This is a genomic window from Natrinema gari JCM 14663, assembly GCF_000337175.1.
Taxonomy (GTDB): Archaea; Halobacteriota; Halobacteria; order Halobacteriales; family Natrialbaceae; genus Natrinema; species Natrinema gari.
Window position 1 is genome coordinate 1 of record NZ_AOIJ01000079.1, and the last position, 56,196, is coordinate 56,196.

At 65.3% G+C, this 56,196-nt stretch carries 55 protein-coding genes and 2 pseudogenes; 30 read left to right on the top strand and 27 right to left on the bottom strand.

The genetic code is table 11. The features are described 5' to 3' along the window. Positions 1-1,317 precede the first annotated feature (1,317 nt). Entirely contained in the window at positions 1,318-1,947 is a 630-nt protein-coding gene (locus C486_RS16705) for a metal-dependent hydrolase (protein WP_008458232.1), read from the bottom strand. Positions 1,948-2,213: 266 nt separating this feature from the next. Here C486_RS16705 and C486_RS16710 point away from each other — a divergent pair, with 266 nt between their 5' ends. The 6 genes from C486_RS16710 to C486_RS16735 all read left to right on the top strand — a co-directional run bounded on the left by C486_RS16710 (position 2,214) and on the right by C486_RS16735 (position 6,529). Then, on the top strand, positions 2,214-3,287 hold the full coding sequence (locus tag C486_RS16710) for an ABC transporter ATP-binding protein (RefSeq protein ID WP_008458234.1): 1,074 nt from the start codon (positions 2,214-2,216) through the stop codon (positions 3,285-3,287). After that, positions 3,284-4,126 carry an ABC transporter permease gene (locus tag C486_RS16715; protein ID WP_008458235.1) on the top strand — a complete coding sequence of 281 codons (843 nt, stop codon included), beginning with the start codon at positions 3,284-3,286 and terminating at the stop codon, positions 4,124-4,126. The genes C486_RS16710 and C486_RS16715 overlap by 4 nt, the downstream gene beginning before the upstream one ends. Positions 4,127-4,190: 64 nt before the next feature. Then, positions 4,191-4,412, top strand: a complete 222-nt coding sequence (locus C486_RS16720; protein ID WP_008458236.1) for a hypothetical protein — start codon at positions 4,191-4,193, stop codon at positions 4,410-4,412. A 43-nt stretch (positions 4,413-4,455) separates the two neighbouring features. Further along, positions 4,456-5,754, top strand: a complete 1,299-nt coding sequence (gene hisD, locus C486_RS16725) for a histidinol dehydrogenase (RefSeq protein WP_008458238.1) — start codon at positions 4,456-4,458, stop codon at positions 5,752-5,754. Positions 5,755-5,839: 85 nt separating this feature from the next. Then, positions 5,840-6,049, top strand: coding sequence for a hypothetical protein (locus tag C486_RS16730; protein ID WP_008458240.1), 210 nt, complete (start codon positions 5,840-5,842; stop codon positions 6,047-6,049). A gap of 105 nt (positions 6,050-6,154) precedes the next feature. Next, positions 6,155-6,529: a HesB/IscA family protein gene (locus C486_RS16735; RefSeq protein WP_006184153.1), complete on the top strand. Its 375-nt coding sequence runs from the start codon at positions 6,155-6,157 to the stop codon at positions 6,527-6,529. 143 nt (positions 6,530-6,672) lie between these two features. On the opposite strand, the gene C486_RS16740 is transcribed toward C486_RS16735, so the two are convergent. The 4 genes from C486_RS16740 to C486_RS16755 form a co-directional block, all read right to left on the bottom strand. Beyond that, positions 6,673-6,873, bottom strand: coding sequence for a dodecin (locus C486_RS16740; protein ID WP_008458246.1), 201 nt, complete (start codon positions 6,871-6,873; stop codon positions 6,673-6,675). 86 nt (positions 6,874-6,959) lie between these two features. Further along, positions 6,960-7,619 (bottom strand): hypothetical protein, encoded by a 660-nt coding sequence (locus C486_RS16745; RefSeq protein ID WP_008458248.1) that lies wholly within the window; start codon positions 7,617-7,619, stop codon positions 6,960-6,962. After that, positions 7,612-8,229, bottom strand: a complete 618-nt coding sequence (locus C486_RS16750; RefSeq protein WP_049910655.1) for a hypothetical protein — start codon at positions 8,227-8,229, stop codon at positions 7,612-7,614. The genes C486_RS16745 and C486_RS16750 overlap by 8 nt, the downstream gene beginning before the upstream one ends. Before the next feature lie 55 nt (positions 8,230-8,284). After that, positions 8,285-9,274 (bottom strand): metal-dependent hydrolase, encoded by a 990-nt coding sequence (locus C486_RS16755; RefSeq protein ID WP_008458251.1) that lies wholly within the window; start codon positions 9,272-9,274, stop codon positions 8,285-8,287. A 194-nt stretch (positions 9,275-9,468) separates the two neighbouring features. Between C486_RS16755 and C486_RS16760 the strand changes: the two genes are divergently transcribed. After that, complete coding sequence (locus C486_RS16760) at positions 9,469-10,680, top strand: pyridoxal-phosphate-dependent aminotransferase family protein (protein WP_008458253.1); 1,212 nt, start codon at positions 9,469-9,471, stop codon at positions 10,678-10,680. Positions 10,681-10,717: 37 nt separating this feature from the next. On the opposite strand, the gene C486_RS16765 is transcribed toward C486_RS16760, so the two are convergent. Together C486_RS16765 and C486_RS16770 are read right to left on the bottom strand one after the other, a co-directional pair. Beyond that, positions 10,718-11,026 carry a DUF7116 family protein gene (locus tag C486_RS16765; protein ID WP_008458255.1) on the bottom strand — a complete coding sequence of 103 codons (309 nt, stop codon included), beginning with the start codon at positions 11,024-11,026 and terminating at the stop codon, positions 10,718-10,720. Between the two features lie 235 nt (positions 11,027-11,261). Further along, complete coding sequence (locus C486_RS16770) at positions 11,262-11,501, bottom strand: DUF5816 domain-containing protein (protein WP_008458256.1); 240 nt, start codon at positions 11,499-11,501, stop codon at positions 11,262-11,264. 178 nt (positions 11,502-11,679) lie between these two features. Here C486_RS16770 and C486_RS16775 point away from each other — a divergent pair, with 178 nt between their 5' ends. Then, entirely contained in the window at positions 11,680-12,090 is a 411-nt protein-coding gene (locus C486_RS16775) for a universal stress protein (protein ID WP_008458258.1), read from the top strand. A gap of 147 nt (positions 12,091-12,237) precedes the next feature. On the opposite strand, the gene C486_RS16780 is transcribed toward C486_RS16775, so the two are convergent. Both C486_RS16780 and C486_RS16785 read right to left on the bottom strand, forming a co-directional pair. Next, a complete protein-coding gene (locus C486_RS16780; protein WP_008458260.1) occupies positions 12,238-12,681 on the bottom strand; it encodes a universal stress protein in 444 nt (147 codons plus the stop codon). An 80-nt stretch (positions 12,682-12,761) separates the two neighbouring features. Next, a complete protein-coding gene (locus C486_RS16785) occupies positions 12,762-13,763 on the bottom strand; it encodes a mechanosensitive ion channel family protein (RefSeq protein ID WP_008458262.1) in 1,002 nt (333 codons plus the stop codon). A gap of 139 nt (positions 13,764-13,902) precedes the next feature. Between C486_RS16785 and trmB the strand changes: the two genes are divergently transcribed. The 7 genes from trmB to C486_RS16820 all read left to right on the top strand — a co-directional run bounded on the left by trmB (position 13,903) and on the right by C486_RS16820 (position 22,281). After that, a complete protein-coding gene (gene trmB, locus C486_RS16790; protein ID WP_008458265.1) occupies positions 13,903-14,967 on the top strand; it encodes an HTH-type sugar sensing transcriptional regulator TrmB in 1,065 nt (354 codons plus the stop codon). A gap of 318 nt (positions 14,968-15,285) precedes the next feature. Beyond that, positions 15,286-16,749, top strand: coding sequence for an extracellular solute-binding protein (locus tag C486_RS16795; RefSeq protein WP_008458267.1), 1,464 nt, complete (start codon positions 15,286-15,288; stop codon positions 16,747-16,749). Then, on the top strand, positions 16,739-17,782 hold the full coding sequence (locus C486_RS16800; protein ID WP_008458269.1) for a carbohydrate ABC transporter permease: 1,044 nt from the start codon (positions 16,739-16,741) through the stop codon (positions 17,780-17,782). Before C486_RS16795 ends, C486_RS16800 begins: the two co-directional genes overlap by 11 nt. After that, on the top strand, positions 17,782-18,816 hold the full coding sequence (locus tag C486_RS16805; protein ID WP_008458270.1) for a carbohydrate ABC transporter permease: 1,035 nt from the start codon (positions 17,782-17,784) through the stop codon (positions 18,814-18,816). Before C486_RS16800 ends, C486_RS16805 begins: the two co-directional genes overlap by 1 nt. Positions 18,817-18,820: 4 nt before the next feature. Beyond that, entirely contained in the window at positions 18,821-20,008 is a 1,188-nt protein-coding gene (locus C486_RS16810) for an ABC transporter ATP-binding protein (RefSeq protein ID WP_008458273.1), read from the top strand. A 58-nt stretch (positions 20,009-20,066) separates the two neighbouring features. Beyond that, on the top strand, positions 20,067-21,239 hold the full coding sequence (locus tag C486_RS16815; RefSeq protein ID WP_275039796.1) for a Gfo/Idh/MocA family protein: 1,173 nt from the start codon (positions 20,067-20,069) through the stop codon (positions 21,237-21,239). A 76-nt stretch (positions 21,240-21,315) separates the two neighbouring features. Then, positions 21,316-22,281: a sugar phosphate isomerase/epimerase family protein gene (locus C486_RS16820; RefSeq protein ID WP_008458276.1), complete on the top strand. Its 966-nt coding sequence runs from the start codon at positions 21,316-21,318 to the stop codon at positions 22,279-22,281. Between the two features lie 20 nt (positions 22,282-22,301). Here the strand turns inward: C486_RS16820 and C486_RS16825 are convergent, their stop codons facing one another. Continuing rightward, positions 22,302-23,711, bottom strand: coding sequence for a cryptochrome/photolyase family protein (locus C486_RS16825; protein WP_008458278.1), 1,410 nt, complete (start codon positions 23,709-23,711; stop codon positions 22,302-22,304). Positions 23,712-24,025: 314 nt separating this feature from the next. On the opposite strand from C486_RS16825, the gene C486_RS16830 reads away from it, so the two are divergent. Next, the gene (locus C486_RS16830; protein WP_008458280.1) at positions 24,026-25,186 is read left to right on the top strand and encodes a tubulin/FtsZ family protein; all 1,161 of its coding nucleotides are present in this window, start codon (positions 24,026-24,028) and stop codon (positions 25,184-25,186) included. A gap of 377 nt (positions 25,187-25,563) precedes the next feature. On the opposite strand, the gene C486_RS16840 is transcribed toward C486_RS16830, so the two are convergent. From C486_RS16840 to C486_RS16850, 3 genes are all read right to left on the bottom strand, one after another. After that, the gene (locus tag C486_RS16840; protein ID WP_008458283.1) at positions 25,564-26,265 is read right to left on the bottom strand and encodes a 6-hydroxymethylpterin diphosphokinase MptE-like protein; all 702 of its coding nucleotides are present in this window, start codon (positions 26,263-26,265) and stop codon (positions 25,564-25,566) included. A 260-nt stretch (positions 26,266-26,525) separates the two neighbouring features. After that, complete coding sequence (gene folP, locus C486_RS16845; protein WP_008458286.1) at positions 26,526-27,719, bottom strand: dihydropteroate synthase; 1,194 nt, start codon at positions 27,717-27,719, stop codon at positions 26,526-26,528. A 197-nt stretch (positions 27,720-27,916) separates the two neighbouring features. Beyond that, a complete protein-coding gene (locus tag C486_RS16850) occupies positions 27,917-29,146 on the bottom strand; it encodes a Cdc6/Cdc18 family protein (RefSeq protein WP_008458288.1) in 1,230 nt (409 codons plus the stop codon). Between the two features lie 893 nt (positions 29,147-30,039). Here C486_RS16850 and C486_RS16855 point away from each other — a divergent pair. Both C486_RS16855 and C486_RS16860 read left to right on the top strand, forming a co-directional pair. Beyond that, on the top strand, positions 30,040-30,801 hold the full coding sequence (locus C486_RS16855; RefSeq protein WP_008458292.1) for an RNA methyltransferase: 762 nt from the start codon (positions 30,040-30,042) through the stop codon (positions 30,799-30,801). A 109-nt stretch (positions 30,802-30,910) separates the two neighbouring features. Then, positions 30,911-31,966, top strand: coding sequence for a hypothetical protein (locus C486_RS16860; RefSeq protein ID WP_008458294.1), 1,056 nt, complete (start codon positions 30,911-30,913; stop codon positions 31,964-31,966). Positions 31,967-32,085: 119 nt separating this feature from the next. On the opposite strand, the gene C486_RS16865 is transcribed toward C486_RS16860, so the two are convergent. Together C486_RS16865 and C486_RS16870 are read right to left on the bottom strand one after the other, a co-directional pair. Beyond that, on the bottom strand, positions 32,086-32,742 hold the full coding sequence (locus C486_RS16865) for an HTH domain-containing protein (RefSeq protein ID WP_008458295.1): 657 nt from the start codon (positions 32,740-32,742) through the stop codon (positions 32,086-32,088). 120 nt (positions 32,743-32,862) lie between these two features. Then, entirely contained in the window at positions 32,863-33,810 is a 948-nt protein-coding gene (locus tag C486_RS16870; RefSeq protein WP_008458297.1) for a DMT family transporter, read from the bottom strand. Positions 33,811-33,990: 180 nt separating this feature from the next. Between C486_RS16870 and C486_RS16875 the strand changes: the two genes are divergently transcribed. After that, complete coding sequence (locus C486_RS16875) at positions 33,991-34,473, top strand: Lrp/AsnC family transcriptional regulator (RefSeq protein ID WP_008458298.1); 483 nt, start codon at positions 33,991-33,993, stop codon at positions 34,471-34,473. Between the two features lie 33 nt (positions 34,474-34,506). Here C486_RS16875 and gatE read toward each other — a convergent pair whose 3' ends face one another. From gatE to btuC, 4 genes and pseudogenes are all read right to left on the bottom strand, one after another. Further along, a complete protein-coding gene (gene gatE / locus C486_RS16880) occupies positions 34,507-36,375 on the bottom strand; it encodes a Glu-tRNA(Gln) amidotransferase subunit GatE (protein ID WP_008458301.1) in 1,869 nt (622 codons plus the stop codon). A gap of 143 nt (positions 36,376-36,518) precedes the next feature. After that, positions 36,519-36,974 (bottom strand): cupredoxin domain-containing protein, encoded by a 456-nt coding sequence (locus C486_RS16885; protein ID WP_008458303.1) that lies wholly within the window; start codon positions 36,972-36,974, stop codon positions 36,519-36,521. 249 nt (positions 36,975-37,223) lie between these two features. After that, a pseudogene (locus C486_RS16890) lies at positions 37,224-38,441 on the bottom strand (ATP-binding cassette domain-containing protein); the annotation flags it as partial. Between the two features lie 116 nt (positions 38,442-38,557). After that, positions 38,558-39,655 (bottom strand): vitamin B12 ABC transporter permease BtuC, encoded by a 1,098-nt coding sequence (gene btuC, locus C486_RS16895; protein WP_008458307.1) that lies wholly within the window; start codon positions 39,653-39,655, stop codon positions 38,558-38,560. A 58-nt stretch (positions 39,656-39,713) separates the two neighbouring features. On the opposite strand from btuC, the gene C486_RS16900 reads away from it, so the two are divergent. The 4 genes from C486_RS16900 (at position 39,714) to C486_RS16915 (ending at position 42,595) form a co-directional block, all read left to right on the top strand. Then, entirely contained in the window at positions 39,714-40,784 is a 1,071-nt protein-coding gene (locus C486_RS16900) for a PGF-CTERM-anchored ABC transporter substrate-binding protein (RefSeq protein ID WP_008458309.1), read from the top strand. A gap of 98 nt (positions 40,785-40,882) precedes the next feature. Further along, positions 40,883-41,164, top strand: coding sequence for a signal recognition particle subunit SRP19 (gene srp19 / locus C486_RS16905; protein WP_008458311.1), 282 nt, complete (start codon positions 40,883-40,885; stop codon positions 41,162-41,164). 1 nt (position 41,165) lies between these two features. Then, the gene (locus C486_RS16910; protein ID WP_008458313.1) at positions 41,166-41,426 is read left to right on the top strand and encodes an H/ACA ribonucleoprotein complex subunit GAR1; all 261 of its coding nucleotides are present in this window, start codon (positions 41,166-41,168) and stop codon (positions 41,424-41,426) included. Positions 41,427-41,524: 98 nt separating this feature from the next. After that, on the top strand, positions 41,525-42,595 hold the full coding sequence (locus tag C486_RS16915) for a presenilin family intramembrane aspartyl protease PSH (RefSeq protein ID WP_008458315.1): 1,071 nt from the start codon (positions 41,525-41,527) through the stop codon (positions 42,593-42,595). A gap of 72 nt (positions 42,596-42,667) precedes the next feature. Here C486_RS16915 and C486_RS16920 read toward each other — a convergent pair whose 3' ends face one another. The 4 genes from C486_RS16920 to C486_RS16935 form a co-directional block, all read right to left on the bottom strand. Further along, positions 42,668-43,363, bottom strand: a complete 696-nt coding sequence (locus C486_RS16920) for a DUF6517 family protein (RefSeq protein WP_008458317.1) — start codon at positions 43,361-43,363, stop codon at positions 42,668-42,670. Positions 43,364-43,452: 89 nt separating this feature from the next. After that, on the bottom strand, positions 43,453-44,586 hold the full coding sequence (locus C486_RS16925) for a sensor histidine kinase (protein WP_008458318.1): 1,134 nt from the start codon (positions 44,584-44,586) through the stop codon (positions 43,453-43,455). Positions 44,587-44,680: 94 nt separating this feature from the next. Beyond that, entirely contained in the window at positions 44,681-46,201 is a 1,521-nt protein-coding gene (gene cysS / locus C486_RS16930) for a cysteine--tRNA ligase (protein ID WP_008458320.1), read from the bottom strand. 148 nt (positions 46,202-46,349) lie between these two features. Beyond that, positions 46,350-46,970: a DUF7509 family protein gene (locus tag C486_RS16935; RefSeq protein ID WP_008458322.1), complete on the bottom strand. Its 621-nt coding sequence runs from the start codon at positions 46,968-46,970 to the stop codon at positions 46,350-46,352. 98 nt (positions 46,971-47,068) lie between these two features. Here C486_RS16935 and C486_RS16940 point away from each other — a divergent pair, with 98 nt between their 5' ends. Further along, positions 47,069-47,473 (top strand): winged helix-turn-helix domain-containing protein, encoded by a 405-nt coding sequence (locus tag C486_RS16940; RefSeq protein WP_008458324.1) that lies wholly within the window; start codon positions 47,069-47,071, stop codon positions 47,471-47,473. Between the two features lie 51 nt (positions 47,474-47,524). Here C486_RS16940 and C486_RS16945 read toward each other — a convergent pair whose 3' ends face one another. Further along, positions 47,525-48,049 carry a DUF7523 family protein gene (locus tag C486_RS16945; protein ID WP_241432540.1) on the bottom strand — a complete coding sequence of 175 codons (525 nt, stop codon included), beginning with the start codon at positions 48,047-48,049 and terminating at the stop codon, positions 47,525-47,527. A gap of 131 nt (positions 48,050-48,180) precedes the next feature. On the opposite strand from C486_RS16945, the gene C486_RS16950 reads away from it, so the two are divergent. From C486_RS16950 to C486_RS16970, 5 genes are all read left to right on the top strand, one after another. Continuing rightward, on the top strand, positions 48,181-48,507 hold the full coding sequence (locus tag C486_RS16950; protein WP_008458328.1) for a NifU family protein: 327 nt from the start codon (positions 48,181-48,183) through the stop codon (positions 48,505-48,507). A gap of 181 nt (positions 48,508-48,688) precedes the next feature. Further along, positions 48,689-48,946 (top strand): BolA family protein, encoded by a 258-nt coding sequence (locus tag C486_RS16955; protein WP_007108611.1) that lies wholly within the window; start codon positions 48,689-48,691, stop codon positions 48,944-48,946. Positions 48,947-49,061: 115 nt separating this feature from the next. Next, a complete protein-coding gene (locus C486_RS16960) occupies positions 49,062-49,523 on the top strand; it encodes a PH domain-containing protein (RefSeq protein WP_008458333.1) in 462 nt (153 codons plus the stop codon). 31 nt (positions 49,524-49,554) lie between these two features. Continuing rightward, the gene (locus tag C486_RS16965; protein WP_008458334.1) at positions 49,555-51,129 is read left to right on the top strand and encodes a PH domain-containing protein; all 1,575 of its coding nucleotides are present in this window, start codon (positions 49,555-49,557) and stop codon (positions 51,127-51,129) included. Positions 51,130-51,790: 661 nt separating this feature from the next. Then, complete coding sequence (locus C486_RS16970) at positions 51,791-53,206, top strand: class II fumarate hydratase (RefSeq protein WP_008458339.1); 1,416 nt, start codon at positions 51,791-51,793, stop codon at positions 53,204-53,206. Positions 53,207-53,378: 172 nt separating this feature from the next. Here C486_RS16970 and C486_RS16975 read toward each other — a convergent pair. Continuing rightward, a pseudogene (locus C486_RS16975) lies at positions 53,379-54,454 on the bottom strand (CNNM domain-containing protein). A 301-nt stretch (positions 54,455-54,755) separates the two neighbouring features. Here C486_RS16975 and C486_RS16980 point away from each other — a divergent pair. Further along, positions 54,756-54,989: an HVO_2901 family zinc finger protein gene (locus C486_RS16980; RefSeq protein ID WP_008458341.1), complete on the top strand. Its 234-nt coding sequence runs from the start codon at positions 54,756-54,758 to the stop codon at positions 54,987-54,989. Positions 54,990-55,085: 96 nt separating this feature from the next. Here C486_RS16980 and C486_RS16985 read toward each other — a convergent pair whose 3' ends face one another. Then, complete coding sequence (locus C486_RS16985) at positions 55,086-55,817, bottom strand: DICT sensory domain-containing protein (protein WP_008458342.1); 732 nt, start codon at positions 55,815-55,817, stop codon at positions 55,086-55,088. Between the two features lie 5 nt (positions 55,818-55,822). Then, complete coding sequence (locus C486_RS16990) at positions 55,823-56,185, bottom strand: DUF7344 domain-containing protein (protein ID WP_008458344.1); 363 nt, start codon at positions 56,183-56,185, stop codon at positions 55,823-55,825. Positions 56,186-56,196: the final 11 nt, after the last annotated feature.

Below are 56,196 nucleotides of genomic sequence, written 5' to 3' on the forward strand. Positions count from 1 at the left end.
ACACGGATCGTCGACCGATCGAGCGTCACCGAACTACCAAGGCTAACATCAGATTCCATCTGTACGGCGGACCGCAGGGGTGGAATCCTCATTTCCTTCGGATGTAATCGTAGGCCCTCCGGAGTACATAACCCCTTCGGACCGGACCCATCCGAGATGACGGAGCGAGTTGAACGCCCCGCCGATCACGTCGTCTTTCGCGTTCATATCCAACTTNCCCATCCGAGATGACGGAGCGAGTTGAACGCCCCGCCGATCACGTCGTCTTTCGCGTTCATATCCAACTTCCCTCGTACATATAAGGGCATCGGATCGCGCCGCCGCCGGAAACCGCATCCGGCGAGGACTTCCGCGTACTCTGAGGAACACGCCCCAATCATATAAGGGCGTCGTATCGCAGCGCCGTCGATCGGCGTCAGTCGCGTTGAGTCCGAATGCCTCAAGATGGATGGCAACGGAGCGGTCCGTTGCCATCGCGAGGGCGGATATGATGCCTACCTCCGTGCCGGGTCACGGCCGGAGGGAACGTGGCGGCGTGCGCCACGTCGTTCGCATTAGTGTCGAACGCCGGACGAACACATAAGCCCGTCGTCTCGCACGCTCATTGCTCTGTGTTGGGCATTCACGTGAAAGAGATAGTCACCGTCGGCAGGCTGTGACGACCGGTAGGCAAGAGATCCGCGTTTGTCCGACCGAACGCGCCGATCGAGGGCGGAACCAATGTGTCTACATCGATGATCGTTGGATGGCACTCACCCATTGATGGCATACGCCCGCATTTGGCACTGTCCGTCGGACGAGCGGTATGGACAGGAGACCAACGATGGACGCGACTGTGACACGGACCCGAGCCTAGGTCCGACGGACCCGTTTGCCAACGGCGTTGGTCGGCAGCGACTGCTCGAGTCGTCCACAGCCGCGGGTGCGACAATCTCCGTAACGGACTGTCTGTCTCAGGGGAGTGCCGATGGTATTCTGTGCAACAACGGTGACCGTCATCGGTGCCGAGACGGGCGAGGGCGTCATTGAGTTGGCGGGCGGTCGATCTCGAACACGGGATCCTGCTCGCGAAAAGCGATACGTCACGGTACAGACGGCAAACCACATTGCGGTGCTCGGCCACGCCAAGCGGGCAGTCGCGATGCCCTCGGCACGGGAGCGTCACCGATGGGAGTGGTCGCCGGACAGCCGTCCGGACGCAGATACGAACCAGCGGGTCCGCGACTCTCGTACTGCGCTTGGATCGGCATTGAAGGGCAGGAGATGGCTCACTCCCCGAGTGGGTGCGGTTGAGTATCGATCAAGCGGAGTGCTGGCCTATCGTTGCTCCGGATCGGTCCGGCTCGAGGCGGTGTCCCGATACAGAAGCGTCGCGATCGCTCGGCCGGTCGCTCGGAGACACTCCCGGAGGACGGGAGCGCCATCGAGAAGCCAGACGAGCGCTGTGAGCGCGGCGAGTCCGACCTGTATCCAGAGGTACGTCGAGAGATCGCCGGCGAGGACGGTATTCGCGTAGCGGCCGGTCAGCGTGACGAACACGTCGATGGCGTCGGGTCCGGGCGGCCGGCCCTCAGCCGGTGCGATGGGCCAGAGGGTAATTTCGATGAGGAAGATATCCTGTCGAAAGACCGAATCAATGATGTCGGCGAAGGGGTGAGACAGGTAGCCGAGTCCGAACGCGAGGCCGACCAGCGGTCGATCGGCCGCTCGTGCGACCGTTCCGGCGACGATCGCCACCGGCACTGCGAAGAAGATCGAGTGGCCGAGGCCGTAGCCGACGTCGAAGACGCCGTACGTCCACGCGAGGGGCTTGTCGATCAGGTCCGGGAGAACCGACGCGACGACGACGGCGAAGGCGTCGAGTCCGCCGGGGGAATCGCGGACGGTGACATGACAGAGGAGCGAGTACGAGAGATAGGCGACGATCGCGTGTTCCCACGGCCACATACGACGGTGGTACGGTGGACGCGGAATAGTTATGCAGCGCTTGTCGGCGCTGAACGTGTGCCGGCAGACCGGTCTCGAGAGCGGGCCGAAAATGTCGTCGTGAACGGCCGACTCGAGGACACAGTGGAGTACGGTCGGCGTAACTCGGGCGACCGTCGAGCAGCGCCGGTCGACTCGTCGTGACCGCCGGTCGAGCGGTCGGCAGGCGGGGCGATGACGTGGCGTCCGACTCACACGTATTTCCCCGTGGTCGTCCTAGCACGACCGTGACCGACTACGCTATCGAGGCCCGCGACGTGGCGGTGACGTACGCGGACGGAACGCGAGCAGTTCGCGGCGTCGACCTCCTCGTAGAGCGCGGGGAGTTCGTCGGCTTTCTCGGACCCAACGGCGCGGGCAAGACGACCATGATCAAAACGCTGGTAACGCTGTTGCGGCCGACCGGCGGGTCGGTGACGGTAAACGGGTTCGACACCGTCGCGGACCCGCGGAGCGTGCGGGCGACGGTCGGATACATGGCTCAGGAGACAAGCGTCGATCCGGAGCTGACGGCCCGCGAGAACCTCCGCTTCGCCTGTGACGCCTACGGCGTAGCACGATCCCGACGGGACGACCGAATCGCCGAACTGCTCGAACTCGTCGAGCTAACCGACGTCGCGGACAAGGTCGCCGACGACTTCTCCGGCGGGATGAAAAAGCGCCTCGACGCGGCGACGGCGCTCGTCCACCGACCGCCGCTCGTCTTCCTCGATGAGCCGACGACCGGACTCGACCCGGCGGCGCGAAACCGCCTCTGGGCGTACTTCCGGCGGATCAACGACGAGGGAACGACCGTCTTTCTGACGACGCAGTATCTCGAGGAGGCCGACCAACTGTGCGATCGGCTGTCGGTCATCCAGAACGGGGCCGTCGTCGCGGAGGGGACGCCGGACGAGCTGAAACGGCGGGTCGGCGGCGAGATCCTCGCCGTCGAACTGGCGGACACCGATGAGAGCGAGCAGGCGGTCTCGATCGCACGCGAGGAGGGGCTGTTCGCGGACGGAGCGGTGATCGAGCCCAGCGAGTCTGGCATAGCAGTGACCGCGCGTGACGCGCGGGCGCGTGGAACGGATTTGCTGGTCGCCCTTCGCGACGCCGGAATCGGCGTCGTGGGGTTCGACGTTCGTGCGCCAACGCTCGACGACGTCTTCCTCGCGGTGACCGGCGAACCGGACGGGAACGCATCGAGGGCAGAACACGAACGGGAGCCGACAGACGACATCCGCTCCGGACCGGTCGGTGCCGGCGGCCATGACTCGAGCGGGGCCGACGAGCGGACGGGGAACGGGGTGGATCGATGAGCACACCGCACGTCGACCGCCACGGCGGGAGCTTCGCGAGCGACGTGTGGGTTACGTTCGTCCGCTGGACGATCAAGTCGGTCCGGAACCCGTTCGTGCTGGTCGTCTCGCTCGTCCAGCCGATCATCTTCCTCGTCCTGTTCACGCAGGTGTTCGGCGGCGTCGCGACGAGCGCGCTCGAGGGGATCAGTTACGAGACGTACCTCGTGCCGGCGATCGTGATCCAGGTCGCGCTGGTGGCGGCCGCGACATCGGGAATCGGGCTGGTCAACGACATCGAGAACGGCATGTTCGAGAAGACGCTGGTGAGCCCGATGAACCGCAGCGCCGTCTTTCTGGGCAAGACGCTGGCCGAGATCGTCCGCATCGTCGTTCAGGTCGTGATCGTGCTCGTCCTGGGCGTGTTGCTCGGTGCCGAGATCGCGACCGGGGTGGTCGGCGCGGTCGCGATCGTCGGTATTTGCGTCTTGTTCTCGATCTGGTTTACCGCGTTCTCGAACGTCCTCGCCGTGGTGACCCGCGACGAGGAATCGACGATCATCGGAGCGAACCTGCTCCAGTTACCCTTGCTGTTCGTCTCGAGTGCGTTCCTCCCGCTGCCGGCGCTGCCGGAGTGGATTCGGACGGTCGCGACGGTCAACCCGATTACGTACGGCGTCGACGCCGCCCGTGCGGTGATGCTCGGCGAGGACACCATGACGATTATCGAGATCACGCGGTTCGACGGGATGTGGAACACGCTCGTCCCCGCGCTGGCCGTGCTATCGGGACTCGCCTTGGTCTTCGGGTCGGTAGCCGTCTACGCGATCGGCCGTGCGGCGAGCGCCGACGTGCGGTGAGGTGGCTGGCGGTCGGACGGAACCGAACCGATGTCATTTAGCGACCGTGTGCGTAGGATCACACATGGACCGGTCGGGATTCGTCAAACTCGCGCTCATCGCGTTCGGACTCGTGATCGTGAGTTTCTTCGTGCGCGGGATCAGTCGACTCGTTCTCGGCGCGGCGGTCGCCGAGTTGCTGCAGGCACCGCTTGCCGTCGTCGGGTTCGGGCTCCTCGTCTACCTCTTCATCAGGGCAACGCTCGACGCCGTCGGGATCTGGACCGTCGAGGACGCCGAGACGTGAGCGGAAGGAAACCGTTTTTCGACCGCTCCACGAACGCTGCGGTATGACAATCGACGTGCAGACGGTCGCCGATCTCGGGCCGGACGACCGCGCGGCCTTCTTCGATCGCGACGCCGGTATCGAGTCGGTCAGGGGAGACGTTCGGGAGATCGTCGAACGGGTTCGCACGGAAGGTGACGTCGCAGTCCGCGAGTACACCAGCGAGTTCGACGACGTCGAAGTCGGCAACCTCGAGATCACCGGCGACTGCGAGCGCGCGTACGACGAGATCAACGACGGGATGCGGGACGCGATCGAGCGGGCCGCGGCGAACGTCCGCGAGTTCCACGAGGCCCAATGTCCCAAAGATTGGCGGCGGGAGTTCAGCGAGGGGCGCACGCTAGGCCGGCGTTTCCGACCGATAGAGCGTGTCGGCGTCTACGTCCCCGGCGGCTCGGCGGCCTACCCCTCGAGCGCGATCATGGGTGTCGTGCCGGCGGTCGTTGCCGGCGTCGATCACGTGTCCGTGGTCACGCCGCCGGCGGACGAACTGAACCCGGTGACGTTGGCGGCGATCCACGCGGCGGGCGCGGACGCGGTCTACTGCGTCGGCGGCGCGCAGGCGATCGCGGGAATGGCCTACGGGACGGAAACGATCACCCGCGTCCAGAAGATCGTCGGGCCCGGAAACAAGTGGGTGACCGCGGCCAAGGCCGAGGTACGGGGTGACGTCGAGATCGACTTCCTCGCCGGACCCAGCGAAGTGGTCGTCGTGGCCGACGAGAGCGCGGACCCGGAACTCGTCGCCGCGGAACTCGTCGCACAGGCCGAGCACGATCCCAACGCCTCGGTCGTGGCTGTCACCGACGACGCCGAGACCGCCGACGCGGTGGCCGCAGCCGTCGACGAGCAGGCCGACGCGCGCGAACGAGAGGCCGTAATTCGAGAGGCGCTCGGAAACGATGCGAGCGGCGTCCTCCGTGCGCGATCGATGAGCGAAGCGATCCTCTTCGCCGAGGAGTACGCGCCTGAACACCTCTCGATCATCGCCGAGGACGACGACTCGCTCCTCGAGCGCATCGACAGCGCCGGCAGCGTCTTTCTCGGTCCGAACACCCCCGTCGCGGCGGGTGACTACGCCAGCGGTACCAATCACGTCCTGCCGACCAACGGCGGCGCGCGCGTGACCGGCGGGCTCGCGGTCGAGACGTTCCTGCGATCGACGACGGTCCAGCGACTCTCGGAGAAGGGCCTCGCCGACATGGGCGAGACGATCACCACGCTCGCGACGGCCGAGGGACTCGAGGCCCACGCCGAGAGCGTCCGGAGTCGACTCGAGGACGAGCCGGACACCGACGAATAACCATTGGAAACCGGGAGAGAACGGTTTCAGCAGACGGAATTGCGGACCGGTTTTACGTAGCTGGAGGTCGGGAGTAGGGACCGAGATGGAACCGCGTGTCGATCCGATGGACGGGCGCGTCCTCGAGCGCAACTACGACTACGCACAGCGGAACGTGCGGCTCCTCTCGATGTGGTACGACCGCGACCTGGAGCGGATGCTCGAACTGCTGGCGGAACACGACATCGAACTCTCGCGTAACGACGAGCGACAGTTCGGGACGTGCTATCGATCGCTCCGGCGTGCGAACTGGTAGCCGAGTCGCGAGCGGTCGATCGAGGCCACGCGTAACCGGATTCGGCTAGTTCGGCTGTCCGAGAAGGGCGTCACAGTTAACATCGTTGCGCCGGAATGGAGTGGTATGAGCACGGACAGTATGGACGGCGGGGAGGCGGACACGCGCCCGACGATCGAAGTAACCGAAGACGCGGCCGAACAGGCGCTGTCCCTCCTCGAGGGCGAGGACCTCGACGTGACGGAAGCCGGCCTTCGGCTGTTCGTCCAACAGGGTGGCTGTGCCGGTCTCTCCTACGGCATGCGGTTCGACGACGCGCCGGACGAGGACGATACGATCTACGAGCACCACGACCTGCGCGTGTTCGTCGATCCGGCGAGCCTGAAATACATCGAGGGGAGCGTCCTCGACTACGAGGACGGGTTACAGGCTGAAGGGTTCCACGTGGACAATCCAAACGTCGTCAGCGAGTGTGGCTGCGGCGAATCGTTCCGGACGTAACTGCGACCGTTCACAGCCGATTCCGTACCGCCCTCGTTTTCTGCCGGCTTGGCTTACGACCGATAGCCGACGGACAGGAGTATCGGTCGGACCGACGAAAAGGAACGATCGAACGCCGCGGACGAGAGCCGCCGCGCGGTTGACTACTCCTCGAGTCTGAACGCAACGGTGACTTCGGCCTGGTACTCCCGCTCGTCCGCGCTGGCGACTTCGACGCCGAGTTCGTCGACCTCGATCCACTGTACGTTCTGTAGGGTCGCTTCCGCGCGGTCGATGGCGTCGTCGGCCGCAGCGTCAAAGCTTTCCGGACTGGTGCCGATGAGTGTTATTTTCTTGAAGACCATGGCCTGCGTGGCTACGCTGCGTAGTGACGTAAAACACGGCGTCCGTTCAGACGTGAACCGACGCCGTCGCGTCGATACTGCCCAATTCAGTCGTCCCGTGCGTCGAGTCGATCGCGGATCGCACTGGTGACGTCCGTGAGATAGGCACCGCCCCACAGGGCGACGATCAGGCCGCCGATCGAGTTGAAGACGATGTCGAGCATCGTATCGGCGAGGCCGTACTGTGTGAGCACGGCGTTGATCCCGAGTGCCTGCGCCGACAGCGCGATGGCGAACTCGAGGATCTCCCAGAGGACGCCGAAGGCAAGGACGAAAAGCAGAATGAACACCGCGACGAACCGCTGTGGGAAGTGGATGCCGTTGGCGTGTTCGTGGAGCGCACGGACGGTCGCGTATCCCGCACCGGCGACGAGCGACGCCGAAAGCGCGTGGGTCATGTGATCCCACCACCAGACTTGACTGTAGAGCGTTTTGGTGGCACCCGGGAGTCCGACGGTCCCGAACGCGTGGAGGAAGACGGCAGTGGTGATCCAGAGCGTGAGCCGCGGGTCCATCGGGATCTCGTAGTCGCGCTCAAGGAGCGGCGGGAGTTGGGTGACGGCGAGTGCGACGGCCGTGTTCAGGACGATGCCGCCGTTGCCGCGTTCGATCCCGACGAACAGCATGCCGATCAACCCGATCTCCATGAGGTAGGTGAGTCGCCGCTGTTGCTGCCGGGACGGGAGCAACCCGGAGATGTTACGCATCGGGACCCTCCGCTGGGGACGCTTCGTCGCCGGTCTCGTACTGCTCGAGTCGCCCGAGTCGTCTGAAATACAGTTCGAAAACGATGCCGGCACCGAGACCGGTAGCTGCAGAATAGACGAACTCCCACATCACGGCGTCGTGGTCGCTCGGGAACGGCACGCCGAGCAGTCCGGAAACGCTCCACCGAAAGAGCGCCCATAGGGCGGCAGCGGCCATCGTCGTCACGGCGACGAAGATGACGGCAAAGCCGGGCGTCATTCGCACGGTAGTAAAGGCCTGCAGTTCGACGGCGATGACGAGTGCGATCGTCGCGACCGAGAGGTACGACGTGAAGTTCCCCGTCAGCCGGTCCGCCTCGAGAACCATTCCGAGAACGGGCAGCGCCGCAAGCAAGAGCACTTCCCAGGGAAGCATTGCAACCGGGGACTGAACGGTAAGCGGCGGCAATAACGCCAACGCGACGAGTATCACCGCGAACGTCGTCCAGAGGATGCCACCCGTCACGAACTCACCGAGGCCAATGAGTGCGATCGCGACGACCAGCAGCCACGCGACCACCGCGTTAGAGCGGTCGTCAGCGATCAGTTTCGTGAGTGAGGCCCGAGACACAGTCTCCCGTACTGACTGCCCTCACAAAAGCGTACGGAGTCGAGCAGCTGGTCTCCTACGACGGCACCGCAACCAGATAGACGGCGACGTACGCGGCGAGGGCGACAGTCACGGCAGTCAGCGCGGTGAGTGCCATCTCGAGCAGTCCGTCGGACGACGGGAAGCGGCGAGCGCGCGGGCGGGGCAGCGCCAACGAGGGGGACTCCCGAACGACACCACAGAGGAGGCCGACCCCGAGTATCGAGAAGACGAAGTGATAGGACACGTCGAGGGTGGGCGGCGTTACCGCGAGCGCGGCTCCGCCGTAAGCGACGCCGATCCCCGCCCGCCGATCGATGGCCGCACGGAGCGAGCGGTCGGTAAGTCGGCAGCCGACTGCGAGTGCGAGCCAGATCGTCGCGAGTTCAATCCCGAACGCGCCGAGCAGGTTGAGCGTCGGGTCCGAGTGGAGGACCAGGCGCGATTCGAGAACGGGAGCGCCGAACGGGAACAGCCAGTCGGGCGGCGATCCGGTCAGAAAGTCACCCCACGGGTGCGACCAGAGCCCCCAGAGGGCGGCGAGGGCGACCGTCGGCGGCGAAAGCGTCGACGCTCGAGCGACGCCGCGGGCGACGAGGAGGCCACTCGCTGCGAACAGGCACATGACGAGCGCCGCGATCGGACCGTCTCGGGCGACAGCGATAACGATGAGTCCGACGAGCAGGGCGACCGCAGCGGCCCGGGCGACGCGAGCGCGAACTGAACCGCTGCGGACGGCGAGCAGTCCGAACGCCGGGGCGGCGACCGCACCGACCACCAGCGAGTGGGTCACGGACCGGTGGACATCGCGGCTCGCGTCCCAGAAGGCCGTCGATGCTCCGAGGACACCGTCGGACACGTGCCACTCGAGGAGACCGACGAGCGCGTAGGCGACATCGATGTCCGGAATCGTCGCGAACGTGCCGGCGACAGCGCCGACGAGGAGGGCCCGTCGAGGCTCCCAGCCTCGCCAGTCGGCGACGCACGCAGCGACGGCAAACGCGATGAGTCCGTGACCGATAAACACAATAGTTCCGGTATGTGTCGGGGAGGCTTAAACGGCTCGCAGAAATGAAATCCGTTAGCAGGAGTCACACAGCGACTCGAGGGAAAGCACTGTCGCTGAGGCGACACCGAGCGGAGAGCGTCGCGTCGTCCGAGCGTGGCCTGTAATTCGCCGGTGCCGGTAGGCCTTTGCGAGTGGCCGGCGAGCACACGCCCATGTCTCAGGACGCGGCGGCCGAGACAGCTCGTGCGCCATCCGTCGGCGAACTCACACCACCCGATCGGACCCTGATGGGTCCCGGGCCGAGCGACGTACACCCGCGGGTCCTCCGGGCGATGAGCACGCCGTTGGTCGGCCACCTGGATCCCTCTTTCGTCGAGATCATGGACGAGGTTCAGGAACTGCTCCGGTACACGTTCCGGACGGACAATCAGTGGACCATTCCGGTTTCCGGGACCGGCTCCGCGGCGATGGAGGCCGCGATCGGTAACGTCGTCGAACCCGGCGACACCATGCTCGTGCCGACCAACGGCTACTTCGGCGACCGGATGGCCTCGATGGCTCGGCGAGCGGGCGGCGAGGTCGTCGCGGTCGACGCGCCGTGGGGCGAGCCACTCGTGCCCGATGACGTCGCGGACGCACTGGCCGAACACGAGCCCGACGTCTTCGGGTTCGTCCACGCCGAGACGAGTACGGGCGTCCTCCAGCCCGATGTCCCGGAACTGACCGCCGCGGCCCACGACCACGATGCCCTGGTCATTGCCGACACCGTCACCTCGCTTGGCGGGGTCGAGTTGCGAGTCGACGAGTGGGATATCGACGTGGCGTACGCGGGCCCACAGAAGTGTCTCTCCTGTCCGCCGGGCGCGAGCCCACTGACCCTTTCGGACGAGGCCATGGAGAAAGTCCTCTCACGTGACGAGGACCCTCGTTCGTGGTACCTCGACTTCTCCTTGCTCGAGGGCTACTGGGGCGACGAGCGGGCCTACCACCACACCGCGCCGATCACGAACGTCTACGCGATCCGGGAAGCCCTGCGACTGGTCGCCGAGGAGGGGATCGAGGACCGCTGGGCCCGCCACGAGCGACGTGCCGGCGCGCTGAAAGCCGGCGTGGAGGCGATGGGGCTCGAGATGAACGCCCCCGACAAGTACTGGCTGCCGAGCTTGAACGCCGTCCGCGTTCCCAACGGGATCGACGACGGCGCGGTCTGTGACACCTTACTCGAGCAGTACGACCTCGAGATCGCCGGCGGGCTGGGCGATCTCGCCGGGGAGATATTCCGAATCGGCTGTATGGGCCACTCCGCGCGCCCGGAGAACGTGATCTACGTCGTGACGGCGCTGGGCGACGTCTTGGAGTCGATGGGTGCGGACGTCGATCCGGGTGCGGGTGTGACTGCGACGCGTAACGCGCTCGAAAAATAAGGGACGTACCGCGACTGCTGATTTCGAACCGTCGGCTTTACGCTGTTACTCGCGGTCCTGGTGGCGCTCGTTCGACCTGATAGTCCTCCCCGTCGACGACGATAATCGCCCACTCGTAGTTCGGATTCGTCCGCTCGAGTCGCGTCTCGAGATCGTCGGCGTCCTCGGGTTCGGCGACGAAACAGTGAAACTGCCCCGACGCGGGCGACGGGAGTTGTCCCGTCTCGAGGACGGCGTTTACGTGAACGACCTTCCACGCGCGTTCGGCGCGGAACTCGGGGCCGTTGCCTTCGACGGTGTAACCCAACTCAGCGAAGATCGACCTGGCCTGCTCGACGAGCCGCATGTTAACAGGACCCATTCACTACTGTCTATGTCCCCATCCACCATAAATGTTAGTACGTGACAAGACGGAGCGGGGAGGGGTCGTCGAGACGAACCTGCCTCGAACGGAGGATTCATCCGTGTCGTCGCGGAGCCGACGTGCGGTCAGTAATAGACTCCTTACCGGCTTTTCTGCCGGTTTCACGGCCGCAGCGGCGGTCCAACGGGGACTCGAGCGGCGCGGCAGTTAGAACCGATCACTCGTGGGCGGCGTCCCACTCGGTGGGCTTGCGAAAGTTCCCACACCGGTTGCACTTGATTCGACCCATCGAATCCATCGCGTTGTCGAGGCTCTCGCAGTTCGTACAGAACCACCCATACCGATGGTTCGTATCTGGCGATTCGTAGGCGACGAGGAACACCCCTTTCGACCCCCTGTCGCCGTCCGTCTCCGAAACGTAGACGGTGTCGCCGTCGTCGGTCGACCTGCTTTGCATGCCCGCTCGTACGCTTGCACCCGGTAAATGGCTGTCTTTCCGGGTCGAATTCGCCGCCGGGAGCGGTTCGCCGACTCTGGATCACGAAGCGTGTTACAGTACGCCACATGTGACAGATACTCGTCCCTGATAGTCCGTACTGAAAGGTTTACCCGCTCGGAAGGCATTTGGATGTCTAATGTCGCTGGTCGTGGTTCCCGTTCGGTACCCGCTGTCGAAACACTCGCGGCGAACGCTCGAGCAGGCGATCGAGATCGCTCGCGAGCGCGACGCGGCGCTGACGATACTGCACGTCGACCTGTACCAGAACGGGAAGAAAACAACGCGAATGGATCTGAAAAGCGCCGTCGAGCGGACCTTCGGGCGGCTCGAGAACGCACGGTACGTGGTCCGTACGGGCTTTCTCGTCGAGGAGAGTATTCTCGACGAGGTCGGGGCGGAGGGTGCCGACGCCGTCGTCATCGGGACCAAACAGGCGAGTCGGCTGCGACGGCTCTTCCAACGCCTGACGGACAACCCGGACATCGACCGCTATCTCCGGACCCACCTCGACTGCGAGGTCATCACGGTCGACGGCGCACGCGCGTGATCGCGGTCGAACACCGGCTGCTCACTCGTCGGTGCCGGCGTTTCGCACGACGAACACCGGCTGCTCACTCGTCGGTGCCGGCGTTTCGCACGACGANCGGCTGCTCACTCGTCGGTGCCGGCGTTTCGCACGACGAACACCGGCTGCTCACTCGTCGGTGCCGGCGTTTCGCACGACGAACACCGGAACGGAAGCGTTGTCGACGACGCGCTCCGAGACGCTTCCCAACGACGTGACTTTTTCCCGTGGGCTCTTGCCGCGCGTCCCGATCACGATCAGGTCGATTCCCGCCTCGTCGGCGTACTCGAGGATCGTCTTCGCGGGCGTCCCGTGGCGGACTTCGCTGACGGTCTCGAGGTCCGCCGCTGCCGCCCGCTCCTCGACGTCGGCGACCGCGTTCCGACCCTCCGCCTCGAGCGAGCGCTCGAGATCGGCAGCGGTCTCGTCGTCGGCCGCGGCGGTGACGCGGCTATCGACGACGTACAGCGAGTGGATCGTTGCATCGTTGTCCGCGGCGATCGGCAGTCCATGGGCGAGCGTCTCGGGAACGGTATCGCTTCCGTCCGTTGGAATGAGAACATCGTCGTACATCTGTCGACTGACTGCGCATTGAACCGGGGACAGCATAAATCACCCCCACAATACCGAGCGGAAGGAAACGCCGGCCGCCGTCACTGATCCGTCGGGTCCGCGGGAGGCTCGCCCGTCGGCCCCGGCGACCGGGACGCGTTTGCGTGCGGTTGCTCGAAGCCGGAGTCGTCGACGGACACGCGGGCGACACCGCTGCTGCCGTCGAAAACGTGATGACGGCGCGGGTAGGCGAACTCCGCATCGATATCGGCAAAGCGCTCGTTGATGGCGTCTTGAACCGCCGACCGGACGACGGTCTGCTTGTAGGGATGGTTCATCCAGAAGAACAGCTCGAGGGCGATCCCGTGATCCCCGTACTCGGCGATGTAACAGGAGGGAGCGGCGGCGTAGCGGGCGCTGCCGATCCGGATGTCGGGGCCGCCCGAGATGACCTCGTCGACGCTCCTGGCTGCTCGTTCCGCGGCCTGTCGTGCCGCCTCGAGGTCGCTGTCGTAGGTGATCTCGAGCCCGATAGAGATTCGCGTTCGTTCGTCCTCCGCGGAGAAGTTGACGACGTCGCGCGCGTGGATTTCGGAGTTGGGGATGACGATGAAGGTGTTCTGGAGCGTGAAGATCTTGGTGTAACGGATCGTGATGTCCTCGACGAATCCGCGGTGGCCGGCGTCGGTGACTTCGATCATGTCGCCGATCTCGTAGGGGCGATCCGCGAGGATGTAGAGGCCGTTGATCAGGCTCCCGACCAGCGGCGCGAGCACGATCGCGATCACGGCCGAGATGACGGTCACCGAGAGGAGGATCTGCGTGTCGCCGACGCCGAGGATGCCGGCCGCGATGCCGATCGCCCAGAGCAACACGGCGAGTCTGACGCCACGGAGCACGGTCCGCGTGACGCTCGGTCGTTCGATCCTGCGAGCGACCGTGCGACCGGCGATCCGAACGGCGAGTTTCGAGAGGTACCAGCCGACGGCGAGGACGAGGAGGGCCAGCGCGATTTTGATCGCGAGTTCGGGTGTCTCGTTCGGCAACGTAGCCTGCGCCGCCTCGACAACCGAACTCGCATCTCTCCGAAGGACCTCGCGCATACCAAGACGCTCAGGCCCGTTGTGGTTAAGCGTTCTGACCGTCAGCTTTGGGGGACCGAAATCGGACAACCCGATTTCGAAAACGCGTGCTACTCGAAGTATAATAAATCATTTAGCGGTCGGGATCGTAGTGTCCGATATGGCACCAGACGAACTTCGCTCGACCGTCGAGCGCGTCGGCGACCGCTTTAACCTCGGCGAGTACGAGATCGACGCCTACCTCACCGTCCTCGAGCAGGGCCAGCTCACGGCGAGCGAGATCGCGGACCGAACGGAGATTCCCCAGCCCCGCGTCTACGACACCGTCCGCAGTCTCAGCGACCGCGGACTGGTCGAACTGCGGGAGTCCCGCCCGATGAAGGTCGTCGCGATCGATCCCGGCGAGGCCTTCGACGACGTCCAGACATCCTTCGAGCAGATGATCTCGGAACTCGAGGCCCGCTACACCGCGCCGGCCCGCGATACGGAGGCCGTCTCGCTCGTGAAATCGCGCTCGACGATCCTGCGCTATCTCGAGGAGGTCATCGACGCCGCGGAGTACGAACTCTCCCTGTCGCTGACGCCGGACCTGTTGACGCGGTTCGAGGCGGAGTTGCGCACGGCGATCGAGGCCGGCGTGAGCGTCGACCTGATCGTGACGCCCGCGAGCGAAGCGCCCGATCCCGCGGAGTTCGAATACGGCGCGGTCGCGTCGACGGCCCGCGCTCGGCGCGGGATCACGACGCCGGTCGTTGCCGTCGCCGACGGCAACTACTCGGTCTATGCCACCCAGGACGCCCTACGCGACGACCAGGATCGGTACGGCGTCATCTTCAACCGCTCCGCGCTCGGCTTCCTGATCTCCGGGTTCTTCGGGACGGTCCTCTGGACGACCGCCGAACGGGTGCTCGGCGAGGACGGAACCGACCGAACGTACCCCCGGAAGTACGCCTCAATCCGCCGGTGTGTAAAGGACCTCATCGAGGAGGGCGGCGAGTTCTACGCGACCGTCGAGGGCCGAGATGTCGAGGTCGGCGGCCAGCGGATCGTCCGCGGTCGCATCCGAGACATTTCCTTCGAGGTCAGCGAAGAGGTCGCCAGTCTCACGATCGACACCGACGACGGCGACGTCTCCGTCGGTGGCCGTGTCGCCGCTCTCGAGGACATCGAGGCCCACGAGATCCACATCGGCCGGGACGAACCGCCGATGCTCGAGGACCGCTGATCCTGCCGCTGGGACCGACCGCGCCGGGAGCCGACGGTCGTCGCGCCGACCCGGCCGGGGACGCCGAACCGGGGCGGTGAATGTGCCGTGCGCCGTACGGCGAGCAGCCACGTAGCCCATCGGCCGGCAGCTGCCGACCGCTGTCGACCAATCGGTGATTAGCGTTCTCGAGGCGAGTCCGCCCGGCAGCGGGCCGACGCCCGTTCCGTGGGCGCTCGACGAGCGGAAGCCGTAACCGAAACGAGATCCGAACACTCAGCCCTTATTACAGCATTTATAGCTAACAATTAAGATGGAGAACGTGGTCCGTTGCTTCTCATGGGTCGCGATACCACCGGACAGTGTGACCGTGCCCGTCTGAGACGGCGGTCGTTCCTGGCGGCTGCATCGGCATCGACGGCGGGAGCGGTCGCCGTCACCGGCTGTCTCGGTCGGGGTCGCAGCCCGAACACCGTCGTGATGACCGCCGACTCGGGTGTCGCGGGGATCATCCACAGCGGCGACGACCCCTCGGTTCAGCAGGCGCTCTGGGATGCTGGTCTCGACGAGGACATCCGGATCGAGATCCAGACCGTCGTCAGCGACTCCGCGTCGCGGATGCAGACGGCTCAGTCGGCGCTCGAAGCGGGTCGTGCTCCGCCCGATATCCACATGATGGACAGCGGCTGGACGATTCCGTTCGTCCTTCGAAACCAGACGGTCAACCTGACCGACGAGCTCTCGGACGGCGTGCTCGAGCGCGTGAACACGCAGTACCTCGATGCGATCCTCGAAACGGCGCGCCATCCTGCAACCGGAGAGCTCCATGCCCTGCCGTTCTTTCCGGATCTGGGGTTCACGCTGTACCGCGAGGATCTGATCGAAGACGCCGGCTACGACACCAGCAACTGGCCCTCGGAGCCACCGTCTTGGGAGGAGTTCTCGGCGGCGGTCCGCGATGCCCGCGACCAGGCCGCCCTCAACTACGGGTTCACGACGCAGGCGGCCGCCTACGAGGGATTGTCCTGCTGTACGTTCAACGAAGTGATGACGTCCTGGGGCGGGGCGTACTTCGGTGGCGTGAACAACCTCTTCACCGCGGGCGACCGGCCGATCACCGTCGACGAGGAGCGGTGCATCGACGCGATCCGGATGATGCGCTCGTTCATCGAGGGTGAGGAGGAAAACACCATGGATGGTTACGCCCAGATCTGTCCGTCGGCGATCGTCCAGTGGACCGAACAGCAGTCGCTCAACCCGTTTGCCGGCGGCGAGGCCGTCTCGAACCGCAACTGGTCGTACGCGATCGCAGAGACAGGGACCGAAGACGCATTCGGCGAGAACCTCGGGGTCATGACGCGACCGTACGCGGTCTCCCAGCAGGAAGCCGCGTACGATGGCACCGGCGGCACCATCGCGGCACTAGGTGGCTGGAACCTCGCCGTGAGTCCGTTTTCCGAGCGGCAAGAGCAAGCGCTGCAGGTCCTCGAGGCGTTCGCCACCGAGGACGTCATGCTCACGGTCTTCGAAGTCGGGGGCTACTTGCCGCCGAACCTCGATCTGGTCGCGGAAGCGAGTCCGGATGAGGTCGGGCCCGTCGCTCGCTACGGCGACGTGGTCCAGCAGGCCAGCGAGAACGCGGTCCCACGACCGGCGACCGACCTCTGGCCGGAACAGTCAGCGCTGATCTATCAATCCGTCAACGCGGCGTATCGTGGCAAGCAATCCCCCGAAGTGGCGATGAACGACCTCGCAGACGAACTCGAGCAGAGCGAAGCGGAGGTGGAGACAAATGGCAACTGACACCGACAGTGACGGGGTGCTCGGCGGCGAATCCGGACGGGAACAAGACCGTGACCGGACCGGTACCGCCGTCGTCAACTGGATGGAGGGGCTGAGCGAGGCGGCATACGCGTACCTGTTATTACTGCCGGCGTTCGCATTGCTGACGCTGATCGCGTTCTACCCGATGCTCCGGACGTTCGTCATCTCGCTTCGCGCCAACGAAACGCGAGGACTCGACCCGCTTGGCGGCTTCGTCGGTATCGAGAACTACGTCGACATCCTCACCGGGAACGCGCGACTGGCCCGGCAGTTCCTCGATGTCGGACTGACCTCGTCGTTTCCGTTTATCGAACTCGGGACCCCGTTCTTCCAGCAGGCACTGTTCGTCACGCTCGCCTTTGCAGTCATCAGCGTCATCTTCGAGACGGTGATCGGGTTCGGCCAGGCGTACGTGCTCGACCAGGAGTTTACGGGCCGTCGCTGGGTCCGCGTGGCGATCATTCTCCCGTGGGCGGTGCCGATCGTCATTCAGGGGATGATCTTCTTCCTGCTGTTCCAGCCGACGGTCGGGTTCGGCTCCGACCTCATGCAGAGCATCGGTATCTTCAGCGGGACGCCACTGGCCAACAGCCGGGACGCGTTCATCATCATCCTCGTGGCGGACATCTGGAAGTCGTCGGCGTTCATGGCCCTGCTGATCCTCGCGGGACTCCAGAGCGTCGACCGGAGCCTCTACGATGTCGCCCGCGTGGCCGGGGCCTCGCCATGGCAGCGATTCAAGATGATTACGCTGCCGCTCGTGATGCCGGCACTGCTGGTCGCGATGCTGTTCCGAACCATGGACGCGATGCGCGTCTTCGGGCTGATCGAGTCGACTGCCGGCTGTACGACCGTTCCCTCGCTGAGTTGTCTCGTCGTCGAAGCGATGTTCGGCGGGACTCGCATCTACGCGACGGCCGCCGCCGTGGCCTTCGCCACGGCACTCGCGATCGGCCTGATCATCGGCGGCTACGTGCTCCTCTTCCGTGACACCGAAGGAGGGATGTACTGATGTCCGATTCCACTGATCCGAACGACACCGGAGGCATCGACACCGCCGGCGGCGGACCGCCGAGAGACCCGACCCTCCGCCGACCCGACGGCGGCACGACGGCCCTCGAGGACGACCGCGACGCCGAACTCGATCGCGGCCCGTTCCAGCGGTGGGTGGCGAACTCCATCTCCCACCCCGAGCGGGTGTACCGGGCGATGTTCTACGTCGCAGCGATCTTCTTCCTCGTGACGACGCTGTTCCCGTTCTACTGGCTGCTCATGGTGGCCCTGACGCCGGAAGGACAGCTTCAGGACATCGTCGTCACGCCCAACGGCTTCAATCCGGGCGCGTTCATCGAGGTCTTCGAGGTCATCCCCTTCCACGTCTACATGTTCAACAGCTTCGTGATCGCGCTCGCCTCGACAGTCGTCGTCCTCGTCATCGCCAGCCTCGCCGGCTACGCCTTCGGCCGCCTCGAGTTCCCCGGCCGAACGCCGCTCATGCTGCTGGTGTTGATCATTTCGTTCTTCCCGCCGGCCGCGTTCTTCATCCCGCTGAACGACCTCTTCAACACCTCGTTCGTGTTCCTCGAACCGATCACCGGCGACGGCACGCTCTACAACACGCCGTTTGCCCTCGTGACCCCGCTGTCGGCGATCTTCATGCCGCTCGCGATCTTCATTCTCACGACGTTCTACGGACAGATCCCGGACGGCCTGGAGGACGCGGCTCGCGTCGAGGGGACGACTCGCCTCGGCGCGCTGTTCCGGGTCATCATCCCGCTGTCGGCACCGGGCGTCGCCACGGCCGGCGTGTTGACCTTCATCGCCGTCTACAACGAGTTCTTCTTCTCGTTCCTGATGACGGATGGCCAGCCCGACAACTGGGCACCGATCCTCGACGGAATCCTCGCTTATCAGGGACAGTACGAGGTGTTGTACAATCTCATGGCCGCCGCGAGCATCCTCGGGGTGATCCCCGTCGCGATCCTCGTGGTGATCGCACAGGAAAAGATCGTCAGCGGGCTGACTGCAGGCGCACTCAAAGAGTAAGACAATGGCACGAGTCCGACTCGAGAACGTTACGAAACGGTACGGAGACGAAACGGCGGTCGACGATATCAGCCTCGAAGTGCAAGACGGCGAGTTCGTTACCTTCGTCGGCCCCTCGGGCTGTGGGAAGTCGACGACGATGGAGACGGTCGCGGGGTTGACCCAGCCGACAGCGGGACGGGTCTCCATCGGCGACGACGACGTTACCGATCTCGCCCCGAAGGACCGGGGCGTCGCGATGGTCTTCCAAAACATCGCGCTGTTCCCGCACATGGACGTCTACGAGAACATCTCCTTCGGGCTGCGGCTACGGAAGTACGACGACGAGGAGGTCCGGCGGCGCGTCGAGGAGGCCGCCGATATCGTCCAACTCGAGGGCATGCTCGATCGGATGCCGGCGGAGATGTCCGGCGGCCAGCAACAGCGGGTCGGGATCGCCCGCGCGATCGTTCGCAACCCCGACGTGTTCCTGATGGACGAGCCGCTGGCCAATTTGGACGCAAAGCTGCGCGTCCATATGCGGACCGAACTCCAGCGGCTCCATCGGGAGTTGGATGCGACGGTGATCTACGTCACCCACGACCAGGCCGAGGCGATGACGATGTCAAATCGGATCGCCGTGCTGAACGACGGCCGGCTCCAGCAGATCGGCCCGCCGCTTACCTGTTACAACGAACCCACGAACCTGTTCGTCGCCGGCTTCATCGGCTCGCCGTCGATGAACTTCGTCGAGGGGACGCTCGTCGAGGGCGGCCTCGAGACGAACAACTTCACCGTCGCCCTCGATCCGTCTCAGCTGCCGGACGTAGGGGTCGGCGACGCCGTCACGCTCGGGATCAGACCGGAAGACGTCCATCTGTCGTCGTACGCGGAGTCGCTCGCATCGCCGACCGACCGGATCGACGCCCGAACCGACGTCTTGGAACCGATGGGCGATGAGGTCTTCGTCTACCTGCTGCTCTCCGAGGCCGCCACGGGCTCGATGGAACAAGACCCCGCAGCGTCACCGAACCAGTTGCTGATGAGCGTCACGCCCGACACGGACATCGAGGCGGACCAGGACGTCGATGTCGTTCTGGACCGGTCGAAGATCCATCTCTTCGAAACCGCAACCGGCGACGCGCTGGTTCACGGTATCACCGACCTCCCCGAACGAGAGCCCGGGACGACGCCGACCGAAGCCGACAGCTGACCGCCCGTCGCGCCGGGAGTGCTCTCGAGCGAGGTCCCCATTGCGGACCGCTCGGCGTGTGGCGACGGACGGAAGTTCCTCGAGCCGAAGTATTCTATATAGCGGATATGGGTGTATATGTCCGACAGAAGACGAACGCTGGCAGTGCCAGAACACCAGGGAAATGATAGAAGATCGATCGGAACTCGAAACCGGGATCGTCGGCCTCGGCAATATCGGCCAGTATCACGCCGAGCGACTCGTCGACCTCGGCGTGACGCTCGCTGGGGGGATGGATATCGCTCCCGAAGCGCGAACGCGTTTTGCACGACGGTACGACGCCGACGTCTACGACGACCACCACGAACTGTACGACAGCATCGACGCGGTCATCATCACGACGCCGAACAAGTACCACGAGAAGTACGCCATCGACGCCTTCGAACGGAACCTCCACGTCCTGTTGGAAAAGCCCCTCGGCCACTCGACGGAAAGCGCCGAACGAATCGCCACCGCGGCAGCAGCGTCGGACGGCTACGCGATGGTGGGGTTCAACAACCGCTTTGCGAACACGGTCCAAATCGTGAAAAACCGGATCGATCGGGGCGAACTCGGCGACGTGTCCCACATCGAAGCGAACTACGTCCGACGGCGCGGCATCCCGGGCCGGGGCTCGTGGTTCACCCAGCGGCGGATCGCCGGTGGCGGCGCGCTGATCGATCTCGGCGTTCACGCGATTGATCTCGCACTCTACCTGCTCGGCTATCCCGCGGTCGAGGAAGTAAGCGGTATCGCCCGCAGCGAGTTCGGCTCCCGCGAGGAGTACGCCTACCTCGACATGTGGGCCGACGACGCGGGTCCTGACGGGTTCGACGTCGACGATTCCGCTAGCGCCTTCATCCGCTGTGCGGGAAATCGAACGATTTCGCTCGAGGTCGCGTGGGCGACCAACCGGCCGGCGACCCACGAATTCGTCGCCCGCGGGACTGAATCCGCGGCCCGCTTCGACCTCCTCGACGGTGACCTCACGTTCCATTCGGCGAGCAAGGTCGGGCCGGACCATCTCGAGGACACGACCATCGAGACGCGCCAGAACGATACCCACTCCGACGAACAGCGGGAGTTCTTCGATCGGATCGTCAGCGAGGGCACGCGCGGAAACAGTATCGAAGAGGCCCTCACGGTCCAGCGAGTCATCAACGGCATCTATCGCTCGAGCGACGCCGGCCACACGGTTCCGATCGAGGAGTGAACCGCGGGCGACCGGTCGACACCACCGAGTGCCTGCCAGCCTTCGTTTTATCGTTCCGGCCGTGCTGGCACGCCTCATGGAGATCGGCGTGCATACCCCACCACTGGCCGACGAACCACTCGAGAGCGCGCTGCCCTATCTCGACGGACTCGGCGTCGGGGCGATCGAACCGGGCGTCGGCGGGCATCCGGGCCAGGACCACCTCGAGCGGGCCGCATACCTCGACGACGAGAGCGAACAGGCGGAGCTCCGCAGTCTGCTCGCGGAGTACGATATGCGGATCAGCGCGCTCGCGACTCACAACAACCCCCTCCATCCCGACGAGCAGCGGGCCGAGAAAGCCGACACCGAACTCCGCGAGGCGATCCGACTGGCCGCCCAACTCGAGGTCGGGACCGTCACCTGCTTCTCGGGACTCCCGGCCGGCGGGCCGAACGACGAGGTGCCAAACTGGATCACGGCCCCGTGGCCGCCCGAACACGCCGACGCGCTCGAGTACCAGTGGGAGCGGGCCGTCGACTACTGGGGTGAGATCGCGGCCCTGGCCGCCGATCACGAGGTCGATATCGCGATCGAGATGCATCCGAACATGCTGGTCTACGAGCCCCATGGACTGGCGCGGCTGCGCGAGGCGACCGGCGAGCGGATCGGCGCGAACGTCGACCCCTCGCATCTCTACTGGCAGGGGATCACGATCACCGACGCGATCCGCTATCTGGGCGAGCGCGACGCGATCCACCACGTCCACGCCAAGGATACCAAGATCTACGACGCACAGGCCCGCGAAAAGGGAGTGCTAGACACGACCGCCTACGACGACGAGCCCAACCGCTCGTGGCTCTTCCGATCGGTCGGGTACGGCCACGACGAAATCCACTGGAAGGACATCGTCTCGACGCTCCGGCTGGTCGACTACGACGGCGCGCTGAGCATCGAACACGAGGACTCCCTGACCAGTTCGCGGGAAGGGCTCGAGAAGGCGATCGACCTCCTCGAGCGGGCGATCTTCGAGACCCAGCCCGGAGACGCCTACTGGGCGTAGGTCGATCTCGGCGGCGCGACCTACTCCGACGCCTCGCCGCGCGCCCGTTCGAAGAGGGCGATGGCTCGGTCCCGACGCTCGGCGTGGTCGACGATCGGTCCCGGATAGTCGGGGGCGATCCGCTCGCGCTCGGGCGGCTCGAGGTCGTGCCAGCCGTGGATTTCCTCGGCGGTCGCGTCCGCGAGTTCGGGGACGTACTCGCGGATGTACTCGGCGTCGGGATCGTACTCGCGGCCCTGTTTCATCGGGTTGAACACCCGGAAGTACGGCTGGGCGTCGGTCCCGGTTGAGCCCGCCCACTGCCACCCCCCGACGTCGTTTGCGGTGTCGTGGTCCGCCAGTTTCTCCCGGAACCAGGCGTACCCCGCGCGCCAGTCGGTCAAGAGGTCCTTCGTCAGGAAGGAGGCAACGAGCATCCGCACGCGGTTGTGCATCCACCCGTCCGCGCGGAGTTGGCGCATCCCCGCGTCGACGATCGGATACCCCGTCGTGCCGGCTTTCCAGGCCTCGAGCGCGTCGGGATCGTCGTGCCAGTCGATCTCGTTGTCGTAGCCGCTGAAATCCTCGGTGACCGTGTTCGGATTGAACGCGAGGACGTGGGCGTAGAACTCCCGCCAGGCGAGTTGACGCTGGAACTCGCGGACGCTCTCGCGGTCCCCGTCGCTCGCGGCTCGTTCGGCGGCCCGCTCGGTGGCGGCGTACAGTTCCCGTGGCCCGATCGTTCCCCACTTGAGGTGGGGCGAGAGTCGGGAGGTCCCGCTTTCGGCGGGATAGTCGCGCAGCGCGGCGTACTCGTAGATCGGGCCCGAACAGAAGTCGGCCACCCGCTCCCGGGCCGCCGCCGTCGTCACCGTCGGCGGCGTCGCCTCGGGGTCATCGAAGCCGACCTCGTCAAGCGACGGGATCGGGTCACCCGAGACGGCCGCGAGGTCGCTCGCCTCGGGTTCGTCGGCCGGTGGTCGCTTGTCGCGGTCGCGCCACTTCTTCCAGAAGTACGAAAAGACCGAGTAGTGGTCGCCCTGATTCGGCGTAATCGATCCCGGTTCGTGGTGGATCGCATCGTGGACCGACTCGGCCGCGATACCCTCGTCCGTGAGTGCCGTCCGGACGGCCTGATCGCGTTTCCGGGCGAGTCCGCTGTAGTCCTCGTTCCAGACGACCGTCGCGGCGTCGTGTGCCGTCGCGACCCGGGGCACGGCCGTGCTCGCCTCGCCTCGCACCACGAGCAAGTCACTCCCGTGTGCTCTGTACCACGACCGAAGGCTCTCGAGGGCCTCGAGCAGACATGCGACCCGGATCGGCGAGGCGTGTTCGAGGACGGACGGGTCGAGCACGAACAGCGGGACGACCGGCTCGTCGGTCGAGGCGGCGCGTGCGAGTCCGCGATTGTCACCCGGGCGGAGATCCCGCCGGTGCCAGTGTACGATCATACCCGGATCTGACGGGCGGAGAACGGAAAACGTGGGGGTATCGACGCGCCACGACTGACGACTCGCTCGAGGTGTGACCGCACCGCCATGTCGTCGATGACTCGGCCGATGCGGAAGGTGCTAGCACTCGGTGAGAGTCAGTATTTACAGAGAGTAATGAGTTCGTGAGTATATTTTCTTCGAGTATATGCGGCTCATAACAATGCCTGCGTCCGCGGAACCACGGGGCGTGGAACCCGTTCCGGTCCCGGTCGATCCGTCCGGAGACGCTGCTCGGTCGCGGTCGCGCCGGGGAACGGCCACGTCAGACAGCTATGAAACTCGCACTCATCGGCTTCGGTCAGGCAGGCGGGAAGGTCGTCGACGAGTTCCTCGCGTTCGACGACGCGATCGACGGCGGCTTCGTCGAATCGGCGATCGCGATCAACTCGGCGACGACGGACCTCAAAGGCCTCGACCGCGTCTCCGTGGAGAACCGAGTCCTCATCGGACAGGCACGCGTGAAAGGCCACGGCGTCGGCGCTGACAACGAACTCGGCGCGGAAATCGCCGAGGCGAACATCGACGAACTACAGGGCGCGATCGATCGGATTCCGGTCCACGAAATCGATGCGTTCCTCGTCGTCGCGGGCATGGGTGGCGGCACCGGGAGCGGCGGCGCGCCGGTCCTCGCGAAACACCTCCAGCGGGTCTACACCCAACCCGTCTACGGGCTGGGTATCCTCCCCGGCACGGACGAGGGTGGCATCTACACGCTCAACGCGGCCCGCTCGTTCCGGACGTTCGTCGACCAGGTCGACAACCTGCTGGTCTTCGACAACGACGCCTGGCGCAGCGCCGGCGAGTCCGTTGAAGGCGGCTACGACCGCATCAACCGCGAAATCGTCGAGCGGTTCGGCCTCCTCTTCGCCGCCGGCGAGGTCAGGGAGGGCGATCACGTCGCCGAGAGCGTCGTCGACTCGAGCGAGATCATCAACACGCTCTCGAACAGCGGCGTCTCCACGGTCGGCTACGCCAGCGAGACGGTCGAGATCGACGACGGCCTCCTGTCCTCGCTGACCGACGACGACGAGTTCGACGAAGGAGCGGCGACGAACCGACTGACCAGCCTCGTCCGCAAAGCAACCCTCGGCCGCCTCACGCTCCCCTGCGACGTCGCCAGCGCCGACCGCGGCCTGGTCGTCGCGAGCGGGCCGCCGAGCTACCTCAATCGCAAGGGCGTCGAACGCGGCCGCCAGTGGCTCGAGGACGAGACCGGCAGCATGGAGATCCGCGGCGGGGATTACCCGATCACGGTTCGGGATGAGGTGGGGACGGTCGTCCTGCTGTCGGGCGTGACCGACGTGCCCCGGATCGACCAACTGCAAGAGGTCGCGATCGAGGCGCAGGAGACGACCGCGGACGTGCAGGCGACCGCCGACGAGGACTTCGCGTCGCTGATGGACACCGGCGATGAACTCGACGCGCTGTTTTAACATCCGCGATTAGGACCGAATTACCACGCGACGGAGCGAGCGGCGGTCAGTATATCGAGACAATAACGAACGGTGATATTCTCGACGGGCCGCTCATGAGGGGACAGGAGAACGGGCCCACGATACGATCGAGGCTGCGAAGAGCACTCAAGGCGGCGTTGCGCCCGAGAGGCGACGGAACAGTCATCGAGGAGTGTCGTCGGTGTGGGACGACGCTCGAGTCGACGCTCGCGCACTGTCCGGCCTGTGGCTGTCGCGATACCGCCGAGTATCGGATTCAGTGAGCGGCGGTCGTCCGGTCGCCGAGCCCGAAGTCAGCGGCGTCGGTCACGGCGGGAGTCGGGAGCCGGAGTCGAATCGAGGCCCGACGGGTCTCGTTACGGGATCGGAAGCGCGGTCGTCTCGATGGCGTCCCGGCGGCCGTCGAGCACCGCGAATCGCTCGTCACGGCGCGCCTCGAGCCAGAAGAGGAGGCGCTCGGCCCACTCGAGTTTGCGCGCTTTCGGTGGGTCGACCGCGGGATCGTCGAAGTCCCAGCCGACGAAGACGAGTCGAGCGGCTCCGGCGTGATCGGCGAGAAACGCGGCCCGATCGCCGTCGGTAAAGCCGCCGAAGTTCCGGACCGGGCCCTGCGGTGCGGCCTGTGTCGTCGGCAGAACGTAGTCGTGGTCACAGTTCGGAACGACCGTCCGGATCGAATCGAGATTGTCGCCGTGACCGTGAACCGCGACCGGGACGCCCCGCGCGGTGAGTCGCTCGACGGTCGCCGGATTCTTGTCGAGATCCGTCACCATGCAGTCGGTGGCAATACCGTGGCTCGCGAGCGTTTCGACGGCCGTCGACGCGGCGACGACGACATCGGCCTCGCGTGCTCGCTTGAGGGCCCGGTTGGTCTCGAGGGACGGCCCTGCTCCCGCCACGGCGACGGTCGTTTCGGGGCCGATCGGCAAGTCGGCGGGGTCGAACGACGCCTCGAGAAGGGACGCGAGGCGATCGCGCCCTCGCTCATCGCCGGCGCGATCGTAGCCGAAATCGCGGCAGATCGCCTCGTAGACTGGTTCCCAATCGTCGAACTCCATGTGACCGTTTTCGACGCTCGACCCGTTTGTGTGTTCGGTCTCGGGAGGCCGAGAGCAGGTTCCGATAGCAGCAACGATCACCGAGGCCAAAGTGACAAATAACTGCCAACACTCCGTAGCTGGACCCAGTTCGCACTGGGCAATGTAGCAGCGCAATAATTCCGTGTTATGGGCCGGGGGTCGCCTCCAAAGTACCCCTACCCGGGAGGCTGCCCCGGCGTCCACTCCCTCCTTTCGAAGCATACGTCATAAGCTTTCTCTTAACGCAGCAGCCTTGACAGCTTCTCTCCGAGGGCCGCGATGTCGTCGCTTTTTGTGGCGAGACGACCTGAAACATCGGAAACTGCCGTCGTCGATCCCATAAGAAGGAGCGCGCCGTCGTCCGACGGCTGGACGACCGCACCGTGTTCCGCTGCGATCGCCGTCAGCCGCTCGCTCGCGTCGTCGTCGAGGCCCTCGATCTCGAGCAGTTGGGTCCCCCAGTCGTCCGCGAACGCGGGATCGATCCCGCGCTCTCTGAGCTGGGTCCGAAACGCGCGGGTCGAGTCCACGTCCAGTTGCGAGATGGAGACCCCGTCGACACTGGCGCTTGCACGCTCGGTAAACGCCTTCCCGATCAGCGCCGCGTCCCGCGTTTCGGCCACGTCGTGGGTCCGGATCACGTGTGCGCCGCGCTCGACGGCCATCGAAGTCGCCGCCAGGCTCACCGGTAACCGCTCGTCGGTCGTGCGGTCCGCGAGCTCGCCGAGGAAGTTCTTCCGATTGATCGAGACCAGCATCGGCCGGTCGAGCGCACGGAACTCGCGGAGCCGGCGGAAGACAGCGCGGTCGTCGGCGAGCGTCTGAGCCTCGCTCCACCCGCCGAACGCGGGATCGATGATCGTCTTGTCGGTCAGTCCGTTCTGTTTCAGCGCCTCGTATACTTGCTCGACGTAGTCGGCGTCGGCCGCCCAGTCCGGGGACTTCCGTGCTGCCCAGTCGGTCTCCTCGACGGCACCCGGCCGCTCGAGGTCGGGCGGACTCGCCATCTTGGCGACGGCGGCGTCGTAGTCCGCACAGACGGTCGGCATCTCGGGATCGGCGAACCCACAGATGTCGTTGACCATATCGAACCCCTGCGAAAGGGCCTCGTCGGCCACCTCGGCGTACCGCGTCTCGATCGAGAAGATCGCGTCCCCGGACACGCTCTCGATCGTCTCGAGGGCGACGGACAGCCGCTCGAGTTCCTCCTCGGCCGAGAGCACGTCGAAGCGCTTGTTCGCCGACTCGAGGCCGATATCGACGATGTCGGCCCCCTCGTCGATCAGTTCCTCGTCGACGTAACGGGCCGCCTGTCCGGGGTCGTCGAAGACGCTCGGATCGTACGGCGATTCCTCGCTGACGTTCAACACGCCCATGATTCGGGGCGGATACTCGTCACCGATCCCGAGGCCGGCGGCGTCGACGCTGTCCATACTCGGTCTGTGGAAGCGAGGCAAAAAGGCATCGTGGTTCCGGCGAATCGGGACCGCCTTCCTACGTGACTGCCTGACGGGCGAGCGGGTGCCGAATCGATCCCGAAGACGACCGCGTCGGGCAGTGGGCCGCCGGACCGCCGGTCCTGATCCGGCGGGTCCCATCGATCGTCACGGTCGTCTCATCGGACGGACCGTCACTCCCCGTCCTCGAGGACGGCCAGCCGCGAATCCCGCAGGAGGACCTTCTTGACGATCGAGGGATTCTCGAGCAGACGGTGTTTCGCGTGTGCGCCGCGGCCGCGACCCCGGCCCTCGCGTTCGGACTGGATCACGTTGAGGAAGTTCTGTTCCTGGAGGATCTCCTGGACGCGCCGTTCGGAGAGCACGTCGAAGTCGAGTCGATGTGCGACCTCCTTGTACTGATTGTAGATGATCTTCGTCGGGAACTCCTTTTCCGAACTGTTCTCGGTCAGCAAGGTCAACGAGTAGAGGATCGCCTTCGCCTGCTGGGGCGAGCCCTCGATCAGTTCGTTGAACCGGTCGGCCTCGGTCTTCTCCTTGGCGTCGCGGACGTGATCGGCGGTGACCCGCGTGTCGTTTTGCTTCTTCGCGATCCGACCCGCGTTCCGGAGGATGTCGATCGCCTTTCGCGCGTCGCCGTGTTCCTGGGCGGCCAGTGCGGCGGTCAGCGGAATCACGTCGTCGGAGAGCACCCCGTCGTGAAAGGCGTCGCGCCGTTTCTCGAGGATTTCGACGAGTTGGTTGGCGTCGTACGGCGAGAAAACGAGTTCGTCCCGCGAAAGGCTCGACTTGACGCGTTCGGAGAGGTGATCGGGGAAGTCGATCTTGTTCGAGATGCCGATGATCCCGATACTCGAGTCCGAGATCCGGCGGTTTTCGCCGGCCCGGGAGAGTTTGCGCAGTACTTCGTCGTCCTCGAGCATGTCGATCTCGTCTAAGATGACGATGGTCACGTCGGTACAGTGATCGATGGCCTGCCAGAGGCGCTTGTAGTAGTCGCCGGTACCGAGCCCGCGGTCGGGGACGGTGACCCCGCTCGCGTCGGGTTCGTTGACGATCTGGGCGATCGTCTTGACGATAGAGGCTTCCGTGTTCTGTTCGCCACAGTCGATGAAGGCGTACTTGACCGTGATGTCGTCGTGCTCGGCCTCGGTGATCACGCGCTGGGTGACCGACCGCGAGATGAGCGATTTACCGGTTCCGGTCTTGCCGAAAATAAACAGGTGGTTGGGTTCGCTCCCGAAGATAGCCGGGTTCAGGGCGTCCGCAACCCGTTGCATCTGCTCGTCACGACCGACGATCCGATCCGGACCGGGCAGGTGCGTGATCTCGAGCAGGCGCTCGTCGGCGAAGACCGGATCGTCGTACCGAAAGAGCGGGTCTCGATCGTCGTTGGCGGACATTGCGATATCCGGCCCCTTCCAACTGGATTGAAATAAAGCTATGGAGATCGATCGCGGATGTAAATAACCCGTATGAGTGGTTCGAATCGGGGGATAACAGCGGTATATCGGAACTGCTGTTCCAGGGCCACCCTCGCGCTTCTAACCGAAGCGCGACGGGACCGTCGGCGGACACCCCCATCGCGGATGTAAGGCTCGCACGAACGAGTCAGTGTGAGCGCCACTCGATCCGATTCTGGGAATCCGATCGCGTTCTTTTCATGAGGACGGAATGACAGCGAATGCACCGGAGCCGGCCCGAAAAGACCGGAAACGAGCGGGTAGCTGGGTCCAATCGGGGGACACACCCCCCTCGCGTTTGTAACGGCAATAGTGTAGGGGTGGGAGCAGCTGATCCCGGAATACCTGGACCTGGACCCCGTCTTTGGGCCGAATTTACATCCGCGGCGAAGGTGTGTTCTCGAACAGGGACCCCCCACGGAATTCCCGTTACAAACGCGAGGGGGGTGTGTCCCTCTCCCACTGTGTACGATGTCGGACTTACAGTTCAAAAACACGCCCATATGCGAGGGAAAACGCGTCTCCCTCCCTTCCCTGTCACAACTAGTTACTAGACCAGTCCAGTTACTAGACTAGTCAAACGAATCAAGAAAGAGGAGAAAAGAAGAGGAACTCGGATCGTGAGGGGCGCGAACTGCGAGGAACACGGACACTCGAGTGTGCGTGGCGAACCCGACCGAAACGCCGAACGCGTTTCTTTTTGCGTTCCCGGTCAGTACTCCAGGTATGCACACGCTCATCGCGACGACGGGACCATTGGACGCGATCACGTCCCATCGTCTCCGAACCGGTACGGTCACCTATCGTCTCGAGTCCATCGCACCGACGACCCAATGAGTGACAACGCTCCCGAGACCCGAACGGATGTGGATCGGACGCCGCCGGCCGTCGCCGTGGTCGACGCACAGTCACCGGGTAACGTCGGCACGATCGCTCGCGCGATGAAGAACTTCGGTTTCGAGGACCTTCTGCTGGTCGATCCGCCCGAACTGGATCCCGACGGCGAGGCCTACGGCTTCGCGGGACACGCTCGCGAGGACATCCTTCCCGACGCCGACGAGATCACGTTCGACCAACTCGCCGAGACCTACCACACGATCGGCTGTACGGCGGTGACGAACGAAGACGACCGTAGCCACACGCGGTTTCCCTACTCGACGCCGGCGGCGTTGGCCGAACGGTTACCGACGGTCGAGGGACCGACCGCGCTCGTCTTCGGCCGCGAACGCGTTGGCCTGACGAACGAGGAACTCGCCCGCATCGACGAGATCTGCTCGATCCCCGCCAGCGCCGAGTACCCCGTGCTCAATCTCGGGCAGGCTGCCACGGTAACCCTCTACGAACTCCGTTCGCTCACGCTCGAGGAAACGCAGTTGCCCGATCTCGAGCGCGTCCGCGCGCCCGAGCAGACGATCGATCGGCTCTACGACCAGTGGGCGGCGCTGCTCGAGGAGATCAACCACCCGGCGGAGAAACGCGACAAGACGATGCGGATGCTACGTCGGGTGTACGGACGGGCCGACCTGACCGAACGCGAGGCGACCACGTTGGTGGGCCTCCTTCGGCGGGCGACCGACCGGCCGGCCGAGAACTGACCCTCGGGCAGCGGATGTCGCCTCATCGGGCGGAAGGTGTCAAATCGATCAACACAGCCGCTCTCGATGGCCATTACAGTAATACGGTCCCGGTAACCACGACTACTGGATGACCGACTTACGTCGACGGAACGCGTTGCAGTTGCTCGGCGGTGGCATGGCGTTTCTGGCCGGTTGTTCGGAGACATCCGACGGAAACGGTACCGGACCCGACGACGCCGCCTCGACCGATTCGAACGACCAGACCGACACGACTGATTCCATCGAGGGCGACCTCCCATCGTATGCCTCGGTACTCCCGACGACCGATCGCTCGGCGTACTTCTACGGCGCGATCGATGTCGAGACGATGAGTACGCTGCTCGAGGACGAGGGTGCCGAAGCCGGCGCGGAACCGACGGACCCGCTCGTCGGCAACCCGGTCGTCGTCGCACTCCTCTGTTCGTTCGGCCTGCAACAACTGGGGACCTCCGCCGGACGCGATGCGTACACCGAGCACAACGAGACGGCCGACGGCGAGGAGCAGTTCGTCTACGCCGACGGCGTCTACACCCTCGTCGGCTCGTATGATCGCGACGGCCTCGCGACGGCGCTCGAGGCGGCGGGCTACACCGCCGAGAGCGAGGCGGACGCCTACGCCGTCTATACCCACGACGAGAGCGACGAGGTCGTCGGGGTCTCGGCCGGCGTGTACGCGTACTCGTATCCCAACGGCAGCGAGTCCGCGTTCGATCCGGTCGCCGCGGTCGAGCGGACGGTCGCGACGGCGACCGGCGACCGCCCGCCGAAACACGAGGTCGACGACGGCTTCGACCGCCTGCTCCGGGCCGGCGAGAACGGTGGAATCACGAGCTGTCTGTACACCGATGCCGACGAGTTCGACGCGGCGTCGCTCTCGAGCGATCGGGCGACCGACGAGGACAGCCTGCAGTTCGCGTTCGACGCCTTCGAGGGGGCAAACGGCGTCTCCCAGCACCTCGTGGTGACCGACACCGATGCGGCCGCGACCGCAAGCGCTGTCGTCACCTATCGTAGCGAAGACCGCGTCGACGAGGGCCGTCTCGAGTCGGCGCTGGGGACGGAAGCGGAGACCGTCGAGTTCACCACTGTCGGCTCGCGGATCGAAATCGACGCCGAGTACGGTGGGGAGTTCGCCCGCGAGTAACCGCGCCGTCGGTCGCCGACTCGAGCCCGGATGGGTCAGACGGGAAAGACAGTTCCCTGCGCCGAAACGAGCCCGACGGGGCAGGCAGGTCCCCGAACCCGGTCCCCGCCTTCCGGTTGCTACTGCGACTTGACGATCGACGGCTCCTGCTCCCGTGTCCGTCGTGCCGACTCCGACTCGTGGCGGCCGGACTCGGCGACGGTACCGATCCACCCACAGTCGCTACACGCGAATAGCCCTTGGCCGTCGATCAACGACCCGCCGCAGTCGGGGCACGTGTCCCCCGTCGCCGACTCGAGACCCTCGTCCGGATCGGCGAGCGGCGTCGGGAGACCGCCGGTTCGAAGCGTCGCGATCGCCTCGTCGGTGGTGTAGGTGTCCGCGGTCACCTCGTCGGAGTGTGGGAAAACGCCGAGCAGTTCGTCGCCGGCGTAGAGTTCGAGACACAACAGCGGCGTCACGAGTCGCTCCCGGGTCTCGCCGGTCACCTGTGACGTCGTCGTGCGCTTTCGGAACGGCGGCCGGATCGTCACGCCTCGCTCGTCGGCCCACGCCGAGAACCGGTCGTAGCGCTCGAGGACTTCCTGGTGGGGGCTCTCCTCGGACAGTGCGACCTCCTTGGGCCAACTCCGAAGCAACAGGTCGTCGATCGCGCCTTCCGACTCGCAGGCCTGTATCGTCTCGATCTGTTCGTCCACTGGCTCGAGCAGCAACGGCGCTCGGACGTGACACACCACGGTCAGTGCCGGTTGGTCGGGTTCGCTCGTCGAGGTCATCAGTCAGGTGGTCGGGCAACGTGTGTGCTAATAAATGTTTTCGACGGGACGGATATGACCTGCCAGCCCGACCGTTCGTCGCGAGCGGGGAACTGCCGCGATCGCCCGCGACAGGGACGGTCACGGCGTCGTGGTGGCTCCGTCGACGGCCGAGCGAAGCAGGGATCGCAGCGCCTCCCGTTTGATCACGACGAAACCGGCGAGGATCGTCATCAGACCGACGAGCGTGAGCGAATCGACGAGGTATCCCAGCGTGACCCAACTCACGCCCATCGCGACCACCGGCTCGGCGTAGCTGACGAGGATGACCTGCGTCGCTCCGCTTCGCTCGAGCAGGTGGAAGTAGAGGAAGAACGCGAACACGCCGGAGACGAGCGTCAGGTAGGCAAACGAGAGCACCATCCCCGCCGTCAGTTCGATCGCCGCGACCGATTCCCCGCGCAGGAACGCCCAGCCGAGCAACACGCCGGCCCCGATGAGCATCGCCCACGCCTGGAGCGTCTCGATCGGGAGCGCCGAGTCGATCGGACGGACGAGTACGCTTCCGAGTGCGAACGCGATGGCCGACCCGAACACGAGGGTCGCGCCGACCGTGACATCGCTGCCGAGTGCGGCTGACGACGGCTGGACGACGGCGATCACACCCACCAGACCGAGCACGAAGCCCACCACTCCGGCGGGTGCCAGCCGCTCCTCTGGGAGTACCACGCCGGCGAACGCTGCCGTCAGGATCGGTGCCGTGCTGACGATGGTCGCCGCCACCGCACCCGACACGTACAGTTCGCCGAGATACAACAGGCCGTGATAGAGCGCGATGACGAACATGCCGGCGATGGCAACGGCCGCCCATTCGCCCCACCCCGCCGGTCGAACCCGATCGTTCGCCACGGCGGCGTATCCGAAGACGATCGCGCCCGCGATCGCGTACCGAAAGCCGGCGAACAGAAGCGGCGGGACGTACTCGAGTCCGATCTCGATCGCGACGAACGAACTCCCCCAACACAGTGCGAGTATCGAAAAGAGCACCGCTTCGCGGTACCCGTCTGGAATTGAATCGACTAATCTCATATTCCATTCGGAAATCGCGACCGTATTTAGACCCTTCTACAAGCACGCCGATTTTTGAGAACCAAAGACCACACATATGAATGTATTTCGAATCGGGCGCCACTAGATGGGGTATTATTGTAGAAACCTCCAATCACCTCGGTCGGAAAACACATGTCGGTCGGCGTCGAACGTCGTCCTATGGACGAACGCGACGTGCGCCTCCTCAAGGCGATCGCCGAACTCGAGACCGGGAGCCCCGAACGACTCCACGAGGCGACCGACATCCCGATCTCGACGATCCACTATCGGCTCAACAACCTCCGGGACGAGGGCGTCATCGAGAACGACCGCTACGATATCGATCTCGAGGAACTCGGCCTGGGCGTCACCGTGCTGATCGAGGTTCACGCGGACTATCAGGGCTCCTACGAGACGTTCGCGGATCGGCTCCTGACCGTCGAGGGGGTCACGAACGTCTACTTCACGATGGGTGAGACGGACTTCATCGTCGTCGCGCGCCTGAGCGATAGCGGCATGGTCGAACGCCTGATCGCCGAGTTCGAACGACTCGAGGGCGTCGAACGGACCGACTCGACGTTCGTCATCTCGGCGATCGAAGAACGGGACGCGCTGCAGAGCTATAGCCTCGAGACGCTGCTCGAGGAACTCGTCGGCGAGTAACGACCGCGGGAAAACGGGATGCCAGCTAGCGGGCTACGTTCGTTTCTGAATCTCCTCGCGGAGGAGTTCGCTGACGAGGTCGCCGTCGGCCTTCCCGCGGAGCGCACCCATACACTCGCCCATGAGTCCCGAGAAGGCCTGCATCCCCTCTTCTTCGATCTGTCCCGCGTTGCGTTCGACGACCTCGACGACGGCCTCGCGGACCTCGTCCTCCTCGGCTCCGCCGAGTCCGGCTTCCTCGGCCGCTTTTTCGGCCGTCCGGTCCGGATCCTCGGCCAGCGCCGCGAGCAGGTCCGGCACGCCCTCGTTGGGCAGTTCGCCGTCCTCGACCAGCCGGAGGACACCCTCGAGGTGGTCGTGGGTCAGGTTCTCGACGGGCACGTCGTCTCGGCGGACTTCCGTCAGCGTCGATTCCAGCGTCGTTGCGGCCAGCGTCGGATCGATCCCGTCGGCCACGACGTCCTCGAACAGGGGCATGTACTCGCCGAAGGCGACCTGCTCGGCCAGCCCCTCGCTGAGGTCGTACTCCTCCTGATAGCGGTCGACCTTCTCCGTCAGGAGTTCGGGTTCGGGGACGTCGCTCGGGTCGGGTTCGACCGGCGGCACGTCCGTTTCGGGATACATCCGCGCCGCGCCGGGCAGGGGACGGAGATAGCGGGTCGTCCCGTCGTCGTTCGCGCCCCGCGTTTCTTCGGGCACGCCCTCGAGCGCGGTCTCGGCGCGCTCGGCGGCGGCCTCGATGGCGGCCTCGGCCACGCCCGTTTCCGCGGCGACGATCGCGACGGCATCCTCGGGACCGGCACCGACCGCCTCGCGCAGGGCCGTCATCTCGTCCTCCGTGACCCCGTACGCAGGCAGTTCGTCGGTGTGGAAGATCCCGCCCGCGCCGTGGCGCTTCGCATGATCCGAGAGTTCGGTCCCGAGCCGGCGGTCGGGGGCGATCTCCCGGCCGACGATCCCGTCGAAGCCATACAGCGGGACCGCCGTGACGGCCCCATCGGAGTTCAGTGCCCCCGCGATGACGCCGCTGTCGGTGTCCTCGAAGACCTCGGTCACGTCCTGTCCGTCACCGACCGACGCGTCGCGATCCGCGAGTTCGTCCCGGATCTCGACCAGTTCGGCCTGTCGGGCGACCTCGTTGTGGACGATGTCGTCGATATCGTCGAGGCTCTGGACGCCCTTGATCTCGACGCGAGCGCCCTCCTCGATGGAGACGTTGACGTCCTGGCGGATCGTCCCCAGACCGCGTTTGACCTTGCCCGTCGAGCGCAACAGCATGCCGATCCGCTCGGCCGCCTCGAGCGCCTGCTCGGGGCTCGAAATGTCCGGCTGCGTTCCGATCTCGACCAGCGGAATGCCGAGCCGGTCGAGGCTGTAGCGCACCCCGTCGTCGGTCTCCGCGACGCGCTGTGCGCTCTCTTCCTCGAGCATGAGGTCTTCGATACCGACGGTACCCTCATTGGTCTCGATCGCGCCGCCGGTGGCGATCAGCGACGAGCGCTGGAAGCCGGTCGTGTTCGAACCGTCGACGACGATCTTGCGCATGACGTGGGCCTGATCGACCGGCGTCATGTCCATCAGTTGGGCGACCTCGAGTGTCGTCTCGAGGGCCTCCGCGTCGAGTTCGTGGGGCGGTTCGTCGTCCTCCTCGACGAGACAGGTCGTGTCGTAGGCGAGGTACTCGAACTCGCGGTCGACCTTGCTCTCCTCGACGGCGGCGTCGTCGAGTTCGCCCAGTTCGCTCCGGGTCGGGTGGAGGTAGCGCGTGAAGCTGCGTGTCGACTCCTCGGGCTCCCGGCGGTCGGTCGGACACTGACAGAACAGCTTCGTCGCCGTGTCGAGTTGCTGGTGGATCTCCAGCCCGGCGACGAGGCCAAGCGCCTCGTAATCGTAGTCAGTCATTGGCGGCCATTCGGTGGCGGAGGGGTAAAAAACCGTCCAGTCCGCGCCGTCACGGCGGACCAGCCAATACCCGGTCCCGTCGTCTCCCGTCTCGCTCTTCGATTCCTCCTCGGTCTCGGCCCCTGCTCGTCGTGCCCGGTCGATTAGAGGTCGAACCCGCCGCCGAACTCGACGTCACCGCGCATCGACTCGGGATGGAACGCACAGTAATACTCGACGGCGTCCTCGTTCGCCTCGAACGTCACCGACACTGTCTCGCCCGCCGTCTCCGACGAGTCGGATTCTTCGAGTTCCTCCCCGTCGCTGCTCTCGAGGACCAGTTCGTGCTCGGCGCCGTCGGCGTTGATCCAGACGAGCTCGTACGCCTCTCCGTCCTCGAGATCCAGCGTCGGGTTCTCTTCGCCTTCGATCTCCTCGGGTGCGATGCCGTACCAGTGGTCGATTCGGCCAGCGAGGATGATCGGACGCCGATCGGTTTCCGCCTCCTCCTCCTCGTTCCCGTTCTCCTGAGCAGTCACCACGCCCGTTACACCGGTGGCCGCAGCCGTCGCACCGATGAGTTCGAGTGCCGTTCGCCGCGTCCGTTCGGAGCGGGTCATACATCGCGTCGACTCCGACGACGATGAAAAAAGCGTGCTCCCGTTTCTCGAGACAGAGTGTGATTTGACGGGGGAAGCGGGCATTGATTCGCTTCCCGATCAACGAAACGGATACCGGCTCCCGTTGCGAGCCGAGCGGGTTCTGCCCGCTGTACTGGTGTCGATCTCGATCGGACGTCTCGGTCTCGGAACGCGTTTCGATCGCGTAATACCCGCTTGACCACGCTCACCGTCGACAGCCGGCAGTCGTCATTCGTCGGTCGACTCGATCGACGGCGACGGCTGGGACTGTGACCGATTCTTGCCAACCGCTGTGACCGCATCGAGCACGCGACGCCGTGGGACCTCGATCGCACGCTCTCGATAGCTCTCGTACCGGTTTCGGGCGGCACTGCCGGCGAAGTTCCGCTCCTCGAATGGCCGCGTTTCGATCAGGACGAGCGATTCGGCATCGTCGACCACCTCGAGGAGCGCTCGGTTTCCGGGCCCGACCACGAAATCGGCGAGTACCGTCACGCCGGCATCACGAATCAGCGTCTCGGCACCCTCCAGTTCCGCGGGGGAGAGCGTCGCGAACGGCTCGGTCTCGAGGCACTCGATGCCGATCGACCGCGCCGTTTCGGCAGCGGCATCGCCGCTCGAGACCGGACCGAGTGTCACGTCGATTCCCGCGGTGCTCAACCGAGCGACGACGCCGGCAGCGGCGGCTCCACTCCCCACCACGTGGACGCGCTCCGGGTGGGGATCGGCGTGGCGGTCGGCCCTGAAGGCGGTCACCGTTTCGGTTCCCGTCACCGGGTTGGGCATGACGACCGCGTTCGCGTCGAACGACGCCGCGAGGGCATCGCCGGTCAGAACGCTCGCGGGAGGTCCGTCCCGAGCGACCGCGCCGTCGGCGAGCAACACGAGCCGATCGCAGTATCGCGCGGCCAGGTTCAGATCGTGAATCGCCGCGACCACGGTCCGTCCCTCCGCGACCAGGTCGCGGACGAGTTCGAGCGTCTCGATCTGATGATTGACGTCGAGACTCGCCGTCGGTTCGTCGAGCACCATGACCGGCGTTTCCTGAGCGATCGCCTGTGCCAGGACGACACGCTGGCGCTGGCCGCCGCTGACCTCGTCGATCGGCCGATCGGCCAACTCGGCCGTGCGCGTCCGCTCGAGGGCGCGCTCGACCGCGGCGCGATCTTCGGGGTCCGGCGACGAAAACCGCGACCGGTGTGGCTGTCGCCCCATCTCGACGACGTCGCGAACCGGGAAGGAAAACGAGAGCGTCGTGTCCTGGGGGACGACCGAGACGAGGCGGCTCGAGGCCCGCGAGGAGAGGTCGTGAACGTCGATGCCGTCGATCGTGACCGAGCCGGTGTCGGGCGTGAGCGCGCCGCTGATCGCCCGCAACAGCGTGGTCTTCCCGGCCCCGTTGGGTCCGATGATACCGACGAACTCGCCGGGCTCGATCGTGAGGGAGATCCCCTCGAGCACCGAGAGATCGCCGAACGCCAGGGAACAGCCGTCGACGGAGACGGTCACCGGATCGGGTCCGACCCCGGCTTCCCGGTCATCGTCGCGGTGATCAGCGTCTGTCATACCGAATGCACCTCCCGGCGGGTGAGTAGAAACAGGAAGAACGGCGCGCCGAGGGCCGCCGTGATGATCCCAACGGGGACGACGGCGGGACCGGCCCGGGCGATCGTATCGGTCGCAACCAGGAACGACGCGCCCGCGAGCGCGCTGGTCGGCAACAGGATTCGGTGATCGGGGCCGACGACGAGCCGCATGATGTGCGGGACGACGAGCCCGACGAAGCCGATGATGCCCGCGACCGCGACGCCGGCGGCGGTAATGACGCTCGCGAGCGCGAGCAAGAGCAGTTTGGTGCGTTCGACCTCGATGCCGAGGTGATGAGCGTCCTCCTCGCCGAGCAGGAGGACGTTCAGGTCCCGTCTGAACGCACACAACACGAGGACGCCGACCAGCGTGATCGGGAACGCAAACGCCACGTCGCCCCACTGGCTGTTGTTGAGACGCCCCATCATCCAGAAGACGGCTTCCCGCAGCGAGTCGCCGCTGTGGACGAGCATGTACGAAATCATCGCGCCGAGAAACGCCTGGACCGCGACGCCGGCAAGCAACAGCGTCGCGACCGGCGTCCGTCCCCCGTCGGTCGCGATCGCGTAGACGAGAAACGCCGTCGCGAGCGCGCCGGCGAACGCCGAGAGGTGAAGCCCCCCGAACGGAACCAGCGCCGGAAACGCGATCGCGGCGACCGCCCCCGCGGCGGCACCGGCGGACACGCCGATGATCGACGGATCGGCCAGCGGGTTTCGGAAGAACCCCTGCATCACGGTTCCCGCAGCGGCGAGTGCGAGCCCGACCGTCGCCGCGAGCGCGATGCGGGGCAACCGAAGGTTCGCGACGATGATCTGGCGCGTCGCCGGAACGTCGAACGAAAAGACGGCGGCGTACTCGAGCCCGGGGACCGGCACGGAGAGGCCGAGAACGGGAACCGTGGCGCTGCCGACGGTTACGCCCGCGGGGACGACGATCGCGTTCAGCATCGCCATCGCGACCGTCACGAGATCGATCCTGACCGGGCCGAGGGCAGCGCTGATAAGGGAAACGACGACCAGCAGAACGACTAACCCGGCCGACCATGCCGCCGTTCGGACCGGTCGATACATATGGCAACCAAACTTGCAGTGGGCAAATATTTGTTGAAGTAGGGTGGAGGATCGTGCGATGCGACGATCACTCCCCGTCTTCCTGGCCGTACTGATCGCCCTTTCGGCGTTCGCACCCGCTGTCACCGGACAATCGACCGACAGCCCCGACTCGTCGGTCGAGTGCGAGTTCCCGCTCGAGGTCACCGACGCCACTGGTGAGACGATGACGCTCGAGGACGCACCCGGCTCCGTCGTGGCGCTCCAGCCCAGCGACGCACAGACGGTGTTCGAAATCGGTGCCGAAGATCGGCTCGTAGGTATGCCCGACAACCCGGCGACGAGCGACCTCGAGCTGGGTGATCGAACGGCCGTCACCGACGGGTATGAGATCCTTTCCGAGCGAGTGGTCGATCTCGATCCCGACCTCGTCTTGGCCGCTAACGTGACCGACGAGGAGATCGTCGAGCAACTCCGCAATGCCGGACTCACCGTCTACCAGTTCGACGATGCCCGCTCGCTCGACGACGTTCGCGACAACGTCCTGACGACCGGCGAACTCACCGGCGAGTGCGACGGGGCCAACGCAACGGTCGACTGGATGGACGAGCAACTCGAGATCATCGACGGGGCGCTCGAGGACGAGGAGCGACCGCTGGCGTACTACGCGATGGGCGAGGACGGGGCCACAGTCGGTACCGAGACGTTCATTCACGAAGCCATAACGACTGGTGGAGTCGACAATATCGCCGACGATGCGGGGATCGCGTGGTATGGACAGATAAACGCCGAGACCGTCGTTGACGAGGATCCAGAGTGGATCATCTACCCGGATAACAGGGAGGAACCCCCGATACCCGACCAGGTCAAAGCGACGGCGGCGTACCGGAACGGCAACGTTCTCGCCGTCAACGCGAACCACATCAGCCAGCCCACCCCGCAGGTCGTCTACGCGATCGTCGACATCGTCGAAACGGTCCATCCCAAGGCCTACGAGCAGGTGAGTGACGAACTCGAGGCGTCTCCTGAGAGCAGTGATGCGACCGATACCGACGCGGCAAGCGGCGAGAGCGCCATCCCTGGATTCGGTGTCCCTGTCGCCGTCGTCGCCCTGCTGGCCGCTATCGGGGTCGCCACACGGCGTCGATAATCCGGGCGACCCGTTCCCCGCCACTCCCCGGTTCAGTTCGGCATCAGTTACGTATCGTTTTGAAAAGGGTTTACTCGCCGGACCTCCCAGGGACGCGCATGGTCGAGAACGTTATCTGGCCCGCCTATCTCGATGCGTCCCTCTCGCGGGCCGAGGGACGGCGCGTATCCCTGGATCTGGCGGTCGAGGAGCCGACGGTCGACGAGATCGCGAAGGCCGTCCAGCAGATCGGGTACGACGCCACGATCGAGCGGGACAAAGCCTACTCTCGAGAACACTGGGCCGAACGGGGCCGCGTCGTCGTCCGCGGGGCCGACGACTCGACGAAAAACGACCTCGTTCAGGCCGTCGCGGCGTACGTCGTCGCGATGCGTGAGTAACATGCATCGGGTTGGCACGGTCGTCCGTACTGCGCAGGGGCTCGCAATCCTGCGGGCGGACGCGGTCGACGGCGGCGAGCGCGCCACCGATATCGACGGCCACCGCGACGATATCGGGACGATGGTCATCGACGACGACCTCGAGACCGTCGGCCGCGTCGTCGACGTCTTCGGACCGGTTTCGCGGCCCTACCTGGCGGTGACCCCCGACGACGGAGTCCACCTGCCGTCGCTGGTCGGATCGACGCTATACGCCCGGTAACGGCCCGATACGACGCCGTTCGGTCCGGCATCGATCGCTCTTTTTTCGGCGACCTCGAAGTGGAAAGGCCAATAGGAGCGGGGGACAAACGCCGCGCCATGAACGACCGCACTCGGGTCCTCGCCGCCGTCGGCGCGACGGTCTGCCTGTTTCTCGGCGTCCAACTCGGCGCGCTGGCGTTGGTCGACCCATTCACCGAATCGGGCCGACAGGCCGTCGAAAACCCCGACGATCCGACCAACAGCATCCTCTACGTCGGCATCATGCTCGTCGCGACCGGGCTCATGCTCGCCGCGTTCAAGTACGATCTCGACCGCCTCATTCGGCTCCTGCTCGTCGGCGTGAGCGTGATGATCTCGTGGTACGTCTTCGCCGAACTCGTCCCCGCGATCGTCGACCCGTTCATCTCTGAAAGGGTCGCAAGCGGTCTCGCGGTCGTCGCCTCGCTGGCCGTCGGCGGCGCACTCCTGTGGTATCCCGAGTGGTACGTCATCGATGGCGCGGGGGTGGTGATGGGAGCCGGTGCCGCCGCCCTGTTCGGGATCAGCTTCGGCCTCCTTCCCGCACTGCTGTTGCTCTCGGCGCTCGCGATCTACGACGCCATCAGCGTCTACGGCACCGAACACATGCTCGATCTCGCCGAGGGCGTGATGGACCTCAAGATTCCCGTCGTGCTCGTCGTCCCGCTGACCCTCTCGTACTCCTACCGTGCGGCCGGCAGCACCGACGACGTTCTCGAGGACGGCGGCACCGAAACTGAGGCGCGCGACGATGCTGCCGGTGACGCGCCCGGCGACGCTACGAACGGTGTTGCAGCCGACCCCGACGATACCGACGCGGCTGCCGACGACGGACCGGACGCTGACGGCGCGCTCGATCGGGACGCACTGTTCATCGGCCTCGGCGACGCCGTCATTCCAACGGTTCTCGTGGCCAGCGCGGGGGCGTTCCTCGACGCCGGCACCCTCGCCGTCCCCGTCCTCGCGGTGAACCTGCCGGCCATCGGCGCGGCGGTCGGCACGATCGCCGGCCTGCTCGCGCTCATGTACATGGTTCTCGAGGGGCGGGCCCACGCCGGCCTGCCACTGCTCAACGGCGGCGCGATCGGCGGCTACCTGCTCGGCGCGCTCGCAAGCGGGCTCTCGATCGCCACCGCGATCGGCCTCTGACCGCGGCTTCGCAGTCGCCGATCGCGCCGTCGCCCTCGTCGCGACTCCCCGTGCCGTCGGTTCTCGCTGGACTTACTCTTCGCCGCCGTCCCCATCGTCTTCGACGAGATCGACCTCGAGATCGTCGTAGTGCTCGAGACCGCGAACCAGCGTATCGATCCGCGCGGCCTCGCCCGGCACGATGTCAGCGGCGGGGTACATGGCGGCCACCACGATGTGGTCGTCCTCGTGGTCGCGCTGGACGATGTCGAGAACGATGTCGGCCTCGTACTCGTCCTGCAGCGTTGCAGTACCCCCGTACGTCTGGACCGAAAAGCGCTCGCCAAGCGCCTCGAGCGCGCGACCGCCGACGGCCCGTTCGATCTCGAGGCCCGCGTAGTGGTCCTGGATGCGGTCGGCGATCTCCCTGTTCGAGAGCTCGCTCACCGGGTTGAAATCCGTGTCACCGACGCGAACCTGGGGCGTCGTGAGCACGCCGAACACGCCGGATCGAACCGGCTCGTCGCCGAACTGCTCGGCCGGCAAGTCGATCGCTCGGTCGTACGTGCTGATGTAACTCGTCGCTTCGATGTCCTCGCCGCCGACGCGTTCCTCGTCGACCCGTCGTCTCGTCCCCCGGTACTCGTAGCCGGCTTCCGCGGCCGCTTCGTCCGAGACGCGCGCCGGCGCTGCCGAAAACGTCGTCACGTCGTTGATGCCGCTGAGGCAGCCGGCCGCCGTCCCGATCACGCCGGCCGCGAGCGCGCCGATGAACTGCCGTCGATCCATGTCACTCACTCCGACCAGTGTCGAACGGATAAGCGACGCGGCGATCTTCACGGCGTGATGACCATGCGGCCGGCGTTGTCTCCCCTCGCCTACGAGCCAAGGACGGAGACGCCGCGGACGTCGAATCTGGCACCGCCGTCACGGCCCGTCGTGACCGAAACCGACCAGCCGTGTGCGTCGGCGACGTGTCGGACGATCGCGAGCCCGAACCCCGATCCATCGGCGTTCGAATACCCGGACTCGAACACCTGCTCGCGCTGGGTGGCCGGAATCCCCGGGCCGTCGTCTTCGACGTAGAAGCCGTCGACCGCGACCGCCTCGCCCGCCCAGTCCGCATCCCCCGCGTCTTCGCGGCGAGCCTCGTCGACCGCCGGCTCGCTTCGCTCATCGGCTCCTCCCACCGCCTCGAGCGCCCCGATTTCGATGCACGGAGCGTCGCCCGCGTGCTCCACGGCGTTTCTGAACAGGTTCTCGAACAGGTGACTCACGAGCGAGGCGTTCGCACGGATCACGATGTCGTCGCGGACCGAGACCGTCGCCGCCCCCGTCCGGACGTTGGCCCACGCAGTTTCGACCGCGGTGGCGAGCGAAAGCGGATCGGTCTCCTCGACTTCGTCGACGGTCACGAGCACCAGCGCGTCGTCGATGATCGCTTCCATGCGCTCGAGCGACGAGCGCAGTGCGCTCCGCTCTCCGTCGTCGGCGTCGAGAGCAGCATCGTCGTCCAACTCGAGCATCTCCGCGTGGGCCAGCGCGACCGATAACGGGTTGCGAAGGTCGTGCGAGAGCAGTTTCGCGAACGACTCCATCCGGTCGGCCTGGTCTCTGGTCCGTTGCTCGAGCAGCCGTCGCTCGGTGATATCGATGTGCATGACGAGGACGTACGCTTCGTCGTCGTGTTCGTACGGCGTCGCCTGCATCATGTACCAGCCGTCCTCGTCAGGGCCGTGACAGGGGTACTCGAGGGAAAACGTGTCGCGTTCGCCGGCCGCGACGGCGCGGATGCCCCGTGCCGTCGCCGTCGCGTCGGGATCGTCGCTGGCTTCGCAGACCGCGAGGTAGTTGCTCCCGACCCCACCCGTGTCCTCGCTCAGTCCCCGTGCGTCGCCAAACGAGTGCCACGACTCGTTCGTATAGACGATGTCACCCGCGTCGTCCAGAATGGCGATGCGCGCGGGGAGCGCGTCGAACCCGGCCACGACGAACGAGTCTGAACGTCTCATTGTGCCCCCTTTGAACGCGACCTACTTGAGCCATCTTGCCGCTGGGCCGGCATACGACCCCGGCCGACCACGGCGGGACCGGGTCGAACCCCGCTTACTCCTCGGCCGGCAGCCGATACGTCGAGCCGTCGTCCGTATCCTGCACCTCGATCCCGAGCGCCGCGAGCTCGTCGCGCAACTCGTCGGCGCGCTCGTAGTTGCCGGCCTCGCGCTCCCGCTCGCGGACTTCGAGGACGAGGTCGACGACGTCGCCCGCGAGGTCCGCGGAGCCGGTCGTCTCGCCGGTAAAGCTGAGGCCGAGCACGCCGCCCAGTTCCTCGAGCGTTTCGACGGCCCCTCGAAGGCCGCGGTAGTCGTATTCGGGGCCGGCGTCGCGGTCCGTATCGCTGCGTGCGGCCTCGAGATGCCGGTTGATGGCCGTGGCGATCGACAGCAGCGCCGACTGGGCCTCCCGCGTGTTGAAGTCGTCGTTCATCGCGGTCGTAAACGCCTCGCGCGCGCCGTCGATCGCGTCGCGCAAAGCCTCGTCTTCGACTTTCGAACTCGCCGCGGGAGAGTCAAGCGCCTCGACGGCCGCCTCGTAGCCCCGCTCGAGTTGGTCCCACCGCTGCTCGGCCTCGGCGATCGTCTCGTCGGCGTAGAGCTGTTTGCTGTTGTAGGAGCCGGCGGTCAGGAACGTCCGCACGACGTTCGTTCCCCAGCGGTCGATCGCGTCGTCGACCGTGACGAAGTTACCCAGACTCGAGGACATCTTTTCGTCGTCCATCTGGAACAGTTCGCAGTGGAGCCAGTAGTTGGCGAACGGCTGGTCCGTCGCGGCTTCGGACTGCGCGATCTCGTTTTCGTGGTGCGGGAAGACCAGATCCCGGCCGCCGACGTGGATATCCAGGGTCTCGTCTAGGTGGGTCATGCTCATCGCCGAGCACTCGATGTGCCAGCCGGGACGGCCCTCGCTCCACGGCGAGTCCCAGGTCTGCCCCTCGGGCGGGTCGCCGCCATGGTCGACACCCTCGTGACGGTGCTCTTCGACGGCGTCGGGGTCGACACCGCCGGCCTTCCAGAGCGCGAAATCCGCCGGATTGCGCTTCTCGGCGCGCTCGTCGGGCTCGCCTTGGGATTCGATCTCGTCGAGTTCCTGATTCGAGAGTTTTCCGTACTCGTCGAATCCGGTCACGTCGAAGTAGACCGAGCCGTTGGACTCGTAGGCGTAGTCCTTCTCGATCAGGGTCTCGACGAGGTCGATGATCTCGGGCACGTGTTCGGAAACGCGGGGATAGACCTCCGCACGCAGGAGGTTCAGCGAGCGCATGTCGTCGATCGTCCGCTGGATGTAGGTCTCAGCGACCGCGGCCTCGCTCCCGCCGAGGTCGTCCTCGCCGACGCGGGCGACGATCTTCTCGTTGATGTCGGTGAAGTTCTCGACGTGACGGACGTCGTAGCCGAGGTGCTCGAGCCAGCGGTGCATGACGTCGACGTGGACCCACGACCGCGCGTGGCCCAGATGCGGCGGGTCGGAGACCGTCAGGCCACAGTAATACAGGAGCACGTCCTCGGGGTCCCGTGGCTCGAACGGCTCGCTCTCACCCGTCAGCGTGTTCGTCACGTGCAGAGTCATTACGCGCATTTCCCCCGGACGAAAGTTAAACGGTGTGATGACACCCGGGTGCGCCACTCGTCGGGCAGCGGGCCGAGCGCGGGCCGGACGTGACCGAGACCGGTCGGTCACGAGGAATCCGACGCCGGAGCCGAGAGCACGACCGGTGTCAGTCGAGCGCCTCGAGGTCGCCGAACCGCTCGCGGTTCATCGTCGTGACGACGAACCGGCGTACCGTATCGAGTAGGTCCGCCTCCGTCTCGTACGTTTCGACCCGGAGGTCCCAGCGGGTTCGCGCCGACCGGATCATCTCGCTCGTCACGTTCGCCTCGTGGACGAAGACGATCCTGTCCCCGTGCGTTTTCGCGACGTTCTCCAGGATGCTTCCCGCTTCCTCGCCGACGCCGAAGTTGTGTCCGAGAAAGGGGACGGCGAAGACAGTCGCGTTCGCGTGGCGAGCGTACGCGATGCTCTGGGTCACCGCATCGATCTCGTCCGTATCGATATCGATGTCGACGGCGAGGAACGCGTTTACGCCCGGGTCGGTCCGAAGCGTTCCCTGTACCCGCCGGAGCAGTGCTTTCGCCTCGTCGATCGCGTCCTCGTTCTGGAAGAGCGTTCTGAACGGGCCGGGAAGGGCGTCGATGTCTACGTCCCGTAGCTTCTCGTCGGACAGGATGTAGTTCAGATTGAAGGATTTGTACGGCCCCATCAGGTAGAGGAGGAACCGATCGTACGTGACCGCGCCGAGCCGGTCGGCGATACGATCTCGCGTGATCTCCCGGGCCATGCCCCGACCGACTCGGCGGGATAGTATAAAGACGGGTGTTTTCAGCAGATGCTGGCTTGACAAGGACTAAGAGACGAGGGCCAGTAGTACTCGCCACGATGGGGACGAAACATACGCGGGTCGCCGACGACCCGGACGATCCGGACGACCTCCTCCCGGCGGAGAGCGTGCTCTCCCTCGAGGAGTACCTCGAGATGCAGGCCGCGATCGGCAACCGGACCCGTTTCGAGATCGTCTACCGGCTCTCCCGGACCGACGAACTGACCCCCACGGAACTCGAGTCGCTGATGGAGATCGACGATAGCACCCTCCACTACCACCTCAACGAACTCCGGGACGTGGGCCTTATCGAAAAACGCGTCCGGACCGAACGGGACAGCGAGGGGCTGTATGCGTACTACAGGGCGACAATTCTCGGTGACGTCATCCTCGAGCACGGCGTCGAGGAACTCCTCCGTCGCGAATGGGCGTTCAGCGAGGCCTACGATAGCAGCGAGGACTGAGCACGGGCAGTTCGACCCTCGCCGGCCGTCCGAAACCGTCTCCCCGTTTTTTCACGTCGTGTCACTGTCCACTCGCTCGAGCGCGTCTTCGACCGCCCGCAGCGCGTCGGCTCCCTCGAGGCGATCGACCGTGACCACCATCGTTCCGTCGGCGACGCCCGCCGCAGTCGCTGCCAGTCCGTCGGCCGAAAGCCGCGCCAGGACGTCGGCGAGTGCGGCGGCATCGACATCGCCCGTCGCGACGATTGCGGTACGATCACCGCCGCAGGGACCAACCGCCACACCGCCGACGCTAACGAGCGGAGCGGCGGGTTCACCGTCCACGTCGGCTCCGTCGGCGTCGGTCTCGAGCGGGCCGATCCCGCGTTCCATCCGGACGCGAACGGCTCGCGACTCGGTCTCGTAGGCCGGGAGTTCGTCGGCGTATCGCCGCAGTGCCGTCGCAATGGCGTCGGTCTCGCCGTCGACCGCGAGAAAGCGAGCCGCGGCGGTGTAGTTGACGACGCCGGCTCGCAGGGCGGTCCGGAGGAACGGCCGCCGATCGACCGCCCGACGGGTTTCGGCTGCCAGTGACATACCGTGGACGGCGTCTCGCGACGGTATAAAGTCGCCGCCATCGTGTCGGCCGGGTCGCAGTCGCGCCGTCGCCACGGTCCGGGGGAGCGGTCGCCCGACAGTATATATCGCTCGAGTGCCTCGCCTTACCCATGAGCGAGTCTGACACGGAGCAGTCCCCCGAGGACGCGGTCCGCGACGAAGTGTCGCTGTTCCTCCGACGGAACTTCCCCCAGATCGAGATGCACGGCGGCGACTCGTCGATCACTGAGATCGACCTGGACGAGCGCCGCGTCTCGATCAACCTGAGCGGTGCCTGCAGCGGCTGTGGTGTCAGCCCGATGACGACGCAGGCGATTCGACGGCGTCTCCCGTCCGAAATCGACGCGATCGACCACGTGTCGGTCAGTACCGGTCTCGAGGGGCTCGCCCAAGAGAGTTCCTCGGGTCGGGACGTGCCGCCCGACACCCCGTTCTGAACCCCCGACTCACGGTCTCGGTTCCCGCACTCGATCCGTTTCCGGGCCGGACGGGACCCGCCACGACGGGTCTGACCACGGCGAATCGGCGGTGTCTCCCGGCAGACGACACTGACGACGGACCAGTTGGCCGTTGGCCGCGACCGCGATACTTTTGCCACGAGCGATGCATGCCCTTCGTATGGAACCAGCAGCCGTCGAGGACGTCATCGAATCGAATCTCGAGGACAGCGAGGCGACGGTCACGCACGCACGTGACGAACACGACGATGACCACCTCGCTGCGACGGTCGTCTCGCCGGTCTTCGATGGGCTCTCACTCGTCCAGCAACACGAACGAGTATACGACGCGCTCGGCGATCACATGACGACCGACATCCACGCTTTGGAACTCTCGACGTACACGCCCGAGGAGTACGCCGACCTCGACGAACAGTAGGTGCGGATCGGCTTCGCGCTGTCCTCGAGACAGCGCTTGTCGGTGGCTTCGATCACGACGCCGTCCGCCCGCTCTGAACCGTATCTTTATCCGCCAGGATTGACATGATATGGGTATGGAGTCGCTTCATCCCCGCATCCGGTTGCTCTGGATCGCTCGCGGCGCGCTCGCGGCGGTCGTTCTCGCCGTCGCACTGGTCGTCCTCGACCAGTGGCGGCTCACCGTTCCCACGGTCGCGATCGGGGTCGTCGTCGCGCTCGCGCTCGTCCTCGTCGTCGCCTACGCCGTTCGCCTCTATCAGGTCTGGCGGTTCGAACTCCAGGACGACGCCCTCTACCTCGAGCGGGGTGTCGTTACCTTCGTCGAGACCGCGGTCCCGTTCGTCCGCGTCCAGCACGTCGACACGCAGTTCGGGCCGATCGAGCGTGTCCTCGGACTCTCGAGCGTCGTGGTCTACACGGCCGGCTCCCGGAACGCCGACGTTCGGATTCCGGGACTGACGCCGGATCGGGCCCGGAGCCTCCAGGAAACCCTCCGCGAACTGGCGGTCGAGAGCGAAGCCGAGGACGCCGTTTAACATGAAGCGCTTACATCCACTGAGCGGAGTGATGCTGGCCCTTCAGCGCGGCGTCACCGGCTTCTCCATGCCGTTTTTCTTCGTCATGATCTCGGCGAGCGTCGTCGATTTCGTCGCTATTGACTGGATATTCTGGTTGGCTCCGATCGGCTTCGTCGCTGGCGCGGGGTACGGCATCGCCTACTACTACCGATTCGGATACGCAGTGACGGCCGATACCGTCGACGTCTCCTCGGGGGTGTTCTCCCGACGATCCCGGGAGATCCCCTACCGGCGGATTCAAAACGTCGATGTCTCGCAGGGCCTCCTCCAGCGTGTGCTCGGTGTCGCCGTCGTCTCGATCGAGACCGCTGGCGGTGGCGATACCGAGGCGACGCTCCACTTCGTCAGCGAGGACGAGGCCGAACGGATTCGATCGGAGATCCGCCGGCTGACGGCTTCGACAGCGGCGTCGACCGCCGACCCCGACGCCGATCGTCCGGAGTCCGCCGACGAGTCGACTTCCCCTTCCGACCCCACCCGTCGCGACCGACCGGAAGACGGGGCCACGCCGACTCAGTTGTTCGAACTCGAGGTCGAGGAACTGCTGCTCTACGCCCTCTCGTCGTTCCGGTGGGGGGCAGCGGTCTTCCCGCTCGTACTGGTGGTGTTCCTGACCGGCTCCGATTCGGGGACGGGCCTCGTGCCCGCGTTCGTCATCGACGCCGCGCGTCCCTTCGGCGGCCCGGCAACGCTCGAGGGGGTGGCGATTGGCCCGCTGCTCGTTGTGATCGCGGTCTCGCTCGTCCAGTGGTCGGTTTTCACGTACGTCTCGAGTGCGATCTATACGGTCGCGAACTACTACGGGTTCCGACTCGGCCGCGCGGGCGAGGACTTCGTCTACGAGCGCGGACTGGTGCAGCGCTACAGCGGGTCGATCCCCGTCGAGAAGGTCCAGTCGGTCTCGGTTACCGAGAACCCGGTCCAGCGGCTGGTCGGCTACGCCGGCCTCTGGGTCGAAACGGCGGGGTACGGCCCCGACAGCGGGAGCAGTAATCAGTCGGCTGTCCCGCTTGCCGGGACCGACCGCGTGTACCGGTTCGCCGAGAACCTCACCGGCGTCGAGACACCCGAGTTCCGGAGTCCGCCGCGGCTGGCTCGCCGCCGATACCTCGTCCGCTATTCGATCGTCGCGGCCGTGATCGTCGCCGCCGCGGTCGGTCTCACGCAGGTCTCGACGTTCGAGCGCTGGTATCTCACCGCCGTCGTCTTCGTGGCTGTTCCGCCCGCCGCACACCTGAAATACGTCAACATGGGCTATTTCGTGGGTGACGACCACCTCGTGATCCGGAGCGGGTTCTGGAACCGCCGGACGACCGTCATCCCCTACTACCGGATTCAAACGATCTCGACCCGGCGGTCGATCTTCCAGCGACGGCTCGAGTTGGCGTCGCTGACCGTTGACACCGCCAGTTCGCGGACCTTCGCCTGGGGAACGCCGACGATCTACGACATCGACCTCGAGACGGCCCGTGAGATCCACGGCACGGGCCGGGAACGACTCCAGTCGGCGCTACGCGAGCGCGCCCGCACGGACGACCTCGACCTTTCAGTGGATTTTACATGACCCGCTTCGCTCTCCCGCGTATCCAGACGGAACCGACGGACGCGTGAGGGAAACGAGCGAGATCCCTTATTACTGCGACGGATATCGAAGAGCAGCTTTCGGTCTTCTGACGACGAGCCGACCCGTTTAACAGCCTATTGCCGACAAAAATATCGAAAACGAGACGGGAATATTATATGCTGTGAGTGGTGTCTATTGTCGTGTGGGTTTCGAGCGTATCCAAACCGATCACGGTATCGGAGCAATAATTCTTGGAATCCTATTGCTTTATTTGATTAGACGTGGTGCAAATACAGTTCTAGTAGCGGCCGGCTGTCTCGCCTTTGTGTACGTCTTGGCAACAACGTACGAACCGATTGCACGGTCCGTCATCGTTACGACGACGATGGTCGCAGTTCTGTCTCTGACTTCGCTGTTGATCGGCGTGATTTGGTTCGATGAATACCGTATCCTTGCCCTTTTGGCGCTACTTGTGTCGATCGGCGGGTTTCGTGTCCTTCACACGATCATCTCCGCACGGCTGTAGCGATCAAAAATCACGTTCATCCGTGGCTGGGACCAGTGACGTCGACTCGAGCCGGTAGCCGGCGCTGCGCGAGCCCGCATGACGATCGATCGGCCTTTCGGTGGATTTTACGTGACTCGCGCAGACGCTCCGCGTATGGCAGACGGAGACGACTACCGACTCGAGGAGGACAGCCTCGGCGAGATGCAGGTTCCGGCCGACGCCTACTGGGGGGCACAGACTCAACGCGCGATTCAGAACTTCCCCATCTCGGGGATCACGTTCAGCCGGCGGTTCGTCCGTGGGCTGGGCGTCGTCAAGAAGGCCGCCGCGCAGGCCAACCGCGACCTCGGACTCGTCGACGACGACGTCGCCGAGGCGATCATCGAGGCCGCCGACGAGGTCATCGCCGGCGAACACGACGACCAGTTCCCGGTCGACATCTTCCAGACCGGGTCGGGCACGTCCTCGAACATGAACGCAAACGAGGTCATCGCCAACCGCGCCGCCGAGCTCATGGGCGCGGAGATCGGCGACCGCGTCGTCCACCCCAACGACCACGCCAACTACGGCCAGTCGAGCAACGACGTCATCCCGACCGCGATGCACGTCGCCTCGCTCGAGGCCGTCGAGAAGGATATCATCCCGGCGCTCGACACGCTCCGCGAAGCGCTCGAGGAGAAAGAGGAGGAATTCGACGATGTCGTCAAGACCGGCCGCACGCACCTGCAGGACGCGACGCCGGTCACGCTCGGCCAGGAGTTCTCGGGCTACCGAACACAGGTTGAGAAGGGCCTGGCCCGCGTCGATCAGGTCCGCGACCACCTCGGCGAACTCGCGCTCGGCGGCACCGCGACAGGAACCGGCCTGAACACCCACGAGGAGTTCCCCGGCCGCGCAGCCGAGTACATCACGAAGGAGACCGGCGTCCAGTTCCGCGAGGCCGACAACCACTTCGAGGCCCAGGCCGCCCACGACGCGATGAGCGAGGCCCACGGCGCGCTCCGCACGGTGGCGGGCTCGCTGAACAAGATCGCAAACGACCTGCGACTGCTCGCGTCCGGGCCGCGCAACGGCCTCGGCGAGATCGAACAGCCCGAGAACCAGCCCGGCTCCTCGATCATGCCCGGCAAGATCAACCCGGTCGTCGCCGAGGCGGTCAACCAGGTCCACAAACAGGTCGTCGGCAACGACGCCGCCGTCTCCGCCGGGGCGGCCGAGGGCCAGATCGACCTCAACCTCTACAAGCCCGTGCTCGCACACAACTTCCTCGAGTCGGCCGAGCTGATCTCGAACGCGAGTCAGGTCTTCGCCGAGCGGTTCGTCCGCGAACTCGAGGCCAACGCGGCGTACTGCGAAGAGCGCGTCGAGCAGTCGATGGCGATGGCCACCTCGCTGAACGTCCATATCGGCTACGACAAGGCCAGCGAGGTCGCCAAGACCGCGCTCAAGGAGGACAAGACCGTCCGCGAGGTCGTCCTCGAGAAGGGCTATCTCGACGAGGCGGAGGCCGACGAGGTCCTCGATCCCCGGAAGATGGCCGAGCGCGGTATTCTCGGACAGGACGACTGAAACGGCGCGGAATCTTGTTTTCAATCCGGCTTCCGGCGTCGCCGAGGGCCGACTCGGCCTTTTCCTCGAGCGTCTCGGTGAGCTGCGGGGCGATACTCCCTGACGCGCCGCGGACGAAACGCGACCGCGCGCATTCGCGGGGAGCGGTCATCCTGCCGACACCGACAGCCGATCAGCGATCGACCGGCTCGAGTCGCGCGCCGTCGAGTGGGTCCTCAATGTCGCCCATCACCGCCTCGAGCAGGTCGGTTACGGTCACGAGGCCGACGACGGTGCCATCCTCGATCACCAAGGCGAGTTCCTGATTTTCGGCCTGGAACTGGTCGACCGCGTCGCTGACGTCCGCGTCGGGCGAGAGCGTCATCGGCGGCGCTGCCAACTCCTCGAAGTCGACGGTGCCGTCGGCCAATTTCTCGCGATGCCTGACGAGGATCGGCGTGTAGAGGATGCCACGGAAGTCCGTCAGTTCGCCGCCGACCAGCGGGTAGCGGGTCTGTGGCCGCTCTTCCATCTTCCGGAAGTTCTCCTCGGGGTCGGCGTCGGTCGAGAGCGCGACGATCTCCTCGGGGGCACCATCAGTTCGCTGATGGACTGTTCGCCGATCTGGAACGCGTTCATCACCTCTTCGCGACGTTCCTCGGAGAGATCGCCCTCCTCGAGGATCGAGCCCAGCCGGTTCCGCAGGTCGGCGCGGGACTCGATGACGTTTTCCTCGGTCTCGAGCCACGCGCCGGTCATCTCGACTCCGAAGAGTTTGAGCGTCAGTTTCGCAATACCGTCCCCGATCGTGATGATCGGCGAGATGATCCAGTGGAACCAGTACAGCGGCGTCGCGCCGTATCGACAGACCAGCCGCGAGCGCTCGACGCCCAGGTACGTCGGCGTCTGTTCGCCGTGAGTCAGGTGAACGAGGTTGATGATGAGGAACGCAAGGATCGACCCACTTCCGACCGTGGCCAGAAACGTGTTCTCGAAAAGCGGCTCGAAGATGGCCGCCAGTGCCGGTTCGGCGACGATCCCGACGGCAATGCTCGAGGCGGTGATCCCGACCTGGCACGTGGTCAGATAGAGTTCGAGGTCGTCGGTCATCGCCCACGCCCGCTCGAGTTTCGGGTTGTCACCGACGAACTCCGCTTCCGTGAACTGCCGAGCGCGCGTCAGCGCGAACTCGATCGCGACGAAGAAGGCGTTCGCCAGAATGAGCACGATGCCCGCGAACAGCCGGCCACCGATGACAAGCGAGTTCATCATTCGGCCATTGAACCGGTGAACATAAATCAATCGGGGAAATCGTTCGTGTCCGAATCGACCGGCTGACGGCCCCATATACCATAACTCTGACAGTCAAGTGGGTGGTGTTGTTCCGAGGCCGCCGTTCGGCTGATCCCCCAACATACGGAATACTCGAGGGCGAGTAAACTCTCCGTTCGGGCTGTCTTTTTTCCCGACCCGTCGTCGGCAAATCCGGACAGAGCCGCCGAATCAGCCCAAAATCGGGCGGAATAAAAGAACCCAAGCAGTTTTGGCGAATGCTCGCGTCAGACGAACTATGCACACCTGTCGTAACTGCAACCAGTCGTTCCAGACCGAGCTCGCCCTCGAATTACACCGGGATACGTGTACAAACGGACAACTCCTCTGTGAGGTATGCGGGGAGCGATTTCAGGAAGGCGCGGCGACCGAGGACGGCTGGCACTACGAGTGTCCGAACGACGACTGCGACGGGGATGGGCTCGAGCAGGACCTCTATCGCGTCGGAGCCGTTCGCACCGCGACTCAGTAAGCCGGGGCGTTCCGTTTCGTCCCCGCGTCCGGCCGACGATAGCAGGTCGACTATCGGGGCCGGCACGTCGAGACCGAAGCCGGATCAACGGGCGAGTCACCGGCCGTCGGACGCCGCCTCGAGATAGGCGACCAGATCGCCGACGAGTATCGGGTCGTACGTCCAGAAGCCGTAGTACCGCCCTGGTTCGCGTTCTTCGGCGACCAACGCACAGCGATGTCGGTCAGTCCTGCCGCCGTCGAACACCACGAACCAGAACGCGTCGAGTTCGCCACTGGCGTCCGTGACGACCGTTACGTCGTCGGTAAGCTCCCCTTCGTACTCCCCGTCGAGGAACACAACCACGACGAGCGAGTCGCGGTCACCGAACCGCTTGTACACGTCAGTCTGTGCACGGAGCGCTGCCGGCCGCTGGAAGCCGGCGTACAGCCGCCCCGTTCCGACACGCCACGCCCGTTCTTCGATCTCCCGTGACGTGGCCACCATCTGCCGGCGGTCGTACGACGAAAACAGCGTGTTCTCGAGGAAACTGAACAGGGCCGCGCTATCGAGGTCTCGCTCGGCGAGTTCCCACGGCGGGTGGAGGTCGGGCGAGAGGACCGCCTCGAACTGATCGAGTCCCAGCGCACCCCGGAACTCGCCGTCGCTATCCCGGACGATCACGAACCCCATCTCGTCGATCGCTCCCAGCGGTCGGTGAGTCACGTCGACGTTCCGCGTATCGAACTGCTGTCGGAACTCCGCGATGACTGACTCCTCGTCGGTGTGGATCTCGAGCGTCTTCCGTCGTCGGTCGACGTTCTCGAACGCGTCGCGAAGCGACTGCATGCTGATCAGTCGTCGACCCGCAACGCGGCAGTGACCGCGTCCGGGATCGATGTCTCGGTCACGGTGTTCGTCTCGGTGTCGAACGTAATGAACTCCAGGTCGGCGAGTCGCGGGAGGACCGCGTGGTAGAGTCGGAGCCGAATCCGGTCGCGGTCCGATGGCGTTGCGATCGTCTCGTCGGTACTCGCCGCCGCGGCCGCGAGTACGTCGGCGAGTTCGTCGACAGTCACTGTCGAGTGATCGGAGAGATAGACGAGCGCGTTGCGAGCGTGAAACGTCCCGAGAAGACGGATCACGTCGTCAATCGGGACGTCATCGGCCGCCGTCCGGAGGGCGAACAGATCGGGGGTGACGTGATCGTTTCCCATTGAACAGGACT

Bases quoted from the DNA above. Each gene is read 5' to 3' on its own strand.
- srp19 (WP_008458311.1), top strand. From the start codon at position 40,883: ATGGTCGAGAACGTTATCTGGCCCGCCTATCTCGATGCGTCCCTCTCG.
- C486_RS16760 (WP_008458253.1), top strand. From the start codon at position 9,469: ATGTCTCAGGACGCGGCGGCCGAGACAGCTCGTGCGCCATCCGTCGGC.
- C486_RS16735 (WP_006184153.1), top strand. From the start codon at position 6,155: ATGAGCACGGACAGTATGGACGGCGGGGAGGCGGACACGCGCCCGACG.
- trmB (WP_008458265.1), top strand. From the start codon at position 13,903: ATGGCACCAGACGAACTTCGCTCGACCGTCGAGCGCGTCGGCGACCGC.
- C486_RS16745 (WP_008458248.1), bottom strand. From the start codon at position 7,619: ATGCGTAACATCTCCGGGTTGCTCCCGTCCCGGCAGCAACAGCGGCGA.
- C486_RS16925 (WP_008458318.1), bottom strand. From the start codon at position 44,586: ATGAGACGTTCAGACTCGTTCGTCGTGGCCGGGTTCGACGCGCTCCCC.
- C486_RS16955 (WP_007108611.1), top strand. From the start codon at position 48,689: ATGGAACCAGCAGCCGTCGAGGACGTCATCGAATCGAATCTCGAGGAC.
- C486_RS16805 (WP_008458270.1), top strand. From the start codon at position 17,782: ATGTCCGATTCCACTGATCCGAACGACACCGGAGGCATCGACACCGCC.
- C486_RS16950 (WP_008458328.1), top strand. From the start codon at position 48,181: ATGAGCGAGTCTGACACGGAGCAGTCCCCCGAGGACGCGGTCCGCGAC.
- C486_RS16885 (WP_008458303.1), bottom strand. From the start codon at position 36,974: ATGACCCGCTCCGAACGGACGCGGCGAACGGCACTCGAACTCATCGGT.
- C486_RS16720 (WP_008458236.1), top strand. From the start codon at position 4,191: ATGGACCGGTCGGGATTCGTCAAACTCGCGCTCATCGCGTTCGGACTC.
- C486_RS16980 (WP_008458341.1), top strand. From the start codon at position 54,756: ATGCACACCTGTCGTAACTGCAACCAGTCGTTCCAGACCGAGCTCGCC.
- C486_RS16840 (WP_008458283.1), bottom strand. From the start codon at position 26,265: ATGGAGTTCGACGATTGGGAACCAGTCTACGAGGCGATCTGCCGCGAT.
- C486_RS16715 (WP_008458235.1), top strand. From the start codon at position 3,284: ATGAGCACACCGCACGTCGACCGCCACGGCGGGAGCTTCGCGAGCGAC.
- folP (WP_008458286.1), bottom strand. From the start codon at position 27,719: ATGGACAGCGTCGACGCCGCCGGCCTCGGGATCGGTGACGAGTATCCG.
- C486_RS16775 (WP_008458258.1), top strand. From the start codon at position 11,680: ATGTCGCTGGTCGTGGTTCCCGTTCGGTACCCGCTGTCGAAACACTCG.
- C486_RS16920 (WP_008458317.1), bottom strand. From the start codon at position 43,363: ATGGATCGACGGCAGTTCATCGGCGCGCTCGCGGCCGGCGTGATCGGG.
- C486_RS16865 (WP_008458295.1), bottom strand. From the start codon at position 32,742: ATGACCTCGACGAGCGAACCCGACCAACCGGCACTGACCGTGGTGTGT.
- C486_RS16820 (WP_008458276.1), top strand. From the start codon at position 21,316: ATGGAGATCGGCGTGCATACCCCACCACTGGCCGACGAACCACTCGAG.
- C486_RS16935 (WP_008458322.1), bottom strand. From the start codon at position 46,970: ATGGCCCGGGAGATCACGCGAGATCGTATCGCCGACCGGCTCGGCGCG.
- C486_RS16825 (WP_008458278.1), bottom strand. From the start codon at position 23,711: ATGATCGTACACTGGCACCGGCGGGATCTCCGCCCGGGTGACAATCGC.
- btuC (WP_008458307.1), bottom strand. From the start codon at position 39,655: ATGTATCGACCGGTCCGAACGGCGGCATGGTCGGCCGGGTTAGTCGTT.
- C486_RS16940 (WP_008458324.1), top strand. From the start codon at position 47,069: ATGGGGACGAAACATACGCGGGTCGCCGACGACCCGGACGATCCGGAC.
- C486_RS16850 (WP_008458288.1), bottom strand. From the start codon at position 29,146: ATGTCCGCCAACGACGATCGAGACCCGCTCTTTCGGTACGACGATCCG.
- gatE (WP_008458301.1), bottom strand. From the start codon at position 36,375: ATGACTGACTACGATTACGAGGCGCTTGGCCTCGTCGCCGGGCTGGAG.
- cysS (WP_008458320.1), bottom strand. From the start codon at position 46,201: ATGACTCTGCACGTGACGAACACGCTGACGGGTGAGAGCGAGCCGTTC.
- C486_RS16765 (WP_008458255.1), bottom strand. From the start codon at position 11,026: ATGCGGCTCGTCGAGCAGGCCAGGTCGATCTTCGCTGAGTTGGGTTAC.
- C486_RS16705 (WP_008458232.1), bottom strand. From the start codon at position 1,947: ATGTGGCCGTGGGAACACGCGATCGTCGCCTATCTCTCGTACTCGCTC.
- hisD (WP_008458238.1), top strand. From the start codon at position 4,456: ATGACAATCGACGTGCAGACGGTCGCCGATCTCGGGCCGGACGACCGC.
- C486_RS16990 (WP_008458344.1), bottom strand. From the start codon at position 56,185: ATGGGAAACGATCACGTCACCCCCGATCTGTTCGCCCTCCGGACGGCG.
- C486_RS16785 (WP_008458262.1), bottom strand. From the start codon at position 13,763: ATGCGCGAGGTCCTTCGGAGAGATGCGAGTTCGGTTGTCGAGGCGGCG.
- C486_RS16960 (WP_008458333.1), top strand. From the start codon at position 49,062: ATGGAGTCGCTTCATCCCCGCATCCGGTTGCTCTGGATCGCTCGCGGC.
- C486_RS16740 (WP_008458246.1), bottom strand. From the start codon at position 6,873: ATGGTCTTCAAGAAAATAACACTCATCGGCACCAGTCCGGAAAGCTTT.
- C486_RS16915 (WP_008458315.1), top strand. From the start codon at position 41,525: ATGAACGACCGCACTCGGGTCCTCGCCGCCGTCGGCGCGACGGTCTGC.
- C486_RS16860 (WP_008458294.1), top strand. From the start codon at position 30,911: ATGACCGACTTACGTCGACGGAACGCGTTGCAGTTGCTCGGCGGTGGC.
- C486_RS16730 (WP_008458240.1), top strand. From the start codon at position 5,840: ATGGAACCGCGTGTCGATCCGATGGACGGGCGCGTCCTCGAGCGCAAC.
- C486_RS16970 (WP_008458339.1), top strand. From the start codon at position 51,791: ATGGCAGACGGAGACGACTACCGACTCGAGGAGGACAGCCTCGGCGAG.
- C486_RS16945 (WP_241432540.1), bottom strand. From the start codon at position 48,049: ATGTCACTGGCAGCCGAAACCCGTCGGGCGGTCGATCGGCGGCCGTTC.
- C486_RS16875 (WP_008458298.1), top strand. From the start codon at position 33,991: ATGGACGAACGCGACGTGCGCCTCCTCAAGGCGATCGCCGAACTCGAG.
- C486_RS16800 (WP_008458269.1), top strand. From the start codon at position 16,739: ATGGCAACTGACACCGACAGTGACGGGGTGCTCGGCGGCGAATCCGGA.
- C486_RS16900 (WP_008458309.1), top strand. From the start codon at position 39,714: ATGCGACGATCACTCCCCGTCTTCCTGGCCGTACTGATCGCCCTTTCG.
- C486_RS16770 (WP_008458256.1), bottom strand. From the start codon at position 11,501: ATGCAAAGCAGGTCGACCGACGACGGCGACACCGTCTACGTTTCGGAG.
- C486_RS16810 (WP_008458273.1), top strand. From the start codon at position 18,821: ATGGCACGAGTCCGACTCGAGAACGTTACGAAACGGTACGGAGACGAA.
- C486_RS16795 (WP_008458267.1), top strand. From the start codon at position 15,286: ATGGGTCGCGATACCACCGGACAGTGTGACCGTGCCCGTCTGAGACGG.
- C486_RS16780 (WP_008458260.1), bottom strand. From the start codon at position 12,681: ATGTACGACGATGTTCTCATTCCAACGGACGGAAGCGATACCGTTCCC.
- C486_RS16985 (WP_008458342.1), bottom strand. From the start codon at position 55,817: ATGCAGTCGCTTCGCGACGCGTTCGAGAACGTCGACCGACGACGGAAG.
- C486_RS16830 (WP_008458280.1), top strand. From the start codon at position 24,026: ATGAAACTCGCACTCATCGGCTTCGGTCAGGCAGGCGGGAAGGTCGTC.
- C486_RS16965 (WP_008458334.1), top strand. From the start codon at position 49,555: ATGCTGGCCCTTCAGCGCGGCGTCACCGGCTTCTCCATGCCGTTTTTC.
- C486_RS16870 (WP_008458297.1), bottom strand. From the start codon at position 33,810: ATGAGATTAGTCGATTCAATTCCAGACGGGTACCGCGAAGCGGTGCTC.
- C486_RS16910 (WP_008458313.1), top strand. From the start codon at position 41,166: ATGCATCGGGTTGGCACGGTCGTCCGTACTGCGCAGGGGCTCGCAATC.
- C486_RS16855 (WP_008458292.1), top strand. From the start codon at position 30,040: ATGAGTGACAACGCTCCCGAGACCCGAACGGATGTGGATCGGACGCCG.